This window comes from Rheinheimera sp. 1928-s, from assembly GCF_029269265.1.
Taxonomy (GTDB): Bacteria; Pseudomonadota; Gammaproteobacteria; order Enterobacterales; family Alteromonadaceae; genus Pararheinheimera.
The window spans coordinates 1-57671 of sequence record NZ_JARIXP010000012.1 but is presented as its reverse complement, the minus strand read 5'-3'; the positions used below and the strand labels follow the sequence as shown (position 1 = coordinate 57671).

The following is a 57671-nucleotide window of genomic DNA, read 5'->3' as shown; positions in this document are numbered from 1 at the left end:
GGGTTGAACTGATTGAATGGCAACGTAAAGAGCCTGATGTACGGCTGTTAGAATTAGCAACTCAGCAACAGCTGGGGTTAGTTTATCCCTTGTCACCTGAGCTGATGACGGCTGAAACGCCTGTAGCCTGTTATCTGTTGCAACTGGGCCTGTATCAGCCTCAAAATCTAACTGCTTCTAATCAACTGGCATTGCGTCAGGCTGAAGCTGTCAGGCATTGGCTGTTGGTGGATGCAACCTGGCAGGAAGCCGCCAAAATGCTCAGGCAAAGCCCATATTTGCAATCCTGCTATCGGCTGGGTATTGCAACTGATCAGCCTTCATCCTATAGACTTCGGCGTAATCAAAAAGAAGGGGCTTTGTGTACAGCGGAAGTGGTGATTGAACTGTTGCTACAAAGCGGTTACCCCAATGAAAAAGAGCAGCTGATGCTGCTCTTTGATGAATTTAACAAGCGCTAAATGTATGAGACGGGCAGGGCAAACCCAGCCCCTACGTCAGCTCTACAAATTGCACCGTTGCAGTTGCTGGTTCGTCTTCATCCTGGATTAAACCTACCGGTACTTTAGGTACGTCAGGTTTATCAAAGGCCATATCACCTTCTGAAGGTAGTGGGCTGTCCTTACTGATACCAGCAAAATCAAACAAAGATCTGTCAATCATATGAGAGGGCACAATGTTCTGCATGGCCTGAAACATAGTTTCTATGCGGCCAGGGAAACGTTTGTCCCAGTCCTGCAGCATTTCCTTGACGACCTGACGCTGTAAACCATCTTGTGAGCCACATAAGTTACAAGGAATTATCGGAAACTCACGGGCAATGGAGTATTTTTCGATGTCTTTTTCGCGGCAATAGGCCAGGGGACGAATGACGATATGCTCGCCGTTGTCACTAATCAGCTTAGCTGGCATAGACTTCATTTTCCCGCCGTAAAACATATTCAGAAACATAGTTTCAATCATGTCGTCGCGGTGATGGCCCAATGCAATTTTAGTGGCTCCCAGCTCTTTGGCTGTGCGGTATAAAATACCACGGCGTAGGCGGGAGCATAAAGAGCAGGTGGTTTTGCCTTCAGGAATTTTGTCTTTGACAATAGAGTAGGTGTCTTCAGTCACAATCTGAAAATCAACACCAATACGGCTTAAATAATTAGGCAATACATCGGCCGGAAAACCAGGTTGTTTTTGGTCCAGATTCACTGCAACTATAGAAAATTGAATAGGGGCAGATTGTTGCAGGTTGAGCAATATGTCCAGCATAGTGTAGCTGTCTTTACCACCTGACAAGCACACCATGACTTTGTCGCCTTCTTCAATCATATTAAAGTCGGCAATAGCCTGGCCTACGCCACGACGCAAGCGTTTGTGTAATTTGTTCAGGTTATATTGTGCTTTGGCTTCGGCTGCATGTGACATAAAACAACGACCCTAAATAAAAATGGCGCGTAGTATAACCAACTAAGCGCCAGCTTTGTAGCTTTGGATCTTGCTGAACTTAATGTTTCGCCAGTGGGCAAACAAAACCTGCAGGTTTGACAGCCAAAACATCACAATCGAGCCTGTCTATCACATGCTCTGCGGTATTGCCAATAATGGCCGCTGATAAACCAGTTCGGCCTATAGTGCCAATGACCACCATTTCGGCATCCAGTTGTTGCGCCATTTTTGGGATCACATCTTCTGGCATACCTTCAAGGACATGGGTCTGACTGGCATCTAATTCAAACTCTCGCGCCAGCTTTTGTACTGAGTCCAGATGGTGGTTTTTCATGGTCTGGTTGTATTCCTGTGGATTAAATTCCGGAATTTCAATAGCAATATTGACCGGAGTACCAGGGAAAGCGTTCACCAGCTGCACTTTGCCGTTAAGCAGAGCGGCCAGTTGTTTCGATTGCTGAATAATACGTTGATTCAGTGAGCTGTGATGGCTCTGCTCACTACCGGCATTGACAGCGGCTACTATATTGCCATGCTCCGGCCAGTCATGATCTTTCACCAGCAATACAGGGCATGGGCATTTACGCAAAATATGCCAGTCGGTTGGGGTAAATATCATGGATTTCAACACGTCGTGATCATGGGTGCCTTTGATCACCAAATCGTAACCTTTTTCCAGCACAGACTGCACTATGGCCTCAAAAGGCCTGTTGTGCCAGACCACCTGAATATCAATCTTCAGGCCTTGCTCCTGATAAACAGCCACCAGTTCACTGATCCAAAGTTCACGGTCGTTGATCACGGCCTGACGCATCGACTCGCGTTCTTCACCGGATAACATAGTGGTCATTTCGTAAGAAAAATCGTAAATGGATAAAAAGGCCGTCAGTTGGCAGTCTTGTAGTTTGGCCAGTTCAACGGCTCGGTTCAGGGCTTTTTGTTCCAGCACTGAAGGGTCCAGTACTACCAATACTTTTGGATATAAGGTCATATCTTGCTCCTGCTAAGCTAAGGCTTACCCTGTAAGTGTAGCCAAGGTAGCGAAGGTAGGCTGATAATTCCTTGTGCTGGATCAATACTTTGTATGATCAGCGTGCTATAGCGGAGCCACCAGCCAGTTTGCTTAAAGCGTCCGGATTACTGATGCTGATCAGTTTTCCATCCACTTGTATTAAATCGTCCTTATGGAATCGACCTAATAAACGGCTAATAGTTTCAACAGTCAGGCCTAAATAATTGCCTATTTCGCCACGAGTCATGCTTAAACGAAATTCTTTTTTTGAAAAACCGCGATTAGAAAAACGTTGAGCCAGATTGGTTAAAAAGGCGGCCAGTTTTTCTTCAGCATTTTTACGGTTCAGCAATAACAACATTTGCTGATCACCGCTAATATCCTGACTCATCAGTCGCATCATTTGTTGACGAAGTTTGGGTAATTCGCCCATCAACTGGTCCATTTGACTGTAGGGTATTTCGCATACCATAGCGGTTTCGAGTGCCTGAGCAAAGCTGGGATGCTGCTGCTCGCCTATCGCATCAAAACCTATCACATCACCAGGTAAGTGAAAGCCAGTAATTTGTTCTTCGCCGGATTCGGTTAAGGTAAAGGTTTTAAAAGATCCGCTACGCACGGCATACAGAGAATGCAAAGCTGTACCGGCTTCCACCAAAAAGTCACCTTTGTGCAAAGGCTTTTTACGTTCGATAATATCGTCCAACGTGTCCAATTCAGCATTACTCAGGCTGAAGGGCAGACATAACTGACTAAAACCGCAGTGTTGGCAACTTAAATTTGAACCGGACATAGATATTCCTTTAAAGCAACTTTCGCAGCTTAGAAAAGTCGTGGAGCTAATGCAATAGCTATAGTGTACAACGCATAGATTGCCAGTAAAAAAGCGGCACTGGCTCTGATCAGTTTATTATTTTTAAACTGACTTAACTGACGGGCAAAGCTTCCCACCGCCAGCATGGCTGGTAAAGTTCCGACACCAAAAGCCAACATCAGTAAAGCACCTTGTAAGGCGTTGCCACTGGCCAGACTCCAGCCTAAACTGCTGTAAACCAGACCACAAGGTAAAAAACCCCAACATAGACCATAAGCTAAGGCTTTGTGGCTGCTATCAAGGGGTAACAAGGTTTTGGCGACAGGCTGAACTTTACGCCACAAAGCCGAGCCAAACTTTTCCAGTACAGTCAAAGCAAACCACAAGCGTGCCACATAAAACGCCATTAACAGCAGCAGGACACCAGCAAGCAGTTTTAGCCAGAATAAACTAATACCTAGTTTGACCAGCACGGCTGCACCAAAAGCCCCTGTCAGTGCGCCTAAAAGGCTATAAGTCGTTAAACGGCCGAGGCTGAGTGCCAGTTGCAGTTTCAGCTGCTGCATCAGACTCAAGCCGGGCATAGAAAGCTGCAATGCGCTGGCTATACCGCCACACATCACCAGGCAATGACTGCTGCCTAAAAAACCAATACTCAAAGCGGCAAAAAGGTTTACTGCAAGTTCAGCGTTCATTGAGGTGGCAGTTTGTCTTTATCGTTTTGAGGGGCTGCTTGTTTTTCTTCTTCAAACAAAATGCTCATGCCTTCTTTGTTTAAATCATCAAACTGGCGGCTACGTACAGCCCAAAAAAAGATGCCAAGGCCAATGCAGACAAAAAGTATGGCGATAGGGATCAGCACATAAATAATACTCATGTTTTGAGTAACCTCAGTGAGTTAGACACCACTAAAATAGAACTGAATGACATGCCAATTACGGCTATATAAGGCGATACAAAACCTGCTACAGCTAAAGGAATGATCACCAGATTGTAACCCACGGCCCACCACAGATTTTGCTTCACAATACGCTGCGCAAGCACGGCCCCTTCAATCAATTGCTGCACTAAGTGTAAGTCATTATGCAGCAAGACCACATCAGCCTGATTTTTTGATAAATCTGTGCCTGAATCTAATGCCACTGAAACATGGGCGGCGTGGAAACAAGGGCTGTCGTTAATACCATCGCCCAACATCAGCACTTTATCACCTTGCGAGACGGCCTGCTGGATATGTTCTACTTTTTGCTCTGGGCTGCAACCTTTAAATACTTGGTCAAACTGCAATTGCTGCTGCACTTCTTCTACCTGAGCGGAAGAGTCTCCCGTCAGCATAGACAACGTCAGACCACGTTGTTTTAAAGCTGTTATAAGGGCAGGGACTTCTGGGCGAAGTGCATCTGAAAGTTCCACGGATAACACCAATTGATTATTGATGGTGCAGCAAACGGCAGCAGCTGTCTGGTCCTGAACAGCACAAAAAGCCGCGCTGCCCACTTTCACAGTCAAAGAAGCATTATTTTGCAGCCAAAGAGCCGATAAGCCTGAGCCAACATGCACTTGTACCTGCTCAACTTTTATCTCTGTGTTCAGATAAGAGCTAAAGGCCCGGGCTATAGGATGCTCTGAGTAGGTTTCAATACGGGCAATCAGCGCTAACAGCGTTGCTTCGTCATAGGCAGTGTTATGCAGCTGGGTGCGTAAAATACTAAAACGGCCCTGGGTCAGACTACCGGTTTTATCTAGAAATACCGATGTCAGTTGTGGCAAAACTTCCAGTACTTGTTGGTTTTTTATCAAAATGCCTTTGCGGTTTAAACGAGCCAAAGCACAGGTTATAGCCGTCGGCGTGGCTAAGGTTAAAGCGCAAGGGCAGGTGGCTACCAGAACGGATAAGGTGACCCAAAAGGCTCTTTCCTGATCCAGCCAGAAATACCAGACTAAAAAAGTAGCCAGCGCGATGATCAATAAACGCTGAATAAAAAAGCGTGCAAGTTGGGTGGTTTTTTCAACGATTTGCGGTTTTTGGTTCAGCGTCTGTTGCTGCAGACTAATGATCTGGCCCAAACGGGAGGACGCCAGAGCCTGATGCACTGTGACTTTTAATACACCGTCATGATTAATACTGCCGGCCATCACAGTATCACCCGCTGCTTTGCTGACTGCCTTGTATTCGCCAGTGAGCATGGATTCGTCTACCGAACTTTCGCCCGAAAGCACAACACCGTCAGCAGCTATGGTTTCACCGGCTTGTACCAAAATGATCTGACCTGCTTCTAAGCGACGGGCCGAGGTAGGAACAAGTTCATCGCCTTGCACCAGTCGGGCTGATACCGGCATTATTTTTAATAAATTTCCTGTCGCTGCGCGGGCCTGAGCTCTGGCGCGGAATTCAAAAAACTTACCGAGCTGCAGCAAAAACACAAACATGCAAACAGATTCAAAATAGACTTCGCCTATGCCAAATAAGGTCGCGTAGGCAGAAGCGATAAAGGTATAAAACACGGCCAGCGTCACTGGCACATCCATATTCAGCTCGCGGCCTTTGATTGCCCGCCAGGCACTTAACGTAAAAGGCTTAGCGCTGTAAAACACCACAGGAGTGGTTAATAACAAACTGATCCAGCGTAAATAACCTTCAAATTGGGGTTCTATGCCAGTGTATTCGCCAAAATACAAGCCAAAGGCCAGCATCATCACCTGCATACTCATAATACCGGACACAGCCAGACGCTTTAAAAAACGGCGCAGCTCGGCTTGCTGAACAGCTTCTTCCTGATCCGCCATAAAAGGCGCAGCCTGATAGCCTAACTGACTGATGCTGGTGAGGATATCGCTGAGTTTAAGTTGTTTTACATCCCAACTAACGATGCAACGGGCTGTACTGGAGTTGACGCTGACGCTGTAGACGGTAGGATTCTTTTTCAGTTGTTTTTCAATCAGCCAGGCGCAGGCCGCACAACTGATACCACTGATGGATAACTCAATTTGAGTGTGGTTATCTTTGTTTTGGGTCAGGTCGGCCAGTACTTCAGCGCTGTCATAATTGACCAACTGCAATTGACCGGGTACCAGTTCAGCTTTACTGGCAGGGGCAGTTCGGAATTTATAATAATCACCCAGCCCCTGATCGATAATAGTTTCAGCCACAGCCAGACAACCAGGGCAGCAAAACTGCCTCTGTTGTTGCTCTATCTGCAGGCTAAAATCTGAACCTTTTGGAATAACTTCATTGCAGTGAAAACAACCTGAATACGACACTGTTAATATCCCAGTTTAAACTCTTCCAGTTGCGGTAGCATAGCTGTAGCACGCAGCTTCCAGTCCTTGTGTTCATCCGACACCACCAGATTCCACTTTCCTTCAAGGAGGGTGGGTAAGGTCGCTACGTACATATTTTCGCCGCTACGCTCTGCTGTGATAACAAAATCATAGGCTGCTATTGTGTTGTGGAAAAACTCCAGCGTCAGATGCTCACCTAAAGTCTTATTTTGCTCAAATCTCACTATCACCTGATTCGCTGCAATCAAAGTGCTGGCGTGCAAGTTGCGCAATTCAGCTTCACGGTACTTCGCCAGATTCATATTTATGGCTCGACCTTCTTTGTAGTAGTCGTCCACCACCAAATCCGGGTTGCTTTGTTGCATGATGTAGATGGTATGGCCACCTTTAATAAAGGAAACGATAGGGAAAGCCAATAATAACCAGGGCCAGAACTGTTTGTACCAGGGTTTTGTATCATGCAACATCAGGTATTCCTCTTTCAGATAGCAATAAGCCCCACAAAGCGGGGGCTTATTTTACAGTTGAGCAGCAGAATAAACTACTTGCTGCTTTCTTCAGGACGAGATAAACGGTAAACGTATGCAGAGATAATATGGATTTTTTCTTCACCTAAAATCTCTTTAAACGCAGGCATCTGACCATTCCGGCCTTTAACCAGTGTTTCTTCAACTGCACCGTGTGAACCACCGTATAACCAAACATTGTCAGTCAGGTTCGGTGCACCAAATGGCAAGTTGTGAGCTAAGCTGCCTTTACCATCTGCACCATGACAAGCCGCACACATGCCAAACTTAGTTTTACCGGCTGCGGCCTCTTTATCGTTCACCTTACGGCCTGACAGGCTTAACACATAGGCCGTCATTTCTTTAATGCCTTGTTCACCTAACGCATCACCCCAACCTGGCATTGCAGCTTTACGGCCGTACAGCAAAGTTTCTTTGATTTTGTCTGGTGTACCGCCGTACAACCAGTCATCGTCAGTCAAATTAGGGTAACCACGTTGACCACGGGCATCTGAGCCATGACACTGAGCACAGTTTTGCAGGAACAAACGCTGGCCAATTTTCAAGGCTTCCGGATCATAAGCTAAATCCATGATGTCGCGGTTGGTGTATTTAGCAAACTCTTTGGCATAGGTTTCGTTGGCAGCCGCATATTCGCGATCCAACTGGACGTTTTTACCTTCAACTTTATTTTGTTCCACAGCAGCTTTGGATTCAGCCAGGTTTTTAATACCCTGATTAGAACTGGTCCAGTTTAAAAAGCCTTTGTAGTTGCCAAGACCAGGGTAGGCCGCAAAGTAATATACCGACCAGATTAAGGTGGCATAAAACATATAGGTCCACCATTTTGGCAGAGGGTTATTAATCTCTTCAATGCCATCAAAATCATGGCCTGTGGACTCGCCTTCTTTCACACCAACATGGTTTTTTAAGTTCCAGGTCAGAATAACGGCGCAAAATACGATACACGCTATTGTTAAGACAATGATCCAAGTGCTCCAAAAGCTACTCATGATCCGACTCCTGTTTCTGTTGTTGTTTTGGTTTCTGGTCGTCTGCAAAAGGCAAATTTGCCTGTTCATCGAAGTCTGGCTTGCGTTTTAACACAAAAAGCCAGACCACAAGACCAATGAAACCTACAAACACTAACACGGTGAAAATACTGTGTAGGGTTGCCATATCCATAATAGTTACTTCAATGCCGTGCCAAGGGACTGAAGATAGGCAATTAACGCCTGCATCTCAGTTTTACCCTTGACTGAATCAGTTGCTGCTGCAATTTCTTCGGCTGAATACATCACACCATCTTCATCGTTTGCATGCATTTTGCCTTTAGTTAACTTGTTAAAGATTTCCATCTTCTTCGGTGTTAACTCGCCATCCAACAGATTTTCATCCAGCCATGGGTAACCCGGCATGTTGGATTGAGGCACAACAGAACGAGGGTCCATCAAATGTGCATGGTGCCAGTCATCACTGTAACGACCACCCACACGGGCTAAATCAGGACCTGTGCGTTTAGAGCCCCATAAGAATGGATGTTCCCATACACTTTCGCCAGCAACAGAGTAGTGACCGTATCGTTCCACTTCGTGGCGGAAAGGGCGGATCATCTGGCTGTGGCAGTTGGTACAACCTTCACGAATGAAAATATCCCGACCTTCCAGCTGAAGTGCTGTATAAGGTTTTAAGCCGTCTACAGGTTCGGTGGTTTCTTTTAAAAATAGCAAAGGAGTGATTTCAACCAAGGTACCGAAACTGATTGCAACCACAGTGCCTATGGCTAACCAGCCGGCGCTTTTCTCGAAAAATTCATGATAGTTCTTAGACACAATAAGCTCCTTACGCTGCTTCAGCTACTGGTTCCAGAGCGCCATCTTTTGCTCTGATAGTTTTCACAACGTTATAGGCCATAATCAGCATACCTGTGACGACAAAACAACCACCAATAAAGCGCATCAGGTAGAACGGATAGGACGCTTCTAAGCTTTGTACAAAGCTGTAGGTCAGAGTGCCGTCTGTATTGACCGCACGCCACATCATGCCTTGCATAATACCGCTGATCCACATGGCAACTATATACAGAACCACACCGATAGTATGTAACCAGAAGTGAGTGTTAATCAGCTTGATGCTGTACATCCGGCCCTGATTAAATACTGCTGGGATCAGGTGATACATTGCGCCTATAGAAATCATCGCGACCCAACCTAAAGCACCAGAGTGAACGTGACCTATAGTCCAGTCTGTGTAATGCGACAGCGCGTTTACAGACTTGATGGCCATCATTGGACCTTCAAAAGTCGACATGCCGTAGAACGACAGGGACACAATAAGGAAACGTAAGATAGGGTCTGTTTTCAGTTTATGCCAGGCACCAGACAGCGTCATGATACCGTTGATCATGCCACCCCAGCTTGGAACAAACAGAATGACTGACATCACCATACCTACAGACTGAGTCCAGTCCGGCAGGGCAGTGTAGTGCAAGTGGTGAGAACCAGCCCAGATGTATAACGCAATCAGAGCCCAGAAGTGCACGACTGATAAACGGTAGGAGTACACTGGACGACCTGCTTGTTTTGGTACGAAGTAATACATCATACCCAGGAAGCCTGCGGTTAATAAGAAACCTACCGCGTTATGACCGTACCACCACTGTACCATTGCATCCACAGCACCCGCATACACAGAGTAGGATTTAAACAGAGATACAGGGATCACCATGCTGTTGACAATATGCAGTGCTGCAACAGTGATAATAAAACCACCATAGAACCAGTTGGCAACATAAATATGACTAGTGTTTCGTTTGACTAAAGTGCCAAAAAACACGATAGCGTAAGAAACCCAAACCAGGGTGATCAGGATATCGATAGGCCATTCCAGTTCAGCGTACTCTTTACTCTGGCTAATGCCTAAAGGCAAAGTAATAGCTGCAGCGATAATGACGACCTGCCAACCGATAAAGGTAAACATCGCCAGTTTTTCGGCAAAGAGCCTGACTTGACAAGTCCGCTGTACCACATAATAAGAAGTGGCGAACAGAGCGCTGGTACCAAACGCGAAGATTACCGCATTAGTGTGAAGAGGACGAAGACGACTATATGTTAACCATGCCGTGTCAAAATTAAGTGCGGGCCAATAGAGTTGCGCCGCAAGTAATACACCCACCACCATACCGACAATACCCCACAATACTGTGGTGACGGCAAAGAGGCGGACAACGGTATAGTTGTAGTCAACATTTAACGATTTGGTCTGGCTCATGTTGAGTTCCGCTGCAGTTTATTGCTAGTGATTAAAATTTCACCCTAAGGTGACCCTTCTTATTGTTGATTAACAGTGTAGCAGCCTCCGTAAGGTGCAAAGCAACTATACCCTTAACCATTTTGGGGCGAAATAATACGAGTTTTACCTCTAAAAAGATAGGCAAAACAGCCTGTTTTATGATGTAGAACAATACTGCTGGTCGCAAAATAACCAATTGCAGCAGTGTTTTGCGTTTGGTACACGCATAAAGGTACACTTGCCATCCTTTATCTACGGAAAATGATCAGATGAGATTGCTGCTGCTGGCATTTTATTTACTTTGTCTGTCTGGATGTTCTGATGAAACCCCAGCTAAAGTCGCCTCTGTCTTGCAATTGCACCAGGATGAATACCTCAGTGTAAGTTTAAGCCCGGCCGAGGCTCCGGTTGAGCAGCTGTTAACCTGGTCTGTGCAATTGTCCGAAGGCTGGCACATCAAACACGCCGAAGTGGTTGGGGTGTCGATGAGTATGGGCACTATACCACTGCTGTTTAAAGCTGTGACGGGACAACAGCAGCAGTATGTAGCAGAAATGGTATTGGGCGCGTGCAGTCAACCCCGGATGAAATGGCAATTGCAACTGACATTGCTTCATGTCACCCAAGGGGAAAAACTGTTACTGCTGCCTTTTTACTCCAGCTGGCCTGAATAGCGGATCTGCTGCACCAGTTGCAGTGGTGTTTTATTGTTCAGGCTTAAACGCGCGGTTTCAACACACACAAAATCCAGATACCCAAGATCCGGTAAATCTTTTAACACTGCGGCTTTCTCTGACCATGGGTTCCATAACACGCTGGCATCATGACCCTGCTGACAGATCTGAAGTCGGGCTTTGCCATCCTTGAGTGTTAATTGCTCTGGTGTACTCAGATAGACCCGATCAACTTCTTCGCTGAATCTGAGTTCTTCGGTGGTTTGATGAAACTCTTTGCCTGCCTGGACTTTATCCAGATAATTGCCTGTTAAATCACAAACGACAGCCTGATGTACTGAATCCACCACAAAATAGCTATGGAGTGCAGCTTGTTGCACAGCCTGATCTGAGTTCAGCGTCAGGGTTAAGTCAGTTTCAGTTAAAGTGAGTTGTAAGCTTAAATAAGCAGGAGCGTCCTGATAAGGTAAGCTGCCGGTGGTGATGCCAAATTCAATGATTACAGCATGTTCTGACACCGACTTTTTCACCAGTTGCCATAGTTCGGTGCGCACCACCCCATGATTCGGCAGTTTTTGCTGTGCAGGATTAAGTTCAGCGGCGGCAGGGCCAAACCAGGGCCAACACACAGGCACACCACCACGAATGGGTGTGTTGTCTTGCCACTCTGCTTCTGGTGACAGATAAATGACTTCGGTGTCAGCTTTCGGCTGATAAGAGAGCAGATGAGCACCATAGCTACTGATCACAGCTTTAGCCTGGCCGCACGTTAAGACATAACAAGGTAAATCCTTTAAATGGGCAAAACCTGAGTGTGCAGTAATAGCATTTGGGGTCATCTTGTATCCTTAAATTCAACAGAAAGAAAAGGCGGCTAAAAAGCCGCCTTGGTGGGGTGTCTGAAGCTTACTGACTATGTTTCATCAGTTCAACAGTGTTGTCCAGCATACGGTTACTGAACCCCCACTCATTGTCATACCACGCCATTACTTTGACCAGGCGACCGTTTACACGGGTTTCGCTGGCATCAAAAATAGAGGACATCGGGTTGTGGTTAAAGTCGACGGACACTAATGGCAAGTCGTTCACTGCCAGTACCTGATTCATCGGGCTTTGTGCTGCAGCTTTACGGATAATATCGTTGACTTCTTCGACTGTGGTGTGACGACCAGCGATGAACGATAAATCCACTAAAGACACGTTCAGAGTTGGTACACGTACAGCTAAACCATCAAATTTACCTTTCAGCTCTGGTACTACCAAGCCTACAGCTGCTGCTGCGCCAGTCTGAGTAGGGATCATTGACATGGCCGCTGCACGGGCACGACGCACGTCTGTGTGATACACATCACTTAAACGCTGGTCATTGGTGTACGCATGAATAGTGGTCATTAAGCCTGATTCAATGCCTAAAGCGTCGTTTAACGGCTTGGCGATAGGAGATAAACAGTTGGTGGTGCATGACGCGTTAGAGATGATGGTCATGTCTTTGGTGATCACATCATGGTTTACACCATAAACTACAGTGGCATCCACATCTTTGGCCGGAGCAGAGATAATGACTTTTTTAGCACCTGCCGTTAAATGCGCACCAGCAGTCTGACGATTGGTGAACAGACCTGTACATTCAAGCACCACGTCAATATTGAGTTCCGCCCAAGGCAGCTTTGCAGGACTACGCTCACTTAACGTCAGAATTTCATCTTTATTTACGAAAATAGCTTTGTCTGAGTGTTCTACGTCAGCGAAAAAGATGCCGTGAGCTGTATCGTACTTCAGTAAATGGGCGTTAATAGCGGCATCGCCTAAATCGTTTATGGCTACAACTTTGATGTCATAATTCTTCTTTGACTCATATAAAGCGCGTAAAACGTTGCGGCCAATGCGGCCAAAACCATTAATTGCTACACGAATTGTCATAACCTATCCCCAGACTGTAATTTAATTCTGTAATAAAATTACATTTTTTGTCATTCTTTTCAAGTGCAAAAAAGTTATGCATTCGTATTTTGTTAATCCAGGCCTTGAATCTGGAGTAGACTGTGGTAGTTAATTTTTCCTAACCATTTACTTTTCCGAGCAAAAAGCGGGTCGCTGGAGCCTTTATGGACAAACAATTACTTTCTGATCTGATTGCCTTCACTGGCATAGAAACACAATTTACCGACGCTTGGGGCAACCAATCAGAAGTCGCAGAGAAAAACTTACTCACTTTATTGGCTGCTCAAGGCTTTGCTGTGGACAATGACGCCCTTGCCCGTGAGCAATTGTTGGAACGTCAACAAGACCACTGGGAACAATTATTGGATCCGGTCTCGGTGCAAAAGTCCGGCCAGGATACTCAGATCCAACTGAAGTTACCTATAGTGCTCGCCAATACCGCATTAGAACTGGTCTTGACCACCGAACAGGGAAAAACTCATCACTTCACTCTGACCGCGACAGAAGATGCAGAGTTAAATCAGGTGATGGTATTTGATGCTGAAGAATATCAGCAATATCAATGGACTTTGCCAGTGCTGCTGGAGCAGGGTTACCATAGTTTAAGTCTGACTATAGGCGAGCTGGACTTTGTGCAATCGCTGATCATTACACCATCTGCCTGTTTCCAACCTGCCGAATTTAAGAAGCAAAAACAATGGGGCGTATCGGTGCAATTGTACTGCGTGCGTTCAGAGCAAAACTGGGGTGTGGGTGATTTTGCTGATCTGCGTTTTCTGCTTGGCCATTTAGCCAAACAAGGTGCCGATTTTGTCGGTTTAAACCCTATCCATGCGCTTTATCCAGCCATGCCGGAATCCGCCAGCCCTTACAGTCCTTCATCTCGCCGCTGGTTAAATATTATCTATTTAGCAGTGCCAGAAATGATTGGTTTTGAGCAATGCCAGCAAGTAAAACAGCTGGTCAGTGCGCCAGGGTTTAAACAACAACTCGAAGCTGCCCGGGCTGCAGACTGGGTTGATTACACTGCTGTGACTCGCTTGAAGTTGCCTGTGTTAAAGGCATTGTATCAATGGTTTACTGAGCATCAGGCAGAACATACTGAACTGGCGCAGGCATTTTCTGTATTTAAACAACAATCTGGTGAAAGTTTATTACAGTTGGCACTGTACGATGCAATTCACGCCCATTTGATCCAAAAAGACATCCATGCCTGGGGCTGGCCTGTATGGCCTGAAGCCTGGCAAAGGCCAGATAGTGAAGAAGTGCTGGCTTTTGCCAAAGAGCATGCCCACGAACTGGATTTTTATTGTTATCTGCAATTTATTGCCCGTGAACAGCTGGCCAAGGCGCAAGCCTTTGCCAAAGAGCAGGGCATGTTATTAGGTTTGTACCGTGACCTTGCTGTTGGCGTCAGTGAAGCTTCGACTGAAATTTGGGGTAACCCGGAATTGTATTGCCGTGGTGCCAGTGTGGGTGCGCCGCCGGATATTTTAGGACCTAAAGGCCAAAACTGGGGTTTACCTCCTATGTTGCCTTATCAAATGTTCCAGCAAGCTTACCGGCCTATGATCGATTTATTCCGCGCCAATATGCAGAACTCAGGTGCGCTGCGTATTGACCACGTCATGGCTTTATTGCGGTTGTGGTGGGTACCGAAAGGGGCTGAAAGTGCAGGGGATGGCGCTTACATCTATTACCCAATTCAGGATTTGTTAGGTATTTTAGCCCTTGAGTCGCAGCGCCATCAGGTGGTGGTAATAGGCGAAGATTTAGGCACAGTGCCAGACGGTATTCGCGAAATTCTGGCTGAATATGGTATGTATTCGTACCGGGTATTTTTCTTTGAAAAAGCCGAAGATGGTGGTTATGTCTCTCCTGGACATTATCCAGTGCAGGCCATGGCCACTCTGACGACCCATGATATGCCAACCTTAATAGGCTACTGGCATTGTGGAGACTTAAGTTTAGGCAAAGATGTTGGCTTGTATCAGGATCATCAATTGCCAGCTTTATTTCAGTCCCGCCATGAAGACAAGCAAAAGATCTTAAACTCTTTGCATGGCCATCAGATGCTGGACCCTAACTTTAGCCACAGTGTCGATCAGGTGGGGATGAGTACAGAACTGAGTTATGCTATTCAGCGCCATGTCGCCAAAGGCTCCAGTCAGTTATTGTGTTTGCAGCTGGAAGATTGGATGGAAATGACGCAACCAGTCAATATTCCCGGTACCAGCGATGAATACCCGAACTGGCGACGTAAGTTGACCATGACGCTGGAACAACTGACACAACAGCAAAACGTCAATCAATTGTTGCAGGATCTGACGCGCCTTCGTCGCAGTTGAAGGACCCCAAAAGACAGACTGCTCGTTGAATTGTTGAAGCCATGGCAAAGAGCTAAAGCTATGGCTTCAAATAATTTGGCTATAAAACTGCCATAACTCCATGGCAGTTTTAGTGTAATTTGTTATCTTAGAAACTAAGACGGTAAAAAAATCAAAAGGATAGTTCATGTCCGTAACTCAGTTAGCCTCTGCCAGTTGTTCTTCTCCATTCTCTGTATTGTCCTGGCAAAAAGGTGCAACCAAAGGTTTAATGATCCGTGCCTACTTGCCTGATGCCGCCAAAGTAGAGGTTTTTGATTTTGCGACTGGCAAATCTTTAGGTTTGATGACAGCTCAGGCTGTATTGCATGGCTTATTTGAGCTGGAATTACCCACTAAACGCAAAGCAAGCCCGTATTATTTTCAGATAGAAACCCCTCATCACCATAATTATATGTTGATAGACCCTTATCAGTTTCAAGATGAAGCTTATTACGCTGTGCATTTTGTCAATAGCAAGCCAGAGAACCTTTATAAACAGCTCGGTGCACAACTGGTTGAACTCAATCTGGGTAAAAAGAAACTCAGTGGCACTCGTTTTGCTGTGTTTGCGCCTAATGCGTCCAGCGTCAGCCTGATTGGTGATATGAACCAGTGGGATGGTCGTCGTCATCCGATGCAGCGCACTGAATGTGGTCATTGGGTGCTGGTGATACCAGAAGTTGGGGCTGGTGTGCGTTATAAATTTGAGATCAAAGATGCTTTTGGTAATTTATTGCCCCATAAAGCGGATCCTTTAGCTTTTGCTGCAGAGCAATACCCATCTCATGCTTCTTTAGTCTACGACCACAGTAAATATCAGTGGCATGACCAAGAATGGCAACAGCGTCATTTTGACCCTTATCATCAGCCGATGAGTATTTATGAGTTGCATCCGGGGTCCTGGAAACACAATCAGCATGGCGAACCTCTGAGCTATAACGAGTTGGCGCTTGAGCTTATTCCTTATGTACTGGATATGGGCTACACCCATATTGAATTGCTCCCTGTGATGGAGCATCCATACTCTGGCTCCTGGGGTTACCAACCTTTGGGCTTATTTGCTGCGACCTCACGTTTTGGCACACCAGATCAATTTAAAGCTTTTGTTGATGCCTGCCACCAGGCTGGAATAGGGGTGATTTTAGATTGGGTTCCGGCGCATTTCCCTGAAGATGCTCATGGGTTAGCCCGTTTTGATGGTAGTCATTTATACGAATACGAAGATCCTCGTCGTGGCTGGCATCCGGACTGGAATTCCTGCATTTACGATTACGGCAAAGACCCTGTCAGACAGTTCCTGGTGGCCAGCGCCTTGTTTTGGCTAGACTATTTCCATATTGATGCGCTGCGGGTGGATGCAGTGGCTTCTATGCTGTATCTGGATTATTCCCGCCGCGACGGTGAATGGGTGCCGAATATAGACGGGGGCAACCATAATTACGAAGCCATAAGCTTGTTCCGTTGGCTCAATAGTGAAGTCTACAGCCAGTACCCTAAAGCCATGATGATTGCTGAAGAGTCGACATCCTTTAATGGCGTCACCCGGCCTGTGGATTTGGGCGGTTTAGGTTTTGGTTTCAAATGGAATATGGGCTGGATGAATGACAGCCTGCGTTATATCAGCAAAGATCCAGCCTATCGTAAGTTTCACCATAACGATTTAACCTTTTCTATGGTGTATGCCTTTAACGAAAACTTTATTTTACCTTTATCACATGACGAAGTGGTGCATGGTAAAGGTAGCATTATCAATAAAATGCCCGGTGATGAGTGGCAACAAGCCGCTAATTTAAGGGCTTATTACGCCTTTATGTTTGCGCATCCAGGCAAAAAACTGAACTTTATGGGCAATGAATTTGGCCAGGGTTCGGAGTGGGATCACAATCAACAACTGCCGTGGTTTTTATTGTCCTTTGAAAAACACAAAGGGGTACAGCAACTGTTCCGTGACTTAAACCTTACCTACAGAAGCTGCACGCCGCTGCATCAGTTGGATCACGATGCTCAAGGCTTTCGCTGGATTAATTATCAGGACGCTGAGCACAGCACCTTAAGCTTTTACCGTCTGGATCAGCAAGGTCAGGCTGTGTATGTGGTCAGTAACTTTACTCCTGTACCTAGAAGTGGTTTCGGTTTGTCTGTGGCAGAGCAGGGAGAATACGAAGTGATCCTCAATACTGACAGCGAATATTATTGGGGCAGCAATTATCCTGTGGGTGAATATCTGCTGGCGCATCCCGCCGCTGATTTTGGTTTAAATTACAAGGTTCAACTGGATTTGCCGCCCTTGTCGACCCTGTACTTGAGAAGAAAAATAAAATGAATACCTTAGCAGAGCAGAACCCTGAATGGATAAGCAGTACAGGCACTGCCTATCCTCCAGGCCCTAGCCAGACAGGTTCACATAGCTGGAACTTTTCCGTTTACGCACCTGATGCATCTGCGCTCTGGTTGTGTTTGTTTTGCCCCGATACTGAAGAACCTCTGGCAGAAATAGAGTTTTTCGCTCGCACCGGAGAAGTCTGGCATTTACATATTGAAGGCATTGAAAACGGCACTTTGTATGGCCTGCGGGCGGCAGGGGTGTGTCAGGCAAGTTCAGGCCTGGTGTTTGATCGCAACAGATTGTTAATAGACCCTTATGCCAAGCAACTGAACCGGGCTTTAGTCTGGAATGAACGACTCTATCAGGTTCACAGTCACTATATGGTGCCCAAAGGCGTATTGGCCGCACCACAGTTTGACTGGCAAAACAGTAAAAAGCCTTTGATACCTCGTGAAAAAACCATTATTTATGAAGCCCATGTCAAAGGGCTGACCAAGTTGCATCCTGACGTGCCCGAAGCGCTTCGTGGTAAATATCAGGGCATGTGTCATCCGGCTGTGATCCAGCATTTAAAAGATTTGGGCATTACCACAGTACAGCTGTTGCCTGTGGCCAGCTTTATGAGTGAACCCCGCTTAGAAAAACTGAAGCTGACTAATTATTGGGGTTATAACCCGATAAACTTTTTTGCTCCTGATGCTCGTTATCAGGTGGATGATGCGGTGACAGAGTTCAAAGAGCTGGTGCGTACTTATCATCAGCATGGACTGGAAGTTATTCTGGATGTGGTGTTCAACCATACCGCAGAAGCTGAAGAATACCGTTTAAGTTTCAGAGGCTTAGCCAACAGACATTATTACCTGTTTGAAAATCATGCCGACATTACCGACTACCAGCAAAATTGCAATTACAGTGGCTGTGGCAATACGCTGAATGTGGCACATCCTGTGACTCAGCGTTTGGTGCTGGACGCACTGCGGTATTGGGCGACAGAAATGCAGGTCGATGGATTCCGCTTTGATTTGGCTGTGACCTTAGCCCGAGAGCATAAACGTTTTGATGCCTATGCCACCTTTTTACAGGTTATAGCCCAGGACCCGGTGTTGAGCCAGGTCAAACTGATTGCTGAACCCTGGGATTTGGGGCCTTTTGGTTACCAGCTTGGACAATTTCCGGCGCATTGGTCGGAGCTAAACGACAAATGCCGTGATACTTTTCGCTCGTTCTGGCGACAAGACCCAGGCCAGTTGCCACAATTTGCCACTCGTTTACTGGGGTCACGTGATATTTTCCAGAAACATCATAAACCAGCCTGTTGTAGCGTAAATTACATCAGTTACCACGATGGTTTTACCTTGCAGGATATGGTGTGTTATCAGGATAAACACAACTGGCTGAATGCAGAGCAAAATCGCGATGGCCATGGTCATAATTTAAGTCTGAATTACGGTGTTGAAGGCCCAAGCAGCGATGCCGACATTCTGCAGAAACGGTTTCAGCACAAACGTAATCTGGTCGCCAGCCTGATGCTCAGCCAAGGCATAGTGCATTGGTTGGGCGGAGACGAGTTGAGTCAAACTCAGCAAGGCAATAACAATGCCTATTGTCAGGACAATGAGATTAGCTGGCTGCATTGGCAACTGGATTATCAGGCCACTCAGTTTTTGATTTTTGTCAAAAAGATGATCCAGCTGCGCCAGCAATTCAGTTGCTTACAGCAGCTCTCTTTGCTGGATGATCAGTACCAATTGCATGGTGATAAGCATCAGGTGAGCTGGTATTTGGCCGATGGCAGTATAAAGCAAGACGAACACTGGACAGATCCCTACAAAACCAACTGTGTTTTTGTGATCGAACATTTAAAAGATCATCAGGCCATGCTGGTGATTATCAACGCCAGTGATCATCCACTTCAGGTCGAGTTACCGAAAAAAAGTTGGCAACTGTTGCTTGATACTCAGTTTGAAACAGGTGAGCCGCTGGAAAAAACAGCAACCAGAACCCGTTATCTGCAGAGTGAACGATCTTTATCCATCTGGAGTTGAGTTTTTTCCGCTGAGCTTTTTCTTTATCTGAAGTTTTCCAGTATAATCGCGGCCACTTTTGCAGTGCCGGATTTTAAAAGGAAAATCAAATGTCTGAGACATCCGTATTATGTGATATAGGTTTTGTCGGCGCAGGTGTGATGGGGAAGAACCTCATTTTAAACCTGGCTGATCACGGTTATCGGGTTGCCGCTTTTGATTTAGACCATAAAAAACTGGAAGCTGTTATAGCGCAGGACAACGCCGAACGGGGCGACAAACCGGCCCGGGTGATCAGCTGCAGCTCTTATACAGAACTTCTGTCGCGTTTATCTTCTCCTCACTTAGTTATTTTATCTGTGCCAGCCGGCAAACCTGTGGATGATGTCTGCTTAAAGCTGATTGATGCTGGTATTCAGGCAGATGACATTATCGTCGATACAGGCAATAGCCTGTGGACTGACACAGTACGCCGTGAAAAACACTACGAAGGGAAATTTATTTTCTTCAGTACAGCTGTTTCTGGTGGTGAAGTAGGGGCTCGTTTTGGCCCATCCCTGATGCCAAGTGGTGACCCATACGCCTGGACTCGCATTGAACCCATCTGGCGTGCTATCGCTGCTAAGGTAGACCCTGCAACAGGCCGTCCGCTCGAGCGGCATGAACCAGGTAATCCTGTGACTGAAGGTGAGCCTTGTGCTACCTATATTGGCCCGGGTGGCTCAGGTCATTACGTTAAAATGGTGCACAACGGCATCGAATACGCCGATATGCAGCTGATTTGTGAAGTTTATCAAGTGATGCGTGATGCACTGGGTATGAGTGCAGAACAAGTGTCTAAAGTGTTTAAAGAGTGGAATCAGGGCATTTTAAATAGCTACCTGATGGAAATCAGTGCTGAGGTGCTGGCGACCAAAGATTCAGAAACAGGTTTACCTCTGGTGGACGTCATTCTGGATAAAGCCGGCCAGAAGGGCACAGGTCTTTGGACTGCGGTCAGCAGTCTGGAGTTAGGTTGCCCCGCACCTACTATAGCTGAAGCTGTGTTTGCCCGTTCCATGTCGACCTTAAAAGATCAGCGTGTGCTGGCTTCCACCTTGTTGGCAGGTCCTGTCCGCGAGCATTGCACCAGCCAAAGCGCTGAGTTGATGATTAAACAGCTGCATGACGCGCTCTACTGCGCCAAAATCTGTGTCTATGCTCAGGGTTTTGATTTAATGAAAACCGCGGCTGCAGAACATGGCTGGCAACTGAATTTTGCCGAGATTGCTAAAATCTGGCGTGCTGGCTGTATTATCCGTGCGGTATTTTTACAGTCTATTACCGATGCTTATGAGCGTAATGACGATTTACAGAACTTATTGCTGGATCCGTTTTTTGCAAAACAGATTTCGGTGAATCAGATGAACTGGCGTCGTGCCGTGGCTGAAGCGGCTATGACGGGTATTCCTGTCTCCGCATTAAGTTCTGCGCTTAGTTATTACGACTCGTACCGTACCGCAGTGCTACCTGCCAATTTGTTGCAAGGACAACGCGATTACTTTGGCGCTCATACTTTTGAGCGCACAGATAAAGCCAAAGGTAAAACTTTTCATGTGGACTGGAGTCATAACGACAGGCCGATGCAAAAAATAAAGTAAATAAAAAGCTCCGGAAGGAGCTTTTTACGTATAGGAGTACAGCTGTTAGGTAAAAGCTGTGGCATAGCAGCCAAAATACGGCGACCTGTACTTTGAACCGGAGTAGTAGATGAATAAAACTGAACAAGAGTGGCGAGAGCAGTTAACTGACGAGCAGTACAGAGTGACACGACAAAAGGGTACTGAGTATCCTTTTAGCGGCACTCTGCTGCATAACAAAGACACAGGCAGCTACCACTGCGTCTGCTGTCAGCAGCCGTTGTTTGATTCTGCAGATAAATTTGATTCGGGTTGTGGCTGGCCTTCATTCAGTAAAGCCATCGAAGGGCAGGTAAAATACGAAAGGGATCTATCCCATGGTATGAATCGGATTGAGATTTTATGTCAGCACTGTGACGCTCATTTAGGCCATGTCTTTGACGACGGCCCGGCACCTACCGGGCAGCGTTATTGCGTCAATTCAGTGTCGTTGTTATTTAATTCGGACGTTAAAATTTCGGTGGAGTAAAGTTTCCTAATTGCAGCTGGGCTAAGGTATGGTCAGCTGCTTCTTTAATTTTTTCATGGTCCAACTGGGCTTGTTCCAGATATATTTTCAGTTCCTGCAATTCCACATTAAAAGCCCCACTTTGTTGTGCCAGCAAAGCCCAGTGATAAGAGCTGGCGTAGTCTTTCTTTTTGTAAAACATACTGGTTAAAGACGCATAAATCTCAGGGTCTACCTTTGGATTTGGTGGATAAAGAGATAGAGCGTGGTGTAACAGCTGAATGCTTTTTTCTCTGTCTCTTTTGCTGTAGTAACTGACCAATGCCATTTGCAGCGCAGGGGTTTCCAACTGATTATTTTGTTCTGCTTGTAAAAAACGTTGCAGATGGCTGTCACTTTTATTACGTGACCAATGGTAATACAACAGATGCGGATCGTCTGAGCTGACAGTGTCGTTACTTAAACGTTTGATTTCTCTCAAGCTTGTCAGGTAACCAATCATGCGTGTACTGGTTTTTTCTTTTAGTTTGATGTGTTCAATACCAGCGGCAAGTTCAATACATTTTGAGTATTTTTCAAAATCGAGCAATAACTGATATTTGTTTTTATCCGACGGCAGACGCTTCTCTTCAAAGCGCTGCATAATCAAATCTCGACGCTGCATATTGCAATGGGAGTCGTCATTTAAGTCCGTGCATAAGCCAGGTTCCTTTTCGCAGACAGCACGTAAGGTCAGTTCGCCCTCTGAGCATGCGCCCAGCATCACAACGCTTAATGTTAACAGCAGGTATTTCATATCTATCTCATCAGTCCTTTAAGCCTTCAGCATAACGAAGAATTCAGAAAAAATCTTTTTGTAATTGTTGTCGTAGTATTACATGTTCAATTACAATGCGCCTGCCTCAATGTGGCGATGACCACAGGCACACCTCTGAACCTACAAGACGTAAAAGGCGAAACCATGACTCTATCACACGAAGAACAGTATCAACGCAGCTGGCAGGAACGTCAGGAGTACGCTGAGAACATGCAACCTATTATAGGTCGTTTGTATCGTAATAAAGGCATTGAAGTTGTGGTTTATGGCCGTCCGCTAGTGAATGCGACCACTATTGATATCATCAAGGCGCATAAAACCGTAGAACGCTTTGAACATCAGAAGCTGCGTTTAAGAGAAAGTTTTCCGCTTTTAGAAGCCATTTCCAAAATGGAACTGGCTCCAGGCCGCGTCGATATTGGTAAGTTGGCTTTTGCCTATTTATATAAAAATGCTGGTGAAGGTCAGACTTTGCAGCAGTACTTAGATAGTCAGCTGTCTGAAATATTACACCGTGGCGATCAAATTAAGCCGGTAGACGTCGTATTGTACGGTTTTGGTCGTATCGGTCGTTTATTAGCCCGTCTGATGTTGGAGCGTTCAGGTCCAAGCAGCAAGTTACGCTTACGTGCCATTGTGGTGCGCGGCGGCCGTAAAGGTGATTTAGAAAAACGTGCCAGTTTGCTACGTCGCGATTCTATCCATGGCCCATTTAATGGCAGTATCACGGTGGACGAAGAAAACGTTGGCATTAAAGCCAATGGCACCTTTATTAAAGTGATTTATGCTGATTCACCTGAACTGGTGGATTACACCCAGTACGGTATTCATGATGCACTGGTGGTAGATAACACCGGTATTTGGAAAGACGATAAAGAATTGTCGATTCACTTTAAATCCAAAGGTGCAGCCAAAGTATTGTTAACAGCTCCAGCTAAGGGTGAGGTGCATAATGTGGTTTATGGTGTGAATCACAACATGATCCAGCCGGAAGACCGAATTGTGTCTGCTGCCAGCTGCACCACCAATGCCATCACGCCAGTATTAAAAGCCTTAAACGACGAATACGGTATTAAAAATGGTCACGTTGAAACTGTTCATTCGTACACCAACGATCAGAACTTAATCGACAACTACCACAAAGCTGAACGTCGTGGTCGTGCTGCACCGCTAAATATGGTCATTACGTCAACAGGTGCTGCCAGCGCTGTTGCCAAAGCGTTGCCTGAATTAAAAGGCAAGCTGACAGGAAATGCGATTCGGGTACCTACACCTAACGTATCTATGGCAATTTTGTCGTTAAACCTGAACAAAGAAACAAACCGCGATGAGCTGAACAATTATCTGCAAAAAGTGGCACTGTTTTCAGAGCTGCAGGATCAGATTGATTTCACCAGTTCGACCGAAATTGTATCCAGCGATTTAGTTGGTTCACGTTACGCTGGTGTGGTCGATTCACAGGCTACTATAGTGCAGGACGACCGCTGCGTATTGTATGTGTGGTACGACAACGAGTTTGGTTACAGTACTCAGGTTATTCGCGTCATGAATGAAATGGCGGGAATTAAATACCCAACTTTGCCAGTCAACAAGTAGAAATTGATCTGAAAACAGGCCGCCTCAGTGCGGCCTTTTTTATTATTTAAGGTGACCAAAGCTATAGCTTCGGCTGAACAGAAAGAAATTTAATGCTATGATGCCGGTCCGTTAAGACTGCAAGTTAATGCAGCATCTGTCACCCAACCAAGTGGATATGTTATGAAAATTACCTGTAATTTTGACAGCGGTAATATTGACGTGATCAAAGCCGAACATCCTGCCGATATTCAGCTGGCGATCCGCAAAGACCACAATTCTGATTTCTACCAATGGTTCCATTTCCGTTTACATTCTCAAAGCACAGAACCTCACACTATTCGCATCGTGAATGTCAAAGATTCCGCTTATCCGGATGGCTGGAAAGACTATCAGGCTGTGGCCTCTTACGATCGGGAAAACTGGTTCAGAGTGGAAACTCAACTGGTCAATGAACAACTGGTGATTACTCATTATCCTGAAGCTGAATCAGTGTATTTTGCGTACTTTGCGCCTTACAGCTACGAACGTCATATGGACTTACTGCATCAGGCTCAAAGCTCTGGTATGGCCCAAATTGTTGAGCTGGGTGAAACCTTAGACGGCCGTGATATGAGTATGCTGGTGGTGGGTGAGCCTGCTGATGGTAAGAAAAAAATCTGGATCACAGCCCGTCAGCATCCTGGCGAGTCTATGGCTGAATGGTTTGTCGAAGGTTTATTAGACAAACTGCTGGATGAAGATGACGGTGTTGCCCGTACTTTGCTGGAAAAAGCGGTGTTTTATATAGTGCCTAATATGAACCCGGATGGCAGCGTTCGTGGTCATTTGCGCACCAACGCCGCTGGTGTGAACTTAAACCGTGAATGGCAAAGCCCCAGCATGGAAAAAAGCCCGGAAGTCTATTTAGTGCGCAAGCAGATGCTGGAAACTGGTGTGGATATGCTGCTGGACGTACATGGTGATGAAAACCTGCCGTATAACTTTGTTGCAGGCGCTGAAGGTGTGCCTTCGTACAATGGCAAAATGCAGCAGTTAGAAACCAGTTTTAAAAATGCACTGTTGTTGGTCACTCCTGAGTTTCAGACTGAATTTGGTTATGAATTGGATGCACCAGGTCAGGCGAATTTAACCATAGCGTCCACCTGGGTGGCAGAGCAGTTTAAGTGCTTGTCGTACACCCTTGAGATGCCATTTAAAGACAATGCTAATTTACCGGATCTGGCCTATGGCTGGTCTGATGTACGTTCAATGAAGCTGGGACAGGATAGCCTGGTGGCAATACGTGCTGTCGTTGATCAACTGCGATAAACGGACCGTATCTACAGAAGATGCAGGTCAGCCTAAGCTGGCTTGCAAACTTGTTCTTTTGCTTTATAGTGCGCCATAACTTTCAGAGGGTTTTACTATGGCAATTATTTCCTGCCCACGTTGTGGTAAAAAGATTTCGGATAAAAGTCAGACCTGCCAGCATTGTCAGCTGGATTTAAGCGGTATGTCAGCGGAAAGAAAACACCATTTAGCCATTGAGGCTCAGGATAAAAAAATCCAAAGTGCACTGAATCAGTCTATGTTGGCGTTGATCCTGTTTTTAGCTGGCTTCTGTTTTCTGTACTTTTGGGCTTTAGAGCCGGATGGTTATGAAGCCATGGTGTCACAAGGTATGATCGCCGCTGGTTTTCTCTGGTATATCTACGGCAGAGCCCGCCTGATTTATCTGAAGCGAAAAAAGTAATATGGATTTCAAAGCTCTTGTACTGGCAATGTCGCCCGATACCTATCAATCCTTGTTAGACACAGTAGCCACAGGCCGTTGGGCTGATGGTGTTGTGCTCTCTGATATGCAAAAAGCTCATACACAGCAACTGGTGATGGCTTATCAGGCTTATGTGCTTAAATCCACTGAACCCTACACTATAGGGGCAGACGGTCAGATGGTGGCTAAATCCAAAGCTGAAATGAAAAAACAATTCCCTCAGGACTCTTCGATAGCAAGGTTTGCGCATGATGATCTTTAAACGTTGGTTCGCGCCAAAATGGCAACACAAAGACGCTGCAGTGCGGCAACAGGCGATTGCTGGCTTAAATGTGGATGCCCAGCACAAAGAAATTCTGCATGAACTTGCCTTTAATGATGGCCACGAAGCTGTGCGCCGTGCAGCTTTGGAAAAACTCAATGAGTTTTCCTTATGGTGGCAAGCCAGCAAGCAGGATAATGCTGAACGCTTAAAACAATATGCAGAAAGTCAGTTGGTGCAAATGGTGTTGGAAAATCGCATTTCTGCACCGTTAAAACGTCAGTTTATTGAAGAGTGTCACAGAAGCAGCATTTTAGAGAAATTAGCTCTGACAGAAGTCGATGCGGATATACGTTTTTCGCTGATTATGCGGCTGAAAAAAACTGAACTGGTAATAGCTAACTTGCAGCAAGACCTGTTGAGTCTGGAGCAAAAGCATCAGTTACTGGCGTTGATCACCGATCAAAAACAACTGGAAAAGCTCAGCAAACAATTAGCAGAACCTTTGGCCAGCGAATTAAAACTGCAATTACAACAGCTGCAGCAAGCCAAAGACAAACCTGTTCAGGTGCGTAAAGTGATCAACTTGCTGCTGGCAAAATTGAACGCTGTGCGTGAGCGCGGTGATTTAACGCAGATGCAGCAAAAATGGCAGCAATATCAACAGGAATGGGACTCAGCTCAGTCTGAGCTTGCCTTGCTGGATGATGCGGCCGAACTGACGCAAAAATTTAATAAGATCAAATTACTCACTGAAGCTGTCTGGGCACCTTTGGTGAAAGAACAGCAACAACAGCAGGCACAACAACAAAAACTAGCTGCCTTGAAACAACAGCAGCAACAGCTTGAAACAGAGCTGCAAGCCTTGCAACAAGAGTTAGCACAACTGATGTCAGAAGGCCGCTTGGATGAAACGGATCCCTTAGCAGCAAAAGCAACAAGCTTGTTACAGCAGCTGTCACAAAGTGATTTGGCCGCAGCGGTAAAAACCAACTTGCAAAAAGCCATTACGGCTTTTGAGCGTCAGTTGCAGCAATTACCGGCTCAGGCTGAACAACTGTTTAAACTGACTCGTTTGTTGGCTGACTGGTCTGCTGCAACTATTCCAACAGATGCGGCTCAATTTCAGCATATCGAAGCTAAATATCAGCAATGGCAGCAGGAATGGAATAAAGGTCGTAAGACCTTAGGCGCTATGTTGCCTGACAGCCTGGCGGAAGCACAACAGCAACTCAATGCACAGTGGCAGACAGTGATGACAGGTTTTGCCAGTCAGGCAGATAAAAATCTGAAATCTGTTCGTTCTAAACTTGCTGAGTTCCGTCGTTTGTATGAAGCAGGCCGCTATAAGGTTCTGTTTGGATTGTTTAAAGGAATTCAGCAAAGTTTTGCGGAATTAACACCAGCTCAGCAGCAACAGCTGACGAAAGATTACCAGGCTGCTGAACAGCAACTGCAGCAACTGAACGAGCTGCAAAACTACATAGCAACACCTCGTAAACAAGAGCTGGTTGCTCAAATGCAGGCTTTGGCAGAAGCCACTGACGTTGAAGCGCCAGAGCGCGCAGAGCAGGTAAAATTAGCCCGTGCTACCTGGCAGACTTTGGGACGAGCTGATGAAGCAGTAGAGCAGGAGCTGAATCAGGCCTTTAATCTGGCCTGTGAGCAGGCTTTTGCGCCATGCCGCGATTATTTCGCCGCGCAGGATGAGCAACGTAAACAAAATGCGGTGATTAAACAGCAAATTCTGGCCGATTTAACCGCCTTGTTGGATCAACCTCTGGATAAAGGCTTTGACAGCCAACTGACGGCATTGCAAAAAAGCTGGCGTGAAAGTGGCCCAACAGAATCAGCGCTTTATAAAGAATTGGCAGCTCAGTTTAAGACGCTGGTCGATACTCTGAAGGGGCGCGTACGTGCACTTCATGAACAAAACCTGGCTGACAAACAACAACTGGTTGAAAAAGCGCAGCAGTTGCTGACTTTATCTGTGGATGAAGCTGTTGCAGGGGCTAAAAAATTACAGCAAGACTGGAAACAAATTGGGTTTGCCGGCAAAACGGATCAGCAGCTGTGGTCACAATTCCGTCTGATTTGCGATCAGATTTTTGCTAATAAAACTGCGGTTAAACAGCAACAAGACCAGCAATGGGCAGAGCAGCAACAGCAAGCTGAAACTCAATTCAATGAAGTTGCAGCCCAATGTGCAGAGGCGACAACAGCTGCGGAATTACATACAGCTCAAGGCGCATTAAAAGCCTTAGATTTACCAATTAAATCGGCCTTATCGCAGCAAAAACAGCAGTTGTTAGCAGAAGTGCAGCAGAAGCTGGAGACATTGGAGCAATCTGCTTTTAACGCCAGTTACCAGCAGCTGTTTGATGCTTTAGCTCAGACTGATGTGACAGCAGAAGCTATTCCTGCTCGTTTTCGGGAAGATTTTGCCAAAGCCAATGAATCCCAATTGACTCGTGCTCAACTGACGACGGCTATTGAACTGATCAGTGGTAAAGACTGTGTTGCAGCAGATAAAGCACAAGTGCAATTGCAGTTATTGTCGGATAAACACAATTCAGGTAACAGCCTGACTGTGGATGCGTTATTAAAACGCTGGTTAAGTTTTGGCGCTGTCAAAGCAGAAGAGCAGGGCTTAGTTGAGCGTTTACGAGCAGTATTCGCATAGCTTGTGTTTAGATGAGAAAAGCCAGCGTAAGCTGGCTTTTTGTCTCTGTAAAACACTGGGTGCTTAAAGAGTTAACTCACCACGCAAACTTTGTTGCATAAATAGCCTTACTTGCTCAGTGCTTAAAGGCTGGCTGAGTAAATAGTGCAGTTTGGTTAAGGTTGCTTCCAGAGTCATATCGTAACCACTGATCACACCGCACTCTCGCAGGGCATTGCCAGTGGCATAACCGCCCATATTCACTTTGCCTTTAAAACACTGGGTGCAGTTGACAATAATGGTGCCGCGCTTGGAGGCTTCTGTTAAGGCTTCCAGCAATTCGGGCTGTTGTGGTGCATTGCCCACACCATAAGATTTAATGATCAAGGCTTTGATAGGCGCCGCGGCCATATTTCTGATCACGTCCGCACTGATGCCCGGATACAAAGTCACGACGCTGATCGGCTGAGGTGTAATTTGCGCAATCTTTAAGGCTTTGGTTACCGCGGTGGAGGCCAGATGACCCGAAATTAAATTGATATGAATACCAGCTTCAATCAGCGGGGAAAAGTTCGGAGATGCAAAGGCATCAAAACCATCTGCATCCGCTTTGGTGGCTCTGTTGCCTCGAAATAGTTTGTTGTTAAAAAACAGCGCCACTTCGGCTATAGGGTAATAAGCCGCCAGATACAGCGCATTTAATAAATTGACCTGGCCGTCAGAGCGTAATTGCGCCAATGGAATTTGTGAGCCGGTAACAATGACGGGCTTGGCCAAATCTTCCAGCATAAAAGATAAAGCTGAGGCGGTGTAGGCCATGGTATCAGTACCATGCAACACGACAAAACCATCGTAGTCGGCATAATGACTTTGAATATCAGTGGCAATTTCCAGCCAGTGCGCTGGTGTCATATCAGAGGAGTCAATCACCGGATGGTATTCGTGAATATCAAATTCCGGCATTTCTGAGCGGTAAAACTCTGGCATGCTTTTGACGGTATCGGATAAAAAGCCGGGCACTGGCACAAAACCATTACTGGATTGCTGCATACCTATAGTTCCGCCTGTGTAGGCGACATAAATTCGTTTTTTATTCATGACAGAGAAGGTCCTGATCTGTTGTCTGGCTATTGTAATCAACAGCAGCAGGGCTGTCAGGTTTTGTTCGGTTTAATCTTTACTGATACAGTTAATTCATACCGAATCGCATAAAAAAGCAGAGAAAATTAGCAAAAAGTGACCACTTTGCACAAATGCTGAGCAAACGGATTAAAAGCGATAGAAAAGCACTTTACAAAAAAAGGCGAGACCCCTAATATGACGTCCAACGCGGAGGGGTGGCAGAGCGGTTTAATGCACCGGTCTTGAAAACCGGCGAAGGTTAATAGCCTTCCGAGAGTTCGAATCTCTCCCCCTCCGCCATTAAAACCACCATCAAGGTGGTTTTTTTATATCTACAATTTTCCTATCTTATTGGTTTGTAAGTTTTTTCTGTATTATCCCCAATAAATTTGTGTTACTTATCGCATTCGCTGATGAAGTGCTTGAGCTTTGGCCTGTCTCTGCTTTATGCTCGGACATAATAGAGCTAGACTGGAGTAGTTCACCTTGGCACCGGAGAGATCAAATTGATTAATGTTTTATTAGTGGATGATCATGAGCTGGTTCGGACCGGTATCAGTCGTATACTAATGGACGAACGTGGCATTAAGGTTATAGGCGAAGCTATTTCTGGTGAAGCCGCTATCCAATTTTGTCGCGCGCAAACACCGGACGTGGTGTTGATGGATATGAATATGCCTGGCATGGGTGGTATGACGGCCACTAAACGTATTTTGCATTATTGTCCTGAAATCAAAATTCTGGCCTTATCTGTCTCTTGTGAGGAGCCGGTTCCAACCAAAGTGATGCAACTCGGTGCTTCAGGTTTTATCTCCAAAAATGCAGCTCCCTCAGAAATGGTCAGTGCGATACGTAAAGTGCATGCAGGGGAGCGGTATATCTCCGGCGAAGTCGCGCAAAAGATGGCAATGAGCCGCGTGACCAGCAGTAACCAGAACCCTTTTGAAGAATTATCTGACCGCGAAATGCAAATTATGCTGATGATCACCCGTGGTCAGAAGGTCAACGACATAGCGGAGCAGTTGAATGTCAGCGCAAAAACGGTCAATTCCTACCGCTATCGCATGTTTGAAAAACTGGATATCAGCGGCGATGTTGAATTGACGCATTTAGCTTTACGCCATGGCATGATCGACATTGCGAAGTTATAACCTGTTTCCTTATGTTTGACGCCAAGAGCTTCCTGAAAACAGCGCCCCATATGCCGGGCGTGTATCGTATGCTTGATCAGAAAGAAACCGTCATTTATGTCGGTAAAGCCAAAGATCTGAAAAAACGCTTATCCAGTTATTTCCGCCAGAATATTTCCGGTAGTAAAACCCGCGCTCTAGTTAGCCATATTCGCAGCGTAGAACTGACTGTTACGCAAAGTGAAACCGAAGCGCTGATTTTAGAAAATAACCTGATTAAGCAGTACCTGCCTAAATACAATATTTTGCTGCGGGACGATAAGTCTTATCCATTTATTCTAATCACCAACCATAAACACCCGCGGATCAGTTCACACCGCGGACCTCGTAAAGTGGAAGGTCAGTATTTTGGTCCTTATCCAAGCGCAGGTGCTGTATGGGAAAGTTTAAAGCTGCTGCAAAAAGTATTTCCTATCCGACAGTGTGAAGACGGCTTTTACCGCGCCCGCACCCGACCTTGTTTGCAGTATCAGTTAAAACTCTGTTCAGCACCTTGTGTTGGCAAAATCTCTGATGAAGATTACGCCGCTGAAGTTAGAAATACCTCACTATTTTTATCCGGAAAAAGCCAGCAGTTGATTGAACAACTGGTGCAGCAAATGGAAAAAGCCAGCAGCGAAATGGCTTTTGAAAAAGCGGCTCAGTTTCGCGATCAAATCATCAGCTTACGAAAAGTGCAGGAGCAGCAGTACGTCAGCGGTGATCACGAAGAAATGGACGTGATAGCACTGGAGTGGTCGCATGGGGTAGCCTGTATTCATGTGCTGTTTATCCGTGATCATAAGGTGCTTGGCAGTAAGAACTTTTTCCCTAAAGTACCGGCAGGTTCTGAACCTGAAGAAATTCTACCGTCTTTTTTAGCCCAGTTTTATTTAAGTGGTGCCGGAGGCCAAATGGTACCGAAAGAGCTGGTACTAAGCGAGCAGGTGGCAGATGACGAGCAATTGGCGCAAGCGATCGGTGAATTAGCGCAGCGTAAAGTGAGTTTTGTTTATGCCAAACGTGGCGAAAAAGCCCGTTATCTGGCTTTAGCGCAAAAAAATGCGCAATTGGCTGCTGCCACTAAGTTGTCCGTCAAAGAGCAGGTAGCGGTGCGTTACCGTGAGCTGAAACAGACATTAAAGCTTGAACGTCTCGATCGGATGGAGTGTTTTGATATCAGCCACACCATGGGCCAGTCGACTATAGCGTCCTGTGTGGTGTTTGACGGGCAGGGGCCAAATAAAAGCGAATACCGCCGTTTTAATGTCGAAGGCATTACGCCTGGCGATGATTATGCAGCCATGTTATTTGCGCTGAATAAGCGCTATGGCAAGCTGACCGATGAAAGCCGTATCCCGGATTTGATTTTAATAGACGGTGGTCAAGGGCAGTTGACTCAAGCGATTAACTTTTTCAGTGATTGGCCTTTTGCGAAAAGACCATTATTGGTTGGGGTGGCCAAAGGTACCAGTCGTAAACCTGGCCTTGAAACTTTAATTTTGCCGGATAACCCGGCAGGCTTTTCTCTTGCTGCTGAATCGCCAGCTTTGCATTTAATTCAGCAAATTCGTGACGAAGCGCACCGTTTTGCTATCACTGGCCATCGTAATAAACGCGGTAAAGCCATTATTAAAAGCCCGTTAGAAAATATCGACGGAGTAGGTGAGAAACGCCGACAAGCTTTGTTACAATACCTCGGTGGTTTGCATGGCGTGATGCAGGCCTCAGTGGACGAACTCGCGACAGTACCCGGAATTTCCAGGCAACAGGCCGAAAAGATTTACCAGGCATGTCACAATAACTAAATATTTGTGCCGACTTTGAGAAGTAGTGTTATGTGGAATATTCCAAATCTGTTGACTATGTTCCGATTGTGTTTGATCCCGGTTTGTTTATTCTGCTTTTACTCTGAATTGGAACACGCCCGTTTTTTTGCTGCTTTTGCCTTTTGGTTTGCGGCTATTACCGACATGTTAGATGGTTATCTGGCGCGTAAGATGCAGCTGATGACACCTTTTGGTGCTTTTTTAGACCCGGTGGCAGACAAATTAATGGTGGCTGCAGCATTGGTGTTGATAGCCGTCGATATGCAAACGCTGTGGGTGACTATTCCGGCTTTTATTATGATTAGCCGTGAGATTTTAATTTCTGCCTTGCGTGAATGGATGGCAGGCGTAGGGCAACGAGCTCAGGTCGCCGTATCAGAAGTGGGCAAATACAAAACAGCTGCTCAAATGTTGGCATTGATAGGCTTGATTTGGCAACCTGTGGGTTGGCTGACCGATTTAAGTATGGCACTGTTGTATATAGCGACCTTATTAACGGTTTGGTCTATGTTGGTTTATCTGAAAGCATCCTGGCCAGCGCTGAGTAAATAAGCGGAAAAAGTTTGCAAAAACAGCAGTGAAGCTACTTTTTGAGCAAACGAATTTAAAAGCATAAATTTGTGGTTGACGTAAAAGCATAAACCAGTAGAATGCGTCTCGTGTTACGGCGAATGGCCAGTAAAAAGCGGGCATAGCTCAGTTGGTAGAGCGCGACCTTGCCAAGGTCGAGGTCACGAGTTCGAGCCTCGTTGCCCGCTCCAAGTCGTACGCCAGATGGCGGGTTGGCAGAATGGCCATGCAGCGGATTGCAAATCCGTCCACCTCGGTTCGACTCCGGGACCCGCCTCCATTAAATGCTGTACTTGGTTTAGTGCTGTTGGCTGTAATGCAAAATAGAAAAGTGTTTGCCCGGGTGGTGAAATCGGTAGACACAAGGGATTTAAAATCCCTCGCTCGAAAGGGCGTGCCGGTTCAAGTCCGGCCCCGGGCACCATCTCAATAATAAGATGTTGGGATGGTCTAAAGAACAACAAATACCAAAGCAGGTTGTTATCTGCAAAGTGCCTAAGCGGGCATAGCTCAGTTGGTAGAGCGCGACCTTGCCAAGGTCGAGGTCACGAGTTCGAGCCTCGTTGCCCGCTCCAAATTTGAAAAAAGCAGCCTTAGGGCTGCTTTTTTGCGTTTTAGATTCTGAAAAACTATGGTCGTGTTATTTATTGTTAAAAAAGCGGCCACAGACCGCTTCTTCACAAAGACTGCAGGTAATCCTATCTCACCAGCTGTGGCCCTAACCACAGACTAAACAAGCTAATAGTCACTATACCGATCAGATTCAGTACTAAACCTGCTCTGACCATATCCTTGATTTGCAGCTTGCCTGAGGCAAAGACGATGGCATTAGGTGGGGTGGCGACTGGCATCATAAAGGCGAAGCTCGCAGCCAGTGCAGCTGGCACCACCAGATAAAGCGGAGACAACTCCATAGACATAGCGACAGGGCCTAATAGCGGCAGAAAAGCCGCAGCTGTCGCTGTATTGCTGGTGACTTCAGTCAAAAAGATGATCAGACTAGTCACTGCAACCAACAGCAATACAGGAGGTACACCTTCCAATAGTTGCAGTTGTTGTGCTAATAGTTCAGCCACACCGGTTTTTTGTATTTGGTCAGCCATACTCAGGCCGCCTCCAAACAGCAATAACACGCCCCATGGCAGATTTTGACTATCTTTCCATTCTAAAAGTGCGGTGCCAGAGCCTTTTTCCCCTGGTAATACAAATAATAGAGCAGCAGCACAAAGGGCGATCACTGTGTCACTGACAGGTAAGCCGGTCCATTTCACCAGCCACTGCTGGCTGATCCAGCTTAATGCGGCCAGCGCGAATACCATTAACACTAATTTTTGTGAACGTGACATCTCACCTAAGGCTTTTAATTGAGCGGGTGTGTCATTCTGAGCAAGATCAGTTTTGGGCATACGAAAATGGATTTTAGTCAGCCAAACCCAGCACACAACCAACATAGTCAAAGCCAAAGGCACACCCAATATCATCCAGTCGGCAAAGCTGATTTGAATACCATAACTTTTTGATAAATAAGCAGCCAATAAGGCATTCGGCGGGGTACCAATTAAGGTGGCAATCCCACCTATGCTGGCACTATAGGCGATACCAAGCAAGACAGCTTTGCCAAAGTGGTCCTGTGTTGAGGCGTTTGCCATAGCGATAATAGATAAACCTATAGGCAGCATCATCACAGCTGTGGCTGTATTGGACATCCACATCGATAAAAAGGCAGTGACAGCCATCACAGCCGCAATTTGCAAACCAGGTGAAGATCCCACCATCGACAGTGCTTTCAAAGCAATACGTTTATGCAATACCGTTTTTTCCATCGCAATGGACAGAAAAAAACCGCCCAAAAACAGAAAAATCAACGGATGCGCATAAGGAGAGGTCGCGGCGTCCAGCTTATCTATGCCAAGCAGGGGGATAAAAATCATAGGTAACAAGGATGTCACAGGGATAGGCACTATTTCGGTGATCCACCAGAGCACCATCCAAGCCATTAAACCCGTCACCATCCAGGCGGGTTGACTCATTTGTGCTGCGGGAGGAGGTAAAAGAATAGTCAGCAAGAGTAATAAAGGGCCACAGAGTAGTAGTAAGCGGCTTGAAAAAGGCGACATATTAAATCCTTATGAAAAGAAACCGGAGCCAGGCTCCGGTGGGATCAGAAGAAAAACTTCATACCTAGAGCGGCGGCATGATCATGATCGGTTTCAAAATTGAGTGTGGACAGAAGTAGATAGGCCGTCAAATTTTTTCGCCATTGATAATCAACCCCAATAGTATGCAAACGCGCTTTTTCTGCATGTCGGGTTTGACTATCATCTTGCTGCCACTGCCATTTGTAGGTCCAATCAGCTCGTTGATAACTCAGTTGCGCCAGCCAGGCATCGCCTTCGATGTTGCGTATCAGATGTTCGCTGTGCTGATACATTAAACCTGCGGCAAGCACAGCGCCATCCAACTGCCATAAAGGCATCTGAGCTAACAAGCGCTCTGCGGTGATATTATTCAGTTCATCCGTGCGGCCATACGCCAGATAGACAGGATATTTTTTGAACGCCGGATCACCATAACCCAGCACCCAATCATAACCTCCGGCTATTTCGTCGCTGGCACCCGTCTGCCAGGTTGCTGATAAATTAAAACCTTCAATGATTGGAGACTGATAACTCACCAAATTTTCCAGGCGGTCCTGACCCGGCGTAATTTGCGCCATATCGGCAAGAGTTTCGTTAAATAAATCGATTTTTCCTTCAGACTTTTTAAACTTGGTGTCGTTTTTACCAAACACCAGTTCCCCATAGGTACCGGCGACACCAATGTAAGTGTTGCGTGAACCCAGGCGCTGATCCCTGTTGGCATCATCCAGGCCATTCACCTGCCACTCGTACACAGCTACAATGGCCAGCCCATCCGTCAATTGATGTTTAGCCTTCATGCCTAAGCGGGAAAATGGCGCTTCAATCTGCCGACCTTGGTCGGCATAGCGGTAGAGTCCTTTATCAACATCCAGCGCCTGTAATTCAAGTTTACCGTACCAATCCCATTCAAAAGCGCTGACGTTTGAGGTTGCAAAAGCCAGAGTGCAACAGATAGCTGCAGGCAAAGAAGATTTAACCATGTTGCACCTCAGCTGTCGTCACTGTCTGAGTCGTTTGTTGAGGAGTTGCTCCCTGAGCCAGCTCCTTATCCAGTTGTTGCATATCCAATTCACCGCACCATTTGGACACCACCAGAGTGGCGACACCGTTACCAATTAAATTCGTTAAAGCTCTGGCTTCAGACATAAATCTGTCTATACCTAAAATTAAGGCGATACCAGCCACTGGTACAGAACCTACGGAAGCTAAAGTAGCGGCTAATACAATAAAACCACTGCCAGTGACTCCAGCTGCACCTTTGGATGTCACCAGTAATACAGCCAGCAAGGTCAGCTGCTGGGTTAAATCCATTGGAGTGTCGGTAGCTTGTGCAATAAACACAGCAGCCATGGTCAGATAAATAGCGGTGCCATCGAGGTTAAAGGAATATCCTGTTGGGATCACTAAACCTACTGTGGATTTAGTCGCACCTAGTTTTTCCAGCTTTGCCATCATACGTGGCAACACAGATTCAGAAGAGGATGTGCCTAAGACGATCAGCAACTCTTCTTTGATATAGCGAATAAATTTGGTAATTGAAAAACCGTGGTAGCGGCAAATAGCACCTAACACAACAAAAATAAACAGCAGGCAGGTGATGTAAAAGGTGGCCATTAAGCCGGCTAACGACCATAAAGTCGCAATGCCGTATTTACCTATGGTAAAGGCCATGGCACCAAAAGCACCAATAGGGGCGACTTTCATCAGCATATGCACTATGGCAAATAATACTTCTGAGCTTTTTTCCACATAACCAAAAATCAGGTTTTGTCGGCCACCCAAACGCTGCAAAGCAAAACCAAACAGGATAGAGAAAAACAGCACTTGCAGCATATCGCCACGGGCAAAGGCATCAAATACGCTGCTTGGGATCACATTCAGCAGAAAGTCTGTGGTACTTTGCATCTGATCCGGCGCAGTGTATTTGCTGATGGATTGTTGATCCAGACTGGCGGGATCTATGTGCATGCCGACACCAGGCTTGACGACATTAATCACCACTAAACCTATGACTAAAGCGATGGTCGTGACAATTTCAAAATAGAGCAGGGCATAACCACCCGTTTTGCCTACTTTTTTCATATCTTCCATACCTGCTATACCCACAACTACGGTACAAAAGATAATGGGCGCGATAATCATTTTAATCAGCTTGATAAAAGCTGTACCCAGAGGCTGCATGGCAGTGCCAAGTTCCGGGTAAAAATGACCTAAAAAGATACCTATACTGATGGCGAGTAACACCTGGATATAAAGGCTGGATAACAGCTTTATGGCTCTGTTTTTCATTGTTATTGTCTCTCTGGTTATGGAGAAAATCTCCCTGTCAGACAGTCAATAGCAAAGAGGAAGCCAGCTTTTTTGGTTTGATATAATCCTTTAAAATCAATGATTTGAATAGGCGTTATTCGATTGATGAGAACTCGTGTGTGGATTTCCGCATAAGCTTTCAAGGCTGTTGTCACTTAATCCACACAAAGTGTTTTTTAGTCTTCGTGTCTATCCAGAAAGTCGCGGCGGGTCAGTTGGTATTTCGCCATTTTGTCGTATAAGGTTTTGCGGGGTAAATCCAGTTCGGCCATCACAGCTTTTATTGCCCCTTTATGCTGATTTAAGGCCTCTTCCAGCAGCATTTTTTCGTAATATTCAACCCGCTGTTGCAGGCTCATACTGCCTGTGATGCCATCTTCAGCTTTATGTTGCTGCGTGCTAAAAGCGACCTGAGCACCCATCAATACATAACGTTCTGCCATGTTGCGCAGCTCACGCACGTTACCAGGCCACTGATGCTGCGCTAATTGCTGTAACTCTGTGCTTTTCAGCGGAATATATTCTTTGTGAAAACGAGCCGCGGCGATGCGGGCAAAATGTGAAAACAATAAAAATACATCATCTTTACGCTGCCGCAGGGCTGGCAGGTGCAAGTCAACCAGGCTTAAGCGGTAGTACAAGTCACTGCGAAATTCTCCTGTGCTTGCCAGCTGTTTTAAATCCATTTTACTGGCAGCTATCACCCGAATATCTAAATCTATCGCCTGGTTTGAACCCAAACGGGTTACTTTACGCTCTTCCAGCACCCGCAGCAGTTTGACCTGTAAAGATAAGGGCGTACTTTCAATTTCATCCAGTAATAAAGTACCGCCATTGGCGAACTCAAATTTACCTATACGTTTTTTATCTGCACCGGTAAAAGCGCCGGCTTCAGCACCAAAGAGCTCACTTTCAATCAGCTGCTCTGGTATAGCGCCGCAGTTAATAGCAACAAAGTTATGCTGGCGTCTGTCACTTTGCTCATGTAAATAGCGCGCCACCAATTCTTTGCCTGTGCCGGTTTCACCATAAATCAGTACATCAGCAGGGGCATGGATCACCGCATCCAGAGTGCGACGTAACTGCTGCATTGCCGGGCTTTGGCCTAGAATACGCAAGCCGGGTTGTTGTTCCCGTTCGACTGCTGCTTTTAACTGACGGTTTTCCAGTACTAAATGACGTTTTTCCAAAGCTCTGCGACTAACTTCCACCAGATGATCGTTATCAAAAGGTTTTTCCAGAAAATCATATGCGCCTTGTTGCATGGCTTTTACGGCCAAAGACACGGCACCATAACCTGTCAGCATCACCACAGGAATTTCGGCATCTATCGCATGAATTTTTTGCAACAGTTCAAGGCCATTCAGTGCTGGCATATGCATATCTGTGATCACTATGCCGCTGTAACCCATGCTGATTTGTTTTAGTACTTCAGCAGGATTGGCAGTGGTCAAACAAGGCAAATCTTCGAGTTTACACAGCTGACTGACTGCACTGCGAATATCGGCTTCGTCATCAATAAAAATAATAGCCGGTTGCTGTTGTTCTAGAGTCGCCATTTAAGATCCTGTTTTTGCGATAGCAAGCGAAATAATAAACTCAGCGCCTGCCGTAGGGGCGTTGCGTACTTCAAGCTGGCCACCAAAAGATTGCACTATACGCTGCGAAATAGACAAACCCAGCCCCAATCCATCCCGTTGTTTTGTGGTAAAAAACGCTTCAAAAATGCGTTCTAAATGATGAGGCTCGATCCCAGGTCCTTGATCACGGATATGAATACTGACCTGCTGCTGTTGAGTTTTGACCACTATATGAAAAGTAGCATCGACCACTCCCGTCATTGCTTGCACCCCATTGGTCAGAATATTCACCAGCACTTGCTCAAGCTGAATAGGGTCAGCTAACACTGTGGGGGACAGATCAGGCAGCTGCAACCTGATTTTTACGCCTTGTTGCTGGCATTGATGCTTAACTATACCAAGGGCGTCCAGAATAAGTTTGTTCACCTGCACCAGTTGGTTTTTGCCGGAGCTTTTGCGGCTGAAATCTTTAAACTGCGCCACTATCACACTTAAACGCTGCATCAACTGCCTCATCGCCTGAATATTCGTTTTAGCGTCAATCAGATAACCTTTGTCGATCAGCTTTTCTGTGGTTTGGGCATAACTTTGTAATGCGGTCAGCGGCTGATTTAGCTCGTGATTTAAAGAAGCTGATAGGGCCCCTATAGTGGCAAGTTTAGCGGTTTGCACCAGCTGTTGTTCGGTTTGGGCCAGCTCTGTTTCAGTTTGCTCGCGTCGTTCGATCTGACGTATCAGTTGGCTGTTGGTTTCAGCCAGATCTTTGGTCCGGGCTATCACGCGTTGTTCCAGCTGTTGATTGTGTTGCACTAGTTGCAGATGACGTTTTTGCCGTTCACGTCGAACCCAAAATGCCAGTAGTGCAGAGCTGTAGAATAAAGTCACCAGCAAAAATGCCCACCAGAGCGAAGTACGATGGGACGCAGGAGAGGCCAGCACAGTTAAGGTCCAGCCAAACTCTGGCAAAGCACGTTGGTAGGGTAAAAAACTTGCGGCTTTTCCGTCTATTTTCAGACGCCACAAAGGATAGCCTGAAGCCAGCATCGCGGAACGAATGGCATAATCCATAGGTTTGATAGCCTGGGTAATATAACGCTGTTGTTCAGGCGGACTAAGAGCTTTGCCGGACAGGCTGGTTAAGCGCCATTCTGCCACGCTGGACAAAAACACCTCATCGCTTTGCCCTGTCACCATAAAGTGGCTGTCAGCTAAACCGGCAATTTGTTGCTGATGTTGTTCTATAGGTTCCAAATCCACTTTGGCCACCATGACCGCCAGGATCTGCCCCTGTATACGAACAGGCACGCTGTAGTAATACCCCCGGCGTTCACTGGTATGGCCCAGTGCATAATACTGCGCATTCTGGCCTGCCAAGGCATCCTGAACATAAGGTCTGAAGCCGAAATCACGACCCAGATAATAAATTCTGCCGTGGGCATTCGAACTCGCAATCACAATTCCTGAAGGATTAACCAGATATAAATCAGCCACATCAGCACTTCGTTGCAACTGAAACAAATATTGATTCAGTTGATCGTTGCTATCAGGAAGCTCTAGCAACAGAGATTGCAGCAAGCCGGAGTTGGCAATTTGTTCTGGTAAATCGGCATAACGGCCAATTTCATAACGAATAAAAGCAGCGAGGTTGTCACTTTGGTGCTGAGCCTTCAGAGTCAGCTGACGGTAATTCCAGTGCTGCGCCGCAGAAGCCGCCAGCATCAACACCAGCAGATAACCACAAAGCAGCAGGAACCAGCGCAGCTGTTTGCTCATTAGTTCTGTCTTTGGCTTGGATTAGCTTTCGGCGTGGCCAAAAGCGAGGCTTCTTCAGTTTTGCTTGAGCTTAATAACTTGGATTCCAGTTCTGCCATTTCAGCCTGGGTCAGTTCACGGTATTGACCTGCTTTTAGCTCAGCCAAACGTACATTCATAATACGGACACGTTTGAGTTTAGTGACATTAAAGCCTAAAAATTCCGTCATACGACGAATTTGCCGGTTTAAACCCTGTGTCAGAATAATATTAAAGGTTTGGCGGGAAATTTGTTTCACCTGACAAGGCAAGGTAATGGTCTCGAGGATAGGCACGCCAGAGGCCATTTTACGCAAAAACTGCTCTGTAACAGGTTTATCGACCGTGACTACGTATTCTTTTTCATGCTCGTTGCCGGCGCGCAGAATTTTATTAACGATATCGCCATCGTTGGTCAAAAAAATCAACCCTTCAGATTCTTTATCCAACCGGCCTATGGGGAAAATACGTTCGGGATAACCTATGGCGTCAATGATGTTGCCTTTGACATCCAGCTCTGTGGTGCAGGTAATACCAACAGCTTTATGGTAGGCCAGATAAACCCGCCGAGGTTTGGCTTTGAGCGGTTTGCCTTGCACCAGCACCTGATCATGTTCGAGGACTTTGGTGCCTAGCGTGCCCACCTGACCATTGACGGTCACCAGGCCCTGTTCAATCAGCTTATCGGCTTCCCGGCGTGAACAAAAACCTGTGTCACTAATAAATTTATTTAAACGAAACAATGTTGTTTGCTCCACAGCTTCACACCCAGCAGTTGAAAAAGGACGATAGTTTAGGTGCTCAACGCATCAGGGGCAAGGCTGCTGTTTATTTTAGAGCAGAAAACAAGACGGGTATTGGCAAGGCAGCAGGATGAGGTACACTTGCTGCTCATTATCCAGAAGGGACCACTGATGTTACCTATTCAGCACTATTTCCCCCAAGCCGATGCCTTAGTTTATGGTTGCATGGGACTGGGTGGTAGCTGGGATCAACCCACCACCAGCCAAGAACAACGAGACTTATCTTTTAGCGCTATAGATGCCGCTCTGGACGCTAATATTCGTTTTTTTGATCATGCGGATATTTATACCAGAGGCAAAGCCGAAGCTGTGTTTGGTGACTATCTGGCTGCTCATTCCGGGTTACGTGAACAGCTGATCATACAAAGTAAATGTGCGATACGTTTTGCTGATGATACAGCGGTAGGGCGTTATGACTTTAGCAAAAAATACATTGTTGAGTCTGTACATCAGTCACTGAAACGACTGCAAACCGACTACTTAGATATTTTATTGCTGCACAGACCGGATCAACTGATGTTGATTGATGAAGTGGCTGAAGCTTTTGCAGAGCTGAAACAACAAGGCAAAGTGAAAGCTTTTGGTGTATCCAACTTTGGCTGGCCGCAACTGCAGTTGCTGCAATCAGCCTTGCCTGAGCCTTTGGTTGCCAATCAGCTGCAAATGAGCCTGAAGGATTTAAACTGGCTGGAGCAGAACGTACTGACCGCTATGCCGGATGGCGCGGCTCATCATTTTAGTTATGGCACTGTGGAATATTGCCAGTTGCACAAAGTGCAACTGCAAGCCTGGGGCAGTCTGGCGCAAGGTTTGTTTAGCGGTGGCCGTAGCCCTGAAACTCAAGCTCAGCAGGCCACTGCCGTTCTGGTAGCGCAATTGGCCGCAGAGTACCAAACCAGTCCTGAAGCTATAGTGCTGGCGTTTTTATTAAAACACCCGGCAGGCATTCAGCCTGTGATAGGCACCACCTCACCAGCTCGTATCGCTGCTTGCCAAAAGGCTTTGACTATTCAGCTAAGCCGTGAACACTGGTATGCACTTTATGTGGCAGCCAGAGGTAAGGTTTTACCATAAATGAAAATGGGGTCAGATCACATTGTTAACAGTTAACAATGTGATCTGACCCCAATTATGTGTTTATTGTTTGGATGGTACTGACTGCAAATACTGGCTATTAGGTTGTTCTAAAATAGTCTGCCAGGATCCATAAGTTGGGTTGGCTAATACAAACCATTTTGTTCCCCAGTAGTTCTGGTAGGTATCCACCAAAGTGGAACGTTGTTCTGGTGTGATGTTTTTCTTCACGTCAGGCAGGAAATCACCAAAATCATCGCCAATCGACATTAAAATGCGAAAGTCTTTGGCAGCCAGCAGGCGGCGGCTTTCTTTTTCGCTGCTCCAGAGCGGCTGTTCTGACTTTAACCAGATTTGTGAAGCATCAACTTTTTCTATACCTACAGCTTTTAAATTACGCAGCGTATCGTTTTTTTGTGGGCAGCTATCATTTACCCCTGTGCGTTTTTCGCACTCTCTATTGCTGATATACAATACTTTGACGCCAGCTGCTTCAGCTTTGTTGACAAAAGACACCGCGCCCGGTATAGCTTTGGCTGAAGCCATTGCGACCCATTGGTCCCACAGTTTTGGATCAAAACCCGCATTTAACAACACACTTTGTGCAGCAACAGGGGAGTTATCCAGAATAGTCTCATCAATATCGACAATAATAGCGGGCGGCAGTTGTTGGAAATTCTCTTTCTGGTTTGTCAAAGCTGTCCAGTTTTTATCCGCTATCGCCAAAGGCAGCTGTAAAGCCGCTGTTTGATAAGTCTGAATAGCACTGGCTTTAAATTCTGCAGAACTTTGGTACCACAAGGTGGCATTCATATTGTCGTGAGTGTTGGCTTGTAAGGTAAAAGAGCACAACATAAAGCTGCCCAGCAGCAAGGAGTGAGAGAGGTTCATTAGGACTCCGTTATAAGGAAAAAAGATAAACATAAAAAAAGCCCCCGCACAGCGGAGGCTTGCGACTTAGGCTTTATCCGCGCCAGGCTCAGGTTTAGCACCTTTATCGGACAGGTTATTCAGTGAAATAACCTTAGTTTTACTGATCTTATGACGATAAATTTCACGCAGATAGTGAATAGACTTTTTCACACTGTCACGGGATAAACGAATGTCATTAATAGAGACAAACTTGTCTTTATTACGAATAAGCTCACGGTATTTTTTCTCGTACATAGGTTTAATAGCATACCAGTTGGTATCGAGAATTTTTGCCGGGTTTTCAAATTCGTGCAGCATATCGTCCAGACGTTCTTCATCAAAATGATCGTCCCGGATAAAGTCCAGCATGGCTTTGTCCAGTGAGTCGTTAAAACGATAATCGTCTTTGGCAAAACAACGTTTGATAAAAGACACGATCAAGGTCAGGAAGTCATCACTTAAACACGGACTCTTAACAATCAAAGTGGTCAGCGAGATATTGGCTGAAGCGCCAATCACCAGCGCGTAACGCTTTAACGTCGTGTTCGGGAACAAGGTATTTAAATGGCTTTTCAGGCGATTTAAATCCATGTACGACAGCTTGTAGTCTTTTGGCAACGAGATAATAGACACAACGGACGAGCAGTTCTTGAAGAAGTGCAGGTCTTTTAAGTCTTTTGGATCGTAACCACTTTTTACATAAGAAGCTAAAGCGTCACGGTAACGGCCAGATTCGATAGGTAACAAACTGATGCCTTCGATGGCCTGCGTTACTTTATTAAAGTGGGGCAGGTCAATGGAGCGGAAAAACAGGTCGTCAATATTCAGACCGCTGTTGCTGTTTTTATCAAACAACTTCAGTTTATCCACTGCAGCAGGAGTACTTGGGATCACAGACTCAGCATAAGCCACAGCCACAGGGCCTGCCAGACTCATAAATAAGTCGTTGGCATCTAAACGTATGGTTTCCCCAATGTCGATACCGGCACGGCGGAAGTAGTTTTCGTCGTAATCTGTGGTCACAGCCTGAGCTGTTAAGATGTTAAAAATCTGCTGGGAAATATACTGGTTGGCATATTTTTCCATGGCATTCACGTCAATATGCTGAATTTCACCGTCATCGGTTTCTTCGGCATAACGCATGATGTCATTAGAAATCAGCATCATCGCGTTCCAGGGACGGATGCGGTGCATCACACTGGATTCGGCGCTGTCTTCATTTTCCAGGTTGTACGAGAAATCCCATTCTTCAGCCAAATACTTACATAACAAACGGCCTGAGTTGATATGCAGAGCTTCTGACATCTCCACGCCGTGATCGGTAATATTCGGCAGAATACAGATACCGCTGGTGAAGATAGGTTCAAATACAAAAGAGTGGCCAGCGTTGGCTTCATTTTCCATTTCTGGCCTGGTATCAAAAGTTTTAGCCATATAAGCGTACTGCTGGGCCAAACCAAACTCAGACGCCATACCAGAACCTGTACCACCACCGGCGCTGAAAATATAAAAATACAGACGGGATTGGTTGGCTTTGATGCCACAAGAGTCAATCAGGTAAGAGTGGATAAATTTCCAGTCCGGGTTGGAAAACTTCTGTGTGTCTTTGTTCAGAATGATTTTCGCTAAATACTGACCCAGAATAGGAGCGTTACCTGCACCACCAGCATGGACTTCAGATAAGTCCATAATTTTCATTTTGTTATAGTCTTGCAGGAAATTGGATTTTTCACCTTTATGAGAAAAACGAATACGACCTTCGATATCTTTATCCAGGTCACCCAGCATCACCAAAGGCTCAATCAAAAACACCGGTTTCACCTGATGCGACTTATCCAGATTCAGGCCTTTTTTGATCCAGCGTACAGGGCGGTATTCGGTTTCTTTTTGCTGACGTTCTTCAATATTAAATTCGTTCATATAGAAGCTGCGGGCATTATAGACAAGAGACGCCACATCAAGCGCTATATTAGAGCCACATCGACCTAAGCCAATTAAACAAACCGAAGGAAACTGTTGCTGTCGTCTGTTAACGTCTTCAACTTCTGAGGGGGGAATAGGGAACACGCTGTTTCGCAAGGCATCCAGATTGGACAGGATCCGACTCAGGTCGCGTTCAGTGAAATACATATAGCGGCCAGAACCAAAATTCAGGTCAGCTTCAGTTTCAGTGGCGGAGAATGGACGCACTGTTAAATTTACATCGTCTTTACCGGCGCTGCTTTTTATCACTTTTGTACTCATGGATAACCTTCCAAGCTGTTTTTATTGTTCTGAGCTACTTTCGATCTGAGTCATAAACATAGACTTAGCTGTCTATTATTACAATTGGCTTGAAGTACAGTACAGCAAAATTATCAAAGAGAATTGAACTTTTTGATAATCAGAAAAATAAAACTGAAAAATATCGCATTAATCCGACAAGGATATGAAATAAATGGGATCAGAAGCTGTCGATTTTAGTTTTTTGCTTCTGATCCCATCTCCCCCTGACTATTACATGTTCGGGTAGTTTGGACCACCAGCACCTTCAGGTGTGACCCAGGTGATGTTCTGGCGTGGATCTTTAATATCGCAGGTTTTACAGTGAATGCAGTTTTGCGCATTGATTTGCAATCGTGGCTGATTATTTTCTTCCACTATCTCGTAAACACCTGCAGGGCAATAACGCTGTGCTGGTTCGTCGTACAAGGCTAAGTTCACCAGCACAGGAATAGAGGCATCGGCCAGTTTTAAATGGCAGGGCTGATCTTCTTCATGGTTGGTGTTGGATAAATACACTGAAGATAAACGGTCAAAGCTGAATTTATTGTCGGGTTTAGCGTATTGAATTTTGGGGGCTTCAGCCGCTGGTCGTAACGTCAAATGATCAAAAGTGTCATCTTTTAGCGTAAACGGCAGTTTGCCTGYGAAGATATTCTGATCCAGCGTATTAAAAGCACCGCCCCAGAACGAACCAAATTTATGCATCGCAGGGCCAAAGTTGCGGCTTCGGAACAGCTCGTCGAATAACCAGCTTTGCTCAAAATTCGCTGCAAATTCAGTTAAATCTGCACCGGTTTTATCTTGCTGCAACGCCTCGAAAATAGTTTCAGCGGCCAGCATGCCTGATTTCATCGCCGTATGGTTGCCTTTGATTTTGGCAAAATTCAGCGTGCCAGCATCACAACCCACCAATACACCACCGGGGAAGGTCATTTTAGGCAAGCTATTCAGGCCACCCTTAGCGATAGCACGGGCGCCATAAGACACACGTTTACCGCCTTGCAGATATTGTTTAATCACAGGGTGTTGCTTATAACGCTGAAACTCTTCAAAAGGACTCAGGTGTGGGTTGCTATAGTTCAAGTCAACAATAAGACCAACCACAATCTGTTGACCTTCAGCATGGTACAAATAACCGCCACCGCTGGTATCTTGTTGTAATGGCCAGCCAGCGCTGTGCACCACTAAACCTTGTTGATGTTGCTCAGCCGGTACGTCCCAGATTTCTTTAAAACCCAAGGCATAATGTTGCGGAGAGCGGCCTTTATCCAGTTCAAAGCGGGAAATCAGCTCTTTGCCTAAATGGCCACGGCAACCTTCAGCGAAGACAGTGTATTTTCCACGAAGTTCCATAGCTGGCACGTAGCTGTCTTTCTGGCTGCCATCATGGGCAACACCCATTTCACCTGTAACCACACCTTTGACGATATCATTTTCAATCAGTAACTCTGCGGCGGTAAAACCAGGGAATATCTCAATACCCATTTGTTCAGCCTGAGTGGCTAACCAGCGGCATAAATTACCGATAGACACAATGTAGTTGCCTTCATTGTGCATGGTTTTAGGCACCAGAAAATTCGGCAGCTTTTGCGCATTTTGTTCATCTTTTAACAGATAAATGTGGTCATGCGTAACCGAGGCTGTCACTGGCGCATTCATTTTTTGCCAGTCAGGGAATAATTCATTTAAAGCCCGGGGTTCAAACACTGCGCCGGATAAAATATGGGCGCCCACTTCAGAGCCTTTTTCAACAACACATACACTTATTTCAGTGCCTGCTGTTTTGGCTTGTTGAGCTAAGCGGATAGCGCTCGACAAACCCGCAGGGCCTGCACCAACTATCACTACATCAAATTCCATCGACTCACGTTCAACCACAACAACCTCAACTTATCCATCTTTTTTGTCTGGCTTTTAGCCTTGTTCTGCTGATGGATGATTAACTTGACATAAAATTCATAACTTCTGCTATTTGCTAGGGTATTTCAGGTTGACGTTAACGTCAACAGTAAGTAGATTGATGACCTGGAAAGAATCAGCTTTACCTTAACGTCAACTTAGTGCTGAGTATAGCGGCCGAATGGGGTTTTTATGAAGATTTTAGTACCGGTCAAACGGGTCATAGATTACAACGTCAAAGTACGGGTAAAGGCCGATCAAAGCGGAGTGGATTTAGCTAACGTAAAAATGGCGCTCAATCCGTTTTGTGAAATTGCAGTGGAAGAAGCTGTGCGTTTAAAAGAAGCAGGTATAGCGACAGAAGTAGTGGTGGTTTCTATAGGCCCTGCTGCTGTGCAGGAGCAACTGCGCACTGCTTTAGCCTTAGGCGCAGACCGAGCGTTGCAGATTGAAACCGAATTGAGTTTAGATTCGCTGCAAGTGGCGAAATTATTAAGCAAAGTAGTAGCTGATGAGCAGCCGCAACTGGTGATTTTAGGTAAACAAGCCATAGACTCAGACAACAACCAGACAGGCCAGATGCTGGCTGCATTAACTGGTATGGGTCAGGGCACTTTTGCATCAAAAGTAGTAGTGGCTGATGGCAAAGTAAAAGTCACCCGCGAAATAGACGGTGGTTTACAGCAAGTAGAGCTGAGCTTACCTGCTGTAGTTTCGACAGACTTGCGTTTAAACGAGCCACGCTATGCTTCATTGCCTAACATTATGAAGGCTAAGAAAAAGCCTTTGGATGTAAAAGCGGCAGACAGCTATGGTGTGAACTTAAGCTCTAACGTCACGACGCTGAAAGTCACAGCTCCTGCATCCCGTCAGGCTGGTGTGATTGTCAGCTCTGTGGATGAGTTAGTAGCGAAATTAAAACAAGAAGCGAAGGTGATCTGATGAGCATTTTAGTGATAGCGGAACACAATAATCAGAGCCTGAAGGCGGATACTCATAAAGCCGTAAAAGCGGCTAGCCAGATTGGCGGTGATATTCATCTGTTAGTGGCTGGCTTTAATTCTGCTGCTGCGGCCTCAGAAGCGGCGACATTACAAGGTGTGACAAAAGTGCTGCACGCCGATTCGGCTGTGTATCAGCATCAACTGGCAGAAAATATCAGCCTGCTGGTGACTGAACTGGCGAAGGATTATCAGCATGTAGTAGCCAGCGCGACCACCAACGGCAAAAACTTTTTACCACGTGTCGCAGCTTTATTAGACGTGGCACAAATTTCAGACGTCATAGCCATTGAAAGCGCCGATACCTTTGTGCGTCCAGTGTACGCTGGTAATGCGATTGCGACGGTAAAAAGCAGCGATGCTATTAAAGTGCTGACTGTGCGTTCTGCCGCTTTTGATGCGGTAGATACTGGCAATAACGCAGCCATTGAAACTATCAGTGTGGCTAAAGATGCAGGTGTATCGGCTTTTGTCAGTGAAGAACTGACGAAATCAGAGCGTCCTGAACTGACGGCTGCTAAGGTCATCATCTCTGGTGGTCGTGGTATGCAAAATGGCGAAAACTTCGCGTTATTAAACGGTATTGCAGACAAGCTGAACGCTGCTATTGGTGCTTCACGTGCTGCAGTAGACGCGGGTTTCGTGCCGAACGATATGCAGGTAGGCCAAACAGGTAAAATTGTAGCGCCAGACTTGTATATAGCTGTGGGTATTTCTGGTGCTATTCAGCATTTGGCCGGTATGAAAGATTCCAAAGTGATAGTGGCAATTAATAAAGACCCAGAGGCACCCATTTTCCAGGTGGCTGATTATGGTCTGGTAGGCGACTTATTCGCAATTTTGCCTGAGCTGGAAGCCAAAATTTAACCTTTACCCTCTTTTGATCGAGTAAAGAGGGCCAGGCTGGCTCTCTTTACTCAAGTTAATAAATTGCTTACAAATTTCTTCTTTAACTCTCTTGTTCCCTTCGCTTCGGACCTCTAATATAGGCGGTTAATGCGCCGTTGCAGGCTTTTCGCCATCTTGGTGATCACGCTGTTCAGGAGATAAAAATGAAAAAAACGTTAACTCTGGCTGTGCTTGTATTATCACTTGCAGGCTGCGCTACAGTTCCCGCAAATAAAGACAGCTTGACTACCCAGTTGGATGGCCCTTTAGCACAGCTGCAGCTCGACACCCGCCAGTTGCAATTAAGACTGGAACGGTTAACTGAAAACAAAGAGTGCGAACAAGACAATCAGTGTAAAGTGATTGGGGTTGGAGCTCGTCCTTGTGGTGGGCCGGATCAGTATCTGATTTACTCCACACAGCATACAGATGAAAAAATGTTAAGCTACACTAATGAACGTTACCAGAAGCTAAAAAAGCAGCAAAATGAAAAGCTTGGCTTAATGTCTACCTGTCAGATGCTGCTGCCGCCAGTGAGTGCTTGTGTTGAGAAAACATGTGTAATAGGACAACCAGCCAGTTGATCTTTGTTATCCGGATGATGTAGAGAGAACCATGACCACAGAAGCTTTGTTTGTGTTAAGTAGTAGTTTGGCTGTGGTTTTGCTTTGTTGCGTCTGGGCTTTGATCCTATTCCGTAGCAAAGCAGTTCAGTTGCAACAACAACTCGGATTGCAACAAACCACAAACCAGCTTCAGGCACAGCAAAGCCAGCACGACCAGCAGTTGTTACAACAATATCAGTTGCAATTGCAGCAGGCTCAGGATGACTTTAAAGATTTAAGTTACCAGCAACAAAAATACGCCGCAGAATTAGCCCGTAGTCAAAGCCAGTATCAGCAGGTGTTTGAGCTCTGGACGGAGTTAAAACAGCAGCATCAGACGCAGCAGCAAGACTATATGCAGTTGCAACGTGAACACAGTGCTTTACAAATTAGTTTAAAAGAAAAGCAGCAGCATTTTGCCGAGCAACAGGCGTTATTACAAAACAGCAAACAACAACTCAGTCTTGAATTTCAGCAGCTTGCGCAGCAAATATTTGAAGATAAGTCGGTGCGTTTTCAGGCTTCTAATCAGGAAGCCCTAAACAGCTTATTGAATCCTTTCCGTTTGCAGTTGGACGCCTTTAAAAGCAAAGTGGAAGATATTCACCTCAAAGACAGCCAGCAGCAGGCGCTGCTCAATCACGAGCTGCAGCACTTAAAAATTCTCAATCAACAGATCACCGAAGAAGCACACCAACTGGCTGTGGCCTTAAAAGGCCAGAAAAAAACTCAGGGCAATTGGGGGGAGTTGGTACTGGAAAATGTGCTGGAGCGTTCAGGCTTAAGAGCGGGTCAGGATTATCAGCGTGAATTTTCAGTCACACAAGAAGATGGTAATAAACTACGGCCTGATTTAGTGGTGTTTTTACCTCAGGGTAAACATTTGATTATTGATGCCAAAGTGTCCTTGAATGCCTATAGCCGTTATATCAACTCAGAGGATGATATTGAGCGTAAACTGGCCTTGCAGGAGCATGTGGCTTCGATGGCTGCCCGCATTAAAGAGCTGTCTGACCGTAACTACCACAAGTTACCGGGCCTGAATTCACCCGACCTGGTGTTTATGTTTGTGCCTATAGAGTCGGCTTTTGTGGAGGCGCTAAAAGCTGATGAAACTTTGTTTCAACAAGCGCTAAATCAAAATGTACTGGTGGCGACCCCGACCACTTTATTGACCAGCCTCAATATTGTCCGTCAGTTGTGGCGCTACGAAGAGCAACATAAACATACAGCAGAATTGGCAAAACGTGCTGATGCGGTGTTTAACAAACTACGCACCTTTCTGACGACTTTCTTAAGAGTCAAAGAGAGCCTAAACAAAGCGCAGGAAGCCTATGAGACAGCCGAAAGTCAGCTGTACAAGGGCAGGGCGAACCTGGTGAAACAGGTAAACGAATTTAAAGATCTAACTCCTGCTATTCAGGCTGAGCTGCCGGAATATTTTGTCGAAAAGTCTCAGATTGAATTTGATAGCGAGCCTTTACCAGAGACAAAAACCTCGTCGGCCCCCTAAACAACTCTGGAGTGGCGCCGAAACAAAGGTTTATACTAACGGCCTTTTTTGACTGCAGAGAATTTCAGTGAGTACTTCAGATTTCAGCGCCTTTATCCAACTCCTCCAGCAAAAGCTTGAAAACAACAGCTGGCAAAAGCTGCTGTTAAGCAGTTATCAGGGCGAGGATAGCAGCCTGGTGCGGATTGAAGTGCGGCCTGTGGTTTTAAAAGATGTTGCGCATTTAAGTTTTTTATACCGGCATAAAACCCGGGATATCACCAAAAACTTTGCCGTGACTGAAGGATTTCAACAGATCCAAAATCTTTTAGGCTCAGAGTTTAAAGCAGCTCACTTCACAGCTTCCGATAGCGAAACTCAATTGAGTGTCAGTAAAAAGGGCAAAGTGTTAAGCAGCACCAAAGCTATTAAGCAAGCTGCTGTCAGCTCGGCAGTTTTAAGCCATGATAAAGAAAAGCAACGGTTTCTGACTTTAGAGCGGCCTTTTTTGCAGCAGCTTGGCGTCACCGATGCCCAGCATAAGCTGGTACCGGCTATGTCGCGTAAATGGAAGCAAATCAATAAATTTGTCGAAGTATTCGACCGGGCTTTAAGTCAAACCGGATTAAAACAAAAGCCAGCAGTGCATATCGCTGACTTTGGCTCTGGCAAAGCCTATCTGACCTTTGCGGTGCATGATTACCTGACACATCAGTTGGGACTCGATGCCAAAGTAACAGGAGTGGAGCTGCGTCAGGAACTGGTGGATTTATGCAACGGCGTCGCCTGTGATTTAAATTTGCAGGGTATTGGTTTTGAGCAGGGCGATGTAAAACATTTCCAGGCCAAAGGCATAGACGTGATGATAGCCCTGCATGCCTGCGATATAGCCACAGATTACGCCATTCATATGGGCATTCGCACCGGCGCTTCGATGATTATGTGCTCGCCCTGTTGCCATAAACAGCTGCGGCCGCAACTGATCAGCCCGCCTTTACTGCAACCTATGCTGAAACACGGTATTCATTTAGGTGAACAAGCCGAAATGCTCACCGATAGCCTGCGCGCTTTGCTGCTGGAAGCTTATGGTTATGAAACTCAGGTGTTCGAATTCATATCCCTGGAGCACACCAGTAAAAATAAGATGATCCTGGCGGTAAAAACTCAGAAACCCAAAAATCGTCAACAACTGCTCTCTCAAGTGCAACAAATCAAAAGCTTTTACGGCATACAGCAGCATTGCCTGGAAGAGTTATTGTTGCAGTCAGACTGACTTGCCCAGCAAGGCTCTTTTATTACATAGAAAAGCTGCCATTGGCCTGCCCTTAGATTTAATTCGTTAATTTGCTCAAATTGTGAAAGCGGTAAATACTGAATAAACAATGAGGTATAGCTGGGGAACATCTGTGGTAAAAGGCCTTTGGTCCTTATTGCTAGGGTTTGTGCTGCTTCTGGTGAACGTAGCTAATGCATCTGAACAGGTGCGTCAGGTCTATAGCCGCTTTGTTGCTCTGGAACAGAACCAGGCTCATATCTCCTCTACTGCACTGGCGCAGGATCATGCTGGCCAAATCTGGCTTGGCACTCAGCATGGTCTTTACCGTTTGAATGGATCTGAAGTCACAGTGTTCAGAGCCGATGCGACCGATCCTGCTTCGTTGTCCGCTGATTGGATCAGTAGTTTACTGGTCGATCAACAGGGAGTGTTGTGGGTTGGCACCCGTTACGCGGGTGTGAACCGATTTAATGCCGCTTCAGAAAGCTTCAGCCGGGTGGCATTGCCTGCAACCATCAACAATGGTTCCAGTGAAATCTCTGTGTTGTATCAGGATCCGCAGCTGCGGATTTGGGTTGGCAGTTATGGGGCAGGTTTATTTCTGTTAGAACCGCAACAACTAAGCCTGACAGCTCAACCATTACCTGCCCGTGTGGATGGCGTCTCCAGTATCCACATCAACGATTTATTGATGGCGGCAGATGGCGTCTTGTATCTGGCTTCAGGTGACGCACCTCTGCGGACTTTATCCGGCACGGGCGGGGGGCTGATTGCCTGGCATCCGGAGCAAAACTCAGCGAAGGGCTGGCATAAAGTTGATAAAGGGCAATCGGCAGGGTCCATTAATAAACTTCACCTGAAAAGTCCTCAGCATCTGATGCTGGCCAGTTTTAGCGGAGGTTTGTTGCAGCTTGATATAAGTTCTGGTGAGCTGACCATTCCTGTACAACCTGCAACATTACGCCAGGCCCAATTAACCGACATGCTCCAGGATGAAGCCGGCGGTTTGTGGCTGGCCAGTTACAATGCGGGATTGTGGTATCAGCAGGACGCAGGCCAGAGCTGGCAACAATTCCAGCATCAGGGCCAATTCAGCGGGGGATTACCCGGCAACAGTATTTATGCGCTGATGCTGGACAAGCAAGGCACGGTCTGGACTATCAACCAGTTGCGTGTGGCAGGTATTAGTCGCTTTGCCCGCCATATCCGAACTTTACCCACAGCAACAGATCAACCACAGCTATTGCCAGCCAGTGATGTACTAGGTATCGAAGTAGTTAACAGCAGTACTGTCTGGCTGGCTAATCGACAAGGTGGATTATTACGATTTAATCCCCAACAAGGCCGTCTTGAAGCTATCCCTATGCCAGATGGTAGCCTGGATTTCAGCGCACGGCAGGTTCGATGGGCGCCTCAACTGGATCTTCTCTGGACAGGTTCCGAGCAGGGGCTTTGGCAGTTCAAACCCAAAACACAAGAGTGGCAGCCAGTGCCCTTGCTTGGCGATACTCAAGCACAACCTGTCATTAAATCATTGTTTACGGATAGCCAACAGCAGCTGTGGGTAGGAACACGTGGACACGGCGTTTTTATTGTCAGTGCCGATGGTCAACAGATCACAGCACTGAACAGATACAGCAAACCCGGTTTGCCGGTGGATGATATTAACCTGGTGTATCAGGACAGCTTTGGTCTGATCTGGATTGGTAGTGCCGATCAAGGTTTGTTTCTTTACAACCAGCAGGATGGAAAGCTGCAACAATGGCAACAGAAGGATGCCAGTCAACATGGCCTGCAATTTAATGGCATTCAACTGGTGGTTGAAGAGAATAGACAGTTATGGATACATGCAGGTAATTTACGTCATCGTGTATTGAGGTCCAAAAATGCACCAGCGCAGATTGAAGGTTTTAAACCTTATCTGACTGCAGCTGATGATGATACAGAGCTGCGTTCAGCTCAGTTGTTTCGTTTATTGTATCGTCAACATTTTTTGCCGGAGCAGAAAAGTTACCTCAATCTGGATGAACGGCTTGGTGTGCAAAGTGTGACCTGGATAGGATCATGGGCTGAACACGAAGGCTGGTTGTTTCGTGGCGGTAAAGAAGGGCTGGATTTCTACAAGATTGATCAGTTACCTCAGCAGTGGCCTTTAAATAGCTTAAAACTGACCAGTCTGAGTTTGTTTAACCAAGCAGTTCAGCCTGCACGGCCAGGAACCCAATCTCTGTTGCCTGTGGTGTTGTCGGCACTGGATCAACTAACGTTAATGTATCAGCAGGATATGTTCAGCCTGCATTTCTCAGTGCCGGAATTTATTCAGCCCGAAACGCTGCGTTACCGCTATCAACTCAATGGCTTCGACCGCGACTGGATCCAGGCCAGCCAGCCTGTTGCGACTTACACCCGCCTGCCACCAGGCAATTATGTTTGGCATGCAGAAGCCAGCATAGGTGAAGGTCCCTGGCAAACTCAAACCTCATTAGCTATTGAAGTATTACCGCCCTGGTGGATGACCTGGTGGTTCAGAACTGCGCTGGTCGTTCTGGTGCTGTTTAGCTGTTTTTCCTGGTTTCAGCACAAAATGAAACGGCAACTGGAGATGCGGCGCCAATTAGAGCTTCAAGTCAGTTTACGCACCGAGGAACTCAGTCAAAAAACCAGTCAGTTACAAGAAAAACATCAGGCATTACAACGCTCCTATCAAGACATCACATTGCTGCAACAAATTAGTCGGGAAATCACAGCCTCCCTGGATTTGAAGCAGGTATTAACTCGCTGTCATTCTCACTTGGTGCAGATGCTGGATGCTCATGTGTTGCTGATTGGCATTTATCGCGAGACAGAGCATAAACTCGACTTTGCTTTTTGGATGGAAGATAACCAGCTGGCGCCACGCTTTGATGTTGATTTAGAGCAGGCCGCTACCCCAGCGGTGTATTGTTTTAACAATCAACGAGAAATGATTATTCGAGAAGCTACTGAATTTCTTGAGTATTTACCTATGATCCCAGAGCCTCTCTACGGTGTCATGACTAAATCTGTACTGTATTTCCCACTGACGGTCAGCGGCAAAGCTGTTGGCGTGTTTTCTGTTCAAAGCTTAAAAGAACAGGCTTACTCTGATTCGCAGATTGAACTGCTGCGCACTTTAGCCAGCTATGTCGCAATCTCCGTGGCCAATGCTGACTCCTTTGAGCAGTTACAATTAACCCAGCAGCAATTGATCACTCAGGAAAAAATGGCCGGACTTGGCTCATTGGTGGCTGGGGTTGCTCATGAAATTAATACGCCTCTGGGTATTTGTGTTACAGCATCCAGTCATTTACAGACAGAACTTGACACAGTTCAGCACGCTGTTGATCAGAAAGTGCTGCAACAAAGCCAGTTTCAGCGGTTTTTACAGCATTTGCGCGAAGGCCTGAAAATTTTGCAGGTCAACACAGGCAGAGCAGCAGATTTAGTACAGAGTTTCAAAAAAGTATCAGTGGATCAATCCAATGTCAGTTTACGAGAATTTAACCTTGCTACTTATGTGCAGGATGTTGTGCTGACATTAAAACCACAGCTGCATAAAGCAGGTTGTCTGCTGGATGTTCAGTGTGACTCTAATCTAGTGATCTATTCCGATCCTGGTGCAATAGCCCAGATTATTACCAATCTGGTGTTCAATGCACTGATCCATGGTGTAAAAGACAGACCCGATCCGAGAATTCAACTTAGTTTTAGCCAGGAAGGACGAACCTTGATGATGAAGTTCAGTGACAATGGCAAAGGTTTGGACCAACGAGCCTTGCAGCATTTGTTTGAGCCTTTTTATACCACCAACCGCAATAACGGTGGCACAGGACTGGGAGCACATATTGTCTATAACCTGGTGACTGTCAGTTTAAAAGGCTCAAACAAATGCTGCAAGGCTCGTTGGTCCAAACCTTTGCCATTGTCACTGAACTTCATCATCAAGGTTCGTCCTTCCTGGCTAAAACTAAGTTGAATTCTCGGATCGGGTCTGTCTTTTACACCATGGATCAGTGCATTGAACACCAGATTGGTAATAATCTGGGCTATT

Annotated in this window: 46 protein-coding genes and 5 tRNA genes (1 of these 51 running past the window's edge); 27 read left to right on the top strand and 24 right to left on the bottom strand. The window is 46.1% G+C overall.

Features of this window, described 5'->3' with window-relative positions:
• Window positions 1–461: the 3' portion of a tRNA-uridine aminocarboxypropyltransferase gene (locus tag P3C17_RS19900; RefSeq protein WP_300931044.1), read on the top strand. The gene continues 106 nt to the left of window position 1, outside the view; the window shows 461 of its 567 coding nt (coding positions 107–567); the start codon falls outside the window, past its left edge; the stop codon is at window positions 459–461.
• 31 nt (window positions 462–492) lie between these two features.
• Here the strand turns inward: P3C17_RS19900 and ttcA are convergent, their stop codons facing one another.
• The 11 genes from ttcA to ccoN all read right to left on the bottom strand — a co-directional run bounded on the left by ttcA (window position 493) and on the right by ccoN (window position 10321).
• Window positions 493–1416 (bottom strand): tRNA 2-thiocytidine(32) synthetase TtcA, encoded by a 924-nt coding sequence (ttcA, locus tag P3C17_RS19895; RefSeq protein WP_300931043.1) that lies wholly within the window; start codon window positions 1414–1416, stop codon window positions 493–495.
• A gap of 79 nt (window positions 1417–1495) precedes the next feature.
• The gene (gene uspE / locus P3C17_RS19890; RefSeq protein WP_300931042.1) at window positions 1496–2428 is read right to left on the bottom strand and encodes a universal stress protein UspE; all 933 of its coding nucleotides are present in this window, start codon (window positions 2426–2428) and stop codon (window positions 1496–1498) included.
• Window positions 2429–2525: 97 nt separating this feature from the next.
• Window positions 2526–3248 carry a fumarate/nitrate reduction transcriptional regulator Fnr gene (gene fnr / locus P3C17_RS19885; protein WP_300931057.1) on the bottom strand — a complete coding sequence of 241 codons (723 nt, stop codon included), beginning with the start codon at window positions 3246–3248 and terminating at the stop codon, window positions 2526–2528.
• Window positions 3249–3271: 23 nt separating this feature from the next.
• A complete protein-coding gene (locus P3C17_RS19880; protein WP_300931041.1) occupies window positions 3272–3958 on the bottom strand; it encodes a sulfite exporter TauE/SafE family protein in 687 nt (228 codons plus the stop codon).
• The gene (ccoS, locus tag P3C17_RS19875; protein ID WP_233079450.1) at window positions 3955–4140 is read right to left on the bottom strand and encodes a cbb3-type cytochrome oxidase assembly protein CcoS; all 186 of its coding nucleotides are present in this window, start codon (window positions 4138–4140) and stop codon (window positions 3955–3957) included. The genes P3C17_RS19880 and ccoS overlap by 4 nt, the downstream gene beginning before the upstream one ends.
• Window positions 4137–6524 carry a heavy metal translocating P-type ATPase gene (locus tag P3C17_RS19870; protein WP_300931040.1) on the bottom strand — a complete coding sequence of 796 codons (2388 nt, stop codon included), beginning with the start codon at window positions 6522–6524 and terminating at the stop codon, window positions 4137–4139. Before P3C17_RS19870 ends, ccoS begins: the two co-directional genes overlap by 4 nt.
• A gap of 2 nt (window positions 6525–6526) precedes the next feature.
• Complete coding sequence (locus tag P3C17_RS19865; RefSeq protein ID WP_300931039.1) at window positions 6527–7012, bottom strand: FixH family protein; 486 nt, start codon at window positions 7010–7012, stop codon at window positions 6527–6529.
• 74 nt (window positions 7013–7086) lie between these two features.
• A complete protein-coding gene (gene ccoP, locus P3C17_RS19860) occupies window positions 7087–8064 on the bottom strand; it encodes a cytochrome-c oxidase, cbb3-type subunit III (RefSeq protein WP_300931038.1) in 978 nt (325 codons plus the stop codon).
• Window positions 8057–8236 carry a CcoQ/FixQ family Cbb3-type cytochrome c oxidase assembly chaperone gene (locus P3C17_RS19855; RefSeq protein ID WP_008898724.1) on the bottom strand — a complete coding sequence of 60 codons (180 nt, stop codon included), beginning with the start codon at window positions 8234–8236 and terminating at the stop codon, window positions 8057–8059. Before P3C17_RS19855 ends, ccoP begins: the two co-directional genes overlap by 8 nt.
• Window positions 8237–8241: 5 nt before the next feature.
• Window positions 8242–8883, bottom strand: coding sequence for a cytochrome-c oxidase, cbb3-type subunit II (ccoO, locus tag P3C17_RS19850; protein WP_233079446.1), 642 nt, complete (start codon window positions 8881–8883; stop codon window positions 8242–8244).
• Window positions 8884–8893: 10 nt separating this feature from the next.
• Window positions 8894–10321, bottom strand: coding sequence for a cytochrome-c oxidase, cbb3-type subunit I (gene ccoN, locus P3C17_RS19845; RefSeq protein WP_233079445.1), 1428 nt, complete (start codon window positions 10319–10321; stop codon window positions 8894–8896).
• 290 nt (window positions 10322–10611) lie between these two features.
• On the opposite strand from ccoN, the gene P3C17_RS19840 reads away from it, so the two are divergent.
• Window positions 10612–11016: a hypothetical protein gene (locus P3C17_RS19840; protein ID WP_300931037.1), complete on the top strand. Its 405-nt coding sequence runs from the start codon at window positions 10612–10614 to the stop codon at window positions 11014–11016.
• Here the strand turns inward: P3C17_RS19840 and P3C17_RS19835 are convergent.
• Window positions 10995–11855 (bottom strand): D-hexose-6-phosphate mutarotase, encoded by an 861-nt coding sequence (locus tag P3C17_RS19835; protein ID WP_300931036.1) that lies wholly within the window; start codon window positions 11853–11855, stop codon window positions 10995–10997. The two genes, P3C17_RS19840 and P3C17_RS19835, sit on opposite strands and share 22 nt — an antisense overlap.
• A 67-nt stretch (window positions 11856–11922) precedes the next feature.
• Window positions 11923–12936, bottom strand: a complete 1014-nt coding sequence (gap, locus tag P3C17_RS19830; RefSeq protein WP_300931035.1) for a type I glyceraldehyde-3-phosphate dehydrogenase — start codon at window positions 12934–12936, stop codon at window positions 11923–11925.
• A 185-nt stretch (window positions 12937–13121) separates the two neighbouring features.
• On the opposite strand from gap, the gene malQ reads away from it, so the two are divergent.
• The 5 genes from malQ to msrB all read left to right on the top strand — a co-directional run bounded on the left by malQ (window position 13122) and on the right by msrB (window position 21824).
• Window positions 13122–15305 carry a 4-alpha-glucanotransferase gene (malQ, locus tag P3C17_RS19825; RefSeq protein ID WP_300931034.1) on the top strand — a complete coding sequence of 728 codons (2184 nt, stop codon included), beginning with the start codon at window positions 13122–13124 and terminating at the stop codon, window positions 15303–15305.
• A 166-nt stretch (window positions 15306–15471) separates the two neighbouring features.
• Window positions 15472–17649, top strand: a complete 2178-nt coding sequence (glgB, locus tag P3C17_RS19820; protein WP_300931033.1) for a 1,4-alpha-glucan branching protein GlgB — start codon at window positions 15472–15474, stop codon at window positions 17647–17649.
• Complete coding sequence (glgX, locus tag P3C17_RS19815) at window positions 17646–19697, top strand: glycogen debranching protein GlgX (RefSeq protein WP_300931032.1); 2052 nt, start codon at window positions 17646–17648, stop codon at window positions 19695–19697. The genes glgB and glgX overlap by 4 nt, the downstream gene beginning before the upstream one ends.
• 89 nt (window positions 19698–19786) lie before the next feature.
• On the top strand, window positions 19787–21316 hold the full coding sequence (gene gndA / locus P3C17_RS19810) for an NADP-dependent phosphogluconate dehydrogenase (RefSeq protein WP_300931031.1): 1530 nt from the start codon (window positions 19787–19789) through the stop codon (window positions 21314–21316).
• A 109-nt stretch (window positions 21317–21425) separates the two neighbouring features.
• Window positions 21426–21824, top strand: a complete 399-nt coding sequence (msrB, locus tag P3C17_RS19805; RefSeq protein ID WP_300931030.1) for a peptide-methionine (R)-S-oxide reductase MsrB — start codon at window positions 21426–21428, stop codon at window positions 21822–21824.
• On the opposite strand, the gene P3C17_RS19800 is transcribed toward msrB, so the two are convergent.
• On the bottom strand, window positions 21805–22599 hold the full coding sequence (locus P3C17_RS19800; protein ID WP_300931029.1) for a DUF2989 domain-containing protein: 795 nt from the start codon (window positions 22597–22599) through the stop codon (window positions 21805–21807). The genes msrB and P3C17_RS19800 overlap by 20 nt on opposite strands.
• A 117-nt stretch (window positions 22600–22716) precedes the next feature.
• Here P3C17_RS19800 and P3C17_RS19795 point away from each other — a divergent pair, with 117 nt between their 5' ends.
• The 5 genes from P3C17_RS19795 (at window position 22717) to P3C17_RS19775 (ending at window position 28896) form a co-directional block, all read left to right on the top strand.
• On the top strand, window positions 22717–24216 hold the full coding sequence (locus P3C17_RS19795) for a glyceraldehyde-3-phosphate dehydrogenase (protein WP_346015680.1): 1500 nt from the start codon (window positions 22717–22719) through the stop codon (window positions 24214–24216).
• 162 nt (window positions 24217–24378) lie between these two features.
• Window positions 24379–25506, top strand: a complete 1128-nt coding sequence (locus tag P3C17_RS19790; protein WP_300931027.1) for a M14-type cytosolic carboxypeptidase — start codon at window positions 24379–24381, stop codon at window positions 25504–25506.
• Between the two features lie 97 nt (window positions 25507–25603).
• The gene (locus P3C17_RS19785) at window positions 25604–25930 is read left to right on the top strand and encodes a zinc ribbon domain-containing protein (protein WP_300931026.1); all 327 of its coding nucleotides are present in this window, start codon (window positions 25604–25606) and stop codon (window positions 25928–25930) included.
• A gap of 1 nt (window position 25931) precedes the next feature.
• The gene (locus P3C17_RS19780) at window positions 25932–26213 is read left to right on the top strand and encodes a DUF1315 family protein (protein ID WP_300931025.1); all 282 of its coding nucleotides are present in this window, start codon (window positions 25932–25934) and stop codon (window positions 26211–26213) included.
• Window positions 26200–28896, top strand: coding sequence for a DUF349 domain-containing protein (locus tag P3C17_RS19775; protein ID WP_300931024.1), 2697 nt, complete (start codon window positions 26200–26202; stop codon window positions 28894–28896). Before P3C17_RS19780 ends, P3C17_RS19775 begins: the two co-directional genes overlap by 14 nt.
• Window positions 28897–28959: 63 nt before the next feature.
• On the opposite strand, the gene ansA is transcribed toward P3C17_RS19775, so the two are convergent.
• A complete protein-coding gene (ansA, locus tag P3C17_RS19770; protein WP_300931023.1) occupies window positions 28960–29973 on the bottom strand; it encodes an asparaginase in 1014 nt (337 codons plus the stop codon).
• 233 nt (window positions 29974–30206) lie between these two features.
• Here ansA and P3C17_RS19765 point away from each other — a divergent pair.
• From P3C17_RS19765 to P3C17_RS19730, 8 genes are all read left to right on the top strand, one after another.
• Window positions 30207–30297 (top strand) — tRNA-Ser (locus P3C17_RS19765).
• Window positions 30298–30503: 206 nt separating this feature from the next.
• Window positions 30504–31148 carry a UvrY/SirA/GacA family response regulator transcription factor gene (gene uvrY / locus P3C17_RS19760; RefSeq protein ID WP_300931022.1) on the top strand — a complete coding sequence of 215 codons (645 nt, stop codon included), beginning with the start codon at window positions 30504–30506 and terminating at the stop codon, window positions 31146–31148.
• Between the two features lie 11 nt (window positions 31149–31159).
• Window positions 31160–32974 carry an excinuclease ABC subunit UvrC gene (gene uvrC, locus P3C17_RS19755; protein ID WP_300931021.1) on the top strand — a complete coding sequence of 605 codons (1815 nt, stop codon included), beginning with the start codon at window positions 31160–31162 and terminating at the stop codon, window positions 32972–32974.
• Between the two features lie 30 nt (window positions 32975–33004).
• Window positions 33005–33547, top strand: coding sequence for a CDP-diacylglycerol--glycerol-3-phosphate 3-phosphatidyltransferase (gene pgsA, locus P3C17_RS19750; protein ID WP_233079427.1), 543 nt, complete (start codon window positions 33005–33007; stop codon window positions 33545–33547).
• A gap of 133 nt (window positions 33548–33680) precedes the next feature.
• A tRNA-Gly gene (locus tag P3C17_RS19745) sits at window positions 33681–33756 on the top strand.
• Between the two features lie 15 nt (window positions 33757–33771).
• A tRNA-Cys gene (locus P3C17_RS19740) sits at window positions 33772–33845 on the top strand.
• Window positions 33846–33902: 57 nt separating this feature from the next.
• Window positions 33903–33989 (top strand) — tRNA-Leu (locus P3C17_RS19735).
• A gap of 75 nt (window positions 33990–34064) precedes the next feature.
• A tRNA-Gly gene (locus tag P3C17_RS19730) sits at window positions 34065–34140 on the top strand.
• Between the two features lie 123 nt (window positions 34141–34263).
• On the opposite strand, the gene P3C17_RS19725 is transcribed toward P3C17_RS19730, so the two are convergent.
• The 6 genes from P3C17_RS19725 to P3C17_RS19700 form a co-directional block, all read right to left on the bottom strand.
• The gene (locus P3C17_RS19725) at window positions 34264–35682 is read right to left on the bottom strand and encodes a DASS family sodium-coupled anion symporter (protein WP_300931020.1); all 1419 of its coding nucleotides are present in this window, start codon (window positions 35680–35682) and stop codon (window positions 34264–34266) included.
• A 44-nt stretch (window positions 35683–35726) separates the two neighbouring features.
• Window positions 35727–36686 (bottom strand): porin, encoded by a 960-nt coding sequence (locus P3C17_RS19720; RefSeq protein ID WP_300931019.1) that lies wholly within the window; start codon window positions 36684–36686, stop codon window positions 35727–35729.
• Window positions 36679–37995: a dicarboxylate/amino acid:cation symporter gene (locus P3C17_RS19715; RefSeq protein WP_300931018.1), complete on the bottom strand. Its 1317-nt coding sequence runs from the start codon at window positions 37993–37995 to the stop codon at window positions 36679–36681. The genes P3C17_RS19720 and P3C17_RS19715 overlap by 8 nt, the downstream gene beginning before the upstream one ends.
• 197 nt (window positions 37996–38192) lie before the next feature.
• Entirely contained in the window at window positions 38193–39575 is a 1383-nt protein-coding gene (locus P3C17_RS19710) for a sigma-54 dependent transcriptional regulator (RefSeq protein WP_300931017.1), read from the bottom strand.
• On the bottom strand, window positions 39576–41369 hold the full coding sequence (locus tag P3C17_RS19705; protein WP_300931016.1) for an ATP-binding protein: 1794 nt from the start codon (window positions 41367–41369) through the stop codon (window positions 39576–39578). It lies immediately after the preceding gene.
• Window positions 41369–42145, bottom strand: a complete 777-nt coding sequence (locus P3C17_RS19700) for a pseudouridine synthase (protein WP_300931015.1) — start codon at window positions 42143–42145, stop codon at window positions 41369–41371. The genes P3C17_RS19705 and P3C17_RS19700 overlap by 1 nt, the downstream gene beginning before the upstream one ends.
• 156 nt (window positions 42146–42301) lie before the next feature.
• Between P3C17_RS19700 and P3C17_RS19695 the strand changes: the two genes are divergently transcribed.
• Window positions 42302–43264 (top strand): aldo/keto reductase, encoded by a 963-nt coding sequence (locus P3C17_RS19695; protein ID WP_300931014.1) that lies wholly within the window; start codon window positions 42302–42304, stop codon window positions 43262–43264.
• A 63-nt stretch (window positions 43265–43327) separates the two neighbouring features.
• Here the strand turns inward: P3C17_RS19695 and P3C17_RS19690 are convergent, their stop codons facing one another.
• The 3 genes from P3C17_RS19690 to P3C17_RS19680 all read right to left on the bottom strand — a co-directional run bounded on the left by P3C17_RS19690 (window position 43328) and on the right by P3C17_RS19680 (window position 48301).
• Window positions 43328–44155, bottom strand: a complete 828-nt coding sequence (locus P3C17_RS19690; RefSeq protein ID WP_300931013.1) for an HAD family acid phosphatase — start codon at window positions 44153–44155, stop codon at window positions 43328–43330.
• 66 nt (window positions 44156–44221) lie between these two features.
• The gene (locus tag P3C17_RS19685) at window positions 44222–46306 is read right to left on the bottom strand and encodes a hypothetical protein (RefSeq protein ID WP_300931056.1); all 2085 of its coding nucleotides are present in this window, start codon (window positions 46304–46306) and stop codon (window positions 44222–44224) included.
• Between the two features lie 366 nt (window positions 46307–46672).
• A complete protein-coding gene (locus P3C17_RS19680) occupies window positions 46673–48301 on the bottom strand; it encodes an electron transfer flavoprotein-ubiquinone oxidoreductase (protein WP_300931055.1) in 1629 nt (542 codons plus the stop codon).
• 231 nt (window positions 48302–48532) lie between these two features.
• Between P3C17_RS19680 and P3C17_RS19675 the strand changes: the two genes are divergently transcribed.
• The 6 genes from P3C17_RS19675 to P3C17_RS19650 all read left to right on the top strand — a co-directional run bounded on the left by P3C17_RS19675 (window position 48533) and on the right by P3C17_RS19650 (window position 57596).
• Window positions 48533–49282: an electron transfer flavoprotein subunit beta/FixA family protein gene (locus tag P3C17_RS19675; RefSeq protein ID WP_008898984.1), complete on the top strand. Its 750-nt coding sequence runs from the start codon at window positions 48533–48535 to the stop codon at window positions 49280–49282.
• Window positions 49282–50208 carry an FAD-binding protein gene (locus P3C17_RS19670; RefSeq protein ID WP_300931012.1) on the top strand — a complete coding sequence of 309 codons (927 nt, stop codon included), beginning with the start codon at window positions 49282–49284 and terminating at the stop codon, window positions 50206–50208. The genes P3C17_RS19675 and P3C17_RS19670 overlap by 1 nt, the downstream gene beginning before the upstream one ends.
• Window positions 50209–50393: 185 nt before the next feature.
• Window positions 50394–50813, top strand: a complete 420-nt coding sequence (locus P3C17_RS19665; protein ID WP_300931011.1) for a hypothetical protein — start codon at window positions 50394–50396, stop codon at window positions 50811–50813.
• Window positions 50814–50844: 31 nt separating this feature from the next.
• Window positions 50845–52347, top strand: a complete 1503-nt coding sequence (locus P3C17_RS19660) for a DNA recombination protein RmuC (protein WP_300931010.1) — start codon at window positions 50845–50847, stop codon at window positions 52345–52347.
• 67 nt (window positions 52348–52414) lie between these two features.
• Window positions 52415–53599, top strand: a complete 1185-nt coding sequence (locus tag P3C17_RS19655) for an SAM-dependent methyltransferase (protein WP_300931009.1) — start codon at window positions 52415–52417, stop codon at window positions 53597–53599.
• A 133-nt stretch (window positions 53600–53732) separates the two neighbouring features.
• On the top strand, window positions 53733–57596 hold the full coding sequence (locus P3C17_RS19650; RefSeq protein WP_300931008.1) for a two-component regulator propeller domain-containing protein: 3864 nt from the start codon (window positions 53733–53735) through the stop codon (window positions 57594–57596).
• Window positions 57597–57671: the final 75 nt, after the last annotated feature.

Coding starts and splice junctions, on each gene's coding strand:
- P3C17_RS19880 (WP_300931041.1), bottom strand. CDS start 3,958: ATGAACGCTGAACTTGCAGTAAACCTTTTTGCCGCTTTGAGTATTGGT.
- gndA (WP_300931031.1), top strand. CDS start 19,787: ATGTCTGAGACATCCGTATTATGTGATATAGGTTTTGTCGGCGCAGGT.
- pgsA (WP_233079427.1), top strand. CDS start 33,005: ATGTGGAATATTCCAAATCTGTTGACTATGTTCCGATTGTGTTTGATC.
- ccoN (WP_233079445.1), bottom strand. CDS start 10,321: ATGAGCCAGACCAAATCGTTAAATGTTGACTACAACTATACCGTTGTC.
- ansA (WP_300931023.1), bottom strand. CDS start 29,973: ATGAATAAAAAACGAATTTATGTCGCCTACACAGGCGGAACTATAGGT.
- P3C17_RS19780 (WP_300931025.1), top strand. CDS start 25,932: ATGGATTTCAAAGCTCTTGTACTGGCAATGTCGCCCGATACCTATCAA.
- P3C17_RS19720 (WP_300931019.1), bottom strand. CDS start 36,686: ATGGTTAAATCTTCTTTGCCTGCAGCTATCTGTTGCACTCTGGCTTTT.
- P3C17_RS19790 (WP_300931027.1), top strand. CDS start 24,379: ATGAAAATTACCTGTAATTTTGACAGCGGTAATATTGACGTGATCAAA.
- ccoP (WP_300931038.1), bottom strand. CDS start 8,064: ATGAGTAGCTTTTGGAGCACTTGGATCATTGTCTTAACAATAGCGTGT.
- P3C17_RS19670 (WP_300931012.1), top strand. CDS start 49,282: ATGAGCATTTTAGTGATAGCGGAACACAATAATCAGAGCCTGAAGGCG.
- glgB (WP_300931033.1), top strand. CDS start 15,472: ATGTCCGTAACTCAGTTAGCCTCTGCCAGTTGTTCTTCTCCATTCTCT.
- ccoS (WP_233079450.1), bottom strand. CDS start 4,140: ATGAGTATTATTTATGTGCTGATCCCTATCGCCATACTTTTTGTCTGC.
- P3C17_RS19840 (WP_300931037.1), top strand. CDS start 10,612: ATGAGATTGCTGCTGCTGGCATTTTATTTACTTTGTCTGTCTGGATGT.
- P3C17_RS19660 (WP_300931010.1), top strand. CDS start 50,845: ATGACCACAGAAGCTTTGTTTGTGTTAAGTAGTAGTTTGGCTGTGGTT.
- ttcA (WP_300931043.1), bottom strand. CDS start 1,416: ATGTCACATGCAGCCGAAGCCAAAGCACAATATAACCTGAACAAATTA.
- P3C17_RS19710 (WP_300931017.1), bottom strand. CDS start 39,575: ATGGCGACTCTAGAACAACAGCAACCGGCTATTATTTTTATTGATGAC.
- P3C17_RS19855 (WP_008898724.1), bottom strand. CDS start 8,236: ATGGATATGGCAACCCTACACAGTATTTTCACCGTGTTAGTGTTTGTA.
- glgX (WP_300931032.1), top strand. CDS start 17,646: ATGAATACCTTAGCAGAGCAGAACCCTGAATGGATAAGCAGTACAGGC.
- P3C17_RS19715 (WP_300931018.1), bottom strand. CDS start 37,995: ATGAAAAACAGAGCCATAAAGCTGTTATCCAGCCTTTATATCCAGGTG.
- P3C17_RS19705 (WP_300931016.1), bottom strand. CDS start 41,369: ATGAGCAAACAGCTGCGCTGGTTCCTGCTGCTTTGTGGTTATCTGCTG.
- P3C17_RS19685 (WP_300931056.1), bottom strand. CDS start 46,306: ATGTATTTCACTGAACGCGACCTGAGTCGGATCCTGTCCAATCTGGAT.
- malQ (WP_300931034.1), top strand. CDS start 13,122: ATGGACAAACAATTACTTTCTGATCTGATTGCCTTCACTGGCATAGAA.
- P3C17_RS19665 (WP_300931011.1), top strand. CDS start 50,394: ATGAAAAAAACGTTAACTCTGGCTGTGCTTGTATTATCACTTGCAGGC.
- P3C17_RS19800 (WP_300931029.1), bottom strand. CDS start 22,599: ATGAAATACCTGCTGTTAACATTAAGCGTTGTGATGCTGGGCGCATGC.
- P3C17_RS19695 (WP_300931014.1), top strand. CDS start 42,302: ATGTTACCTATTCAGCACTATTTCCCCCAAGCCGATGCCTTAGTTTAT.
- P3C17_RS19865 (WP_300931039.1), bottom strand. CDS start 7,012: ATGTTGCATGATACAAAACCCTGGTACAAACAGTTCTGGCCCTGGTTA.
- msrB (WP_300931030.1), top strand. CDS start 21,426: ATGAATAAAACTGAACAAGAGTGGCGAGAGCAGTTAACTGACGAGCAG.
- uvrC (WP_300931021.1), top strand. CDS start 31,160: ATGTTTGACGCCAAGAGCTTCCTGAAAACAGCGCCCCATATGCCGGGC.
- P3C17_RS19775 (WP_300931024.1), top strand. CDS start 26,200: ATGATGATCTTTAAACGTTGGTTCGCGCCAAAATGGCAACACAAAGAC.
- P3C17_RS19795 (WP_346015680.1), top strand. CDS start 22,717: ATGACCACAGGCACACCTCTGAACCTACAAGACGTAAAAGGCGAAACC.
- P3C17_RS19675 (WP_008898984.1), top strand. CDS start 48,533: ATGAAGATTTTAGTACCGGTCAAACGGGTCATAGATTACAACGTCAAA.
- P3C17_RS19785 (WP_300931026.1), top strand. CDS start 25,604: ATGGCAATTATTTCCTGCCCACGTTGTGGTAAAAAGATTTCGGATAAA.
- gap (WP_300931035.1), bottom strand. CDS start 12,936: ATGACAATTCGTGTAGCAATTAATGGTTTTGGCCGCATTGGCCGCAAC.
- P3C17_RS19725 (WP_300931020.1), bottom strand. CDS start 35,682: ATGTCGCCTTTTTCAAGCCGCTTACTACTACTCTGTGGCCCTTTATTA.
- uspE (WP_300931042.1), bottom strand. CDS start 2,428: ATGACCTTATATCCAAAAGTATTGGTAGTACTGGACCCTTCAGTGCTG.
- P3C17_RS19835 (WP_300931036.1), bottom strand. CDS start 11,855: ATGACCCCAAATGCTATTACTGCACACTCAGGTTTTGCCCATTTAAAG.
- P3C17_RS19690 (WP_300931013.1), bottom strand. CDS start 44,155: ATGAACCTCTCTCACTCCTTGCTGCTGGGCAGCTTTATGTTGTGCTCT.